This is a genomic window from Neobacillus cucumis (assembly GCF_016908975.1).
Classification (GTDB): Bacteria; Bacillota; Bacilli; order Bacillales; family Cytobacillaceae; genus Neobacillus; species Neobacillus cucumis.
Genome location: NZ_JAFBEX010000032.1, coordinates 1 through 47401, shown reverse-complemented (window position 1 = coordinate 47401; position 47401 = coordinate 1). Strand labels below are relative to the sequence as shown.

The following is a 47401-nucleotide window of genomic DNA, read 5'->3' as shown; positions in this document are numbered from 1 at the left end:
TCACACCCGTTCCCATACCGAACACGGAAGTTAAGCTTCTCAGCGCCGATGGTAGTTGGGACCTTGTCCCTGTGAGAGTAGGACGTTGCCAGGCAAATAAAAAAGACAACCAAAAATGGTTGTCTTTTTTTGTCTATATTTAAATGATAAGAAAGTATAAATTTCGACTTCGAGAATTGTCCAGCTCCAGCGCCTAGCCCCTCGAGGTCATAAGCCACTCCCAAAGGAAGGCAAAAAGCGCCTTCCTTTTGGGAGAGTCTTATGCTTGTCGGGGCTGACCAAGGCGCTTGCGCTTTTCTTATCATACTATTTTTTTGATAGTCCAATATTACGAAAAAAGTCGAATCTATTAACAACTCTATTTTCTAAGGTTTTGAGGTTTTACAACCGTGAAATTTGGAGAAAATCAGTAATAGCGAATCGTTGCATCTTCCTTAAATTTTCAGTATAATTAAAGTCAAATATAGTCAAAGTCAGAAGATGGGAGGTGGGAAGATGGGAAACATCTCCGATATTATTGAAAAATATCTGAAGCAGGTTTTGGAAATGAGTGATGAAGACCTTGTAGAAATTAAGCGAAGCGAAATTGCTGATAAGTTTCAATGTGTCCCTTCACAAATAAACTATGTTATTAATACCCGTTTTACGATCGAAAGAGGATATATTGTTGAAAGTAAGCGGGGCGGCGGTGGATATATTCGAATAATGAAGGTCCAATCCCACGACTTAGCCCATTTAATTGACCATTTGCTTTCCCTTGTCGAAAATCGAATAAGTCAAGCAAGTGCTGAAGACGTAATTGTAAGACTTATTCAAGAAGAGATCATTACTAAACGAGAAGCAAAAATCATGTTAAGTGTGATTGACCGGTCTGTATTATACATTGATCTTCCATACCGAGATGAATTACGGGCTAGAATGTTAAAAGCAATGTTAACTTCTTTAAAATATAAATAATTGCCTAGCTTAAAGAGGTGAGAATATGATTTGTCAAGAATGCAATCAAAGACCTGCGGCACTTCATTTTACCAAAATCATGAATGGTGAAAAAACGGAAGTTCATCTTTGTGAAAAGTGCGCTCAGGAAAAAGGCGAAATGTTTATGCTAAGCGGAGAATCGGGTTTTGCCTTTAATAATCTTTTAGCAGGTCTATTAAATATTGACCCTACCTTTCAAAAGCCGAGCCAAAATCCTTTCCAGCAAGAGGAGATTCTTCAATGTCAGCATTGCTCTATGACATTTTCGCAGTTTTTAAAGGTTGGCAAGTTTGGCTGTGCTCATTGTTATGAGACTTTTAAAGAACAGCTAAATCCAGTCTTAAAGCGTCTCCATAGCGGAAACTGGACCCATAATGGTAAAATACCAAAAAGAATTGGCGGAGAGTTCCAACTTCGCAAACAGATTGAAGAGTATAAAATTGATTTAAGAGAAGCTATCTCCCAGGAGGAATTTGAAAAAGCAGCTGAAATCCGTGATCAAATTCGCTTACTTGAGAAACAGTTAGCTGGAAATGAAGAGGGAGGTGAATAGCATGTCGCTTGAGCGATTTTTTAATCAAGCTGTCAGCTCCTGGATGAGCGAGGAGGGACCTGATTCCGATATTGTTCTTAGTTCCCGAATCCGCTTGGCTCGAAATTTTGAAGCTTATAAATTTCCAACTGTTTTTTCACACGAAGAAGCAAAAGTAATAATCCATACAATGGAAGATATTTTAACTACTTCCCCTGTGAAGAAATTCGGGCAAATGGATTTATTGAAAATGGATGAAATACAGCCCCTTCAAAAGCGGGTTTTAGTGGAAAAGCATTTAATCAGTCCACTGCTTGCTGAGGATTCTCCATATGGCGCTGTTCTGTTAACAGAAAATGAAGAAGTAAGTATTATGATTAATGAAGAGGATCATATTCGAATTCAGTGTTTGTTCCCTGGTCTGCAAATAGCAGAAGCTTTACATGCTGCGAATGAAATAGATGATTGGCTTGAAAGTAATATTCATTATGCTTTTGATGAAAAATATGGCTATTTAACCAGCTGCCCAACGAATGTCGGAACAGGTCTTCGCGCTTCTGTGATGATGCATTTACCAGGATTAATTTTAACACAGCAAATTAATCGCATCATTCCAGCCATTCACCAGTTAGGTCTTGTTGTAAGAGGTATTTACGGTGAAGGCAGTGAAGCATTAGGAAATATTTTTCAAATTTCTAATCAGATTACCCTTGGGAAATCAGAAGAGGACATTAGCCGTGATTTAAAAGGGGTAGCTAGTCAGCTTATTTCACAAGAAAGGTCCGCTCGTGAAGCATTACGCAAGACTTCTAACATACAATTAGAAGACAGGGTGTTCCGTTCCTTAGGAGTGCTTTCCAATAGCCGGATTATTGAAACGAAGGAAGCAGCCCGCTGCCTTTCGGATGTTCGGCTTGGAATAGATATGGGGTATATAAATAATATGCCCAAAACCATCTTAAATGAATTAATGATTTTAACCCAGCCGGGTTTTCTTCAGCAATATGCAGGAGGTCCATTAAGGCCCCATGAAAGGGATATTAGAAGGGCAGCATTAATTAGGGACCGAATTAACATGGAGAATGAAAAATAGGTGAGGAGGAAGAGGATATGATGTTTGGACGTTTTACTGAAAGGGCACAAAAGGTTCTAGCACTGGCACAAGAGGAAGCAATTCGTCTAGGTCACAATAACATTGGAACTGAGCATGTTTTATTAGGACTTGTACGCGAAGGTGAAGGGATTGCGGCAAAAGCCCTTTATGGCCTTGGTTTAGGATCTGAAAAAATTCAAAAAGAAGTCGAAAATTTAATCGGCAAAGGACAGGAAACATCTCAAACCATTCACTATACTCCGAGAGCTAAAAAGGTTATTGAATTGTCAATGGATGAGGCTCGAAAATTAGGACATTCCTATGTGGGTACAGAACATATCCTCCTTGGTCTAATCCGTGAAGGAGAAGGTGTTGCAGCAAGGGTATTAAACAACCTTGGAGTTAGTTTAAATAAGGCCCGTCAGCAAGTCCTTCAGCTATTAGGCAGTAATGAGTCCAGCTCACACCAAGGCGGAGCATCTGTTAGCGCGAATACACCTACACTAGATAGTCTTGCAAGGGATTTAACCGCCATTGCACGTGAAGGCAGTCTGGACCCCGTGATTGGGCGTAGTAAAGAAATTCAGCGTGTCATTGAGGTATTAAGCCGCAGAACGAAAAATAATCCGGTATTGATTGGCGAGCCTGGTGTTGGTAAAACGGCGATTGCCGAAGGGCTTGCTCAGCAAATTGTCAACAATGAAGTGCCCGAGATTCTTCGTGATAAGCGTGTAATGACACTTGATATGGGAACAGTCGTGGCAGGAACGAAATATCGTGGTGAGTTTGAAGACCGCTTGAAGAAGGTAATGGATGAAATTCGTCAAGCCGGAAATATTATTCTATTTATTGACGAATTGCACACCTTAATTGGTGCAGGGGGTGCAGAAGGGGCCATTGACGCCTCTAACATCTTAAAGCCATCTCTTGCCCGCGGTGAGCTTCAATGTATTGGTGCAACGACACTTGATGAATATCGTAAATATATTGAAAAAGATGCTGCCCTTGAACGCCGCTTCCAGCCAATTCGTGTGGATGAGCCAACTCTTGAAGAATCTATTCAAATTCTAGCAGGCTTGCGCGACCGTTACGAGGCCCATCACCGTGTTTCAATTACGGATGAAGCCATCGATGCAGCGGTTAAGCTGTCCGACCGTTATATCTCAGACCGATTCTTACCTGACAAAGCAATTGACTTAATTGATGAAGCGGGTTCAAAGGTAAGACTTCGTTCTTATACAACGCCTCCAAATTTAAAAGAGTTAGAGGTTAAACTTGAGGACGTTAGAAAAGAGAAGGATTCAGCGGTTCAAAGTCAAGAATTCGAGAAAGCAGCTTCTTTAAGAGATACAGAGCAGCGTCTCCGTGAACAGTTGGAGGAAACGAAGAAAACGTGGAAAGAAAAACAAGGTAAAGAAAATAATGAAGTAACCGTAGAGGATATTGCCAGTGTCGTATCAAGCTGGACGGGTGTACCAGTCTCTAAACTTGCAGAAACTGAAACGGCGAAATTGTTGAATTTAGAAGAATCTCTGCACTCCCGTGTTATTGGGCAAGAAGAAGCAGTTATTGCCGTTTCTAAGGCTGTGCGTCGTGCGAGAGCGGGATTAAAGGATCCAAAACGTCCAATTGGTTCTTTTGTCTTCCTTGGTCCTACTGGTGTAGGTAAAACAGAACTAGCCCGTGCTCTAGCGGAAGCCATGTTCGGTGATGAGGATTCGATGATTCGAATCGATATGTCTGAGTACATGGAGAAACATTCTACTTCCCGCCTTGTAGGTTCACCTCCAGGATATGTCGGTTATGAAGAGGGCGGACAATTAACTGAAAAGGTTCGTAGAAAACCATACTCAGTTATCTTACTGGATGAGATTGAAAAGGCACATCCAGATGTCTTTAATATCCTGCTGCAAGTTCTTGAAGATGGCCGCTTAACCGATTCAAAGGGTAGAACGGTCGATTTCCGAAATACTGTTCTTATTATGACTTCCAATGTAGGGGCAGAAGCATTAAAGAGAAATAAATATGTAGGCTTCAATATTCAAGATGGAGCACAGGATTACAAAGATATGAAGGGCAAGGTCATGGACGAACTGAAAAAGGCCTTCCGTCCAGAATTCCTGAATCGTATCGATGAAATTATTGTTTTCCATGCTTTAGAGAAAAAGCATCTTGAAGAAATCGTTACTCTATTATCAGATCAACTGGTAAAACGATTGAAAGAACAAAATATCTCGTTAGAATTAACATCAGCAGCTAAAGAGAAAATCTCTCAAGAAGGCTACGATCCGGAGTACGGAGCAAGACCTCTCCGCCGTGCGATTCAAAAGCATATTGAAGATCGTCTTTCTGAAGAATTATTAAAGGGAACGTTATTAACGGGTCAACATGCTATAATAGATGTAGTGAATGGTGAGTTCGTTGTTAGAATGGCGGAACAAACAAGTTTAGCAAAATAATTATACGATTAATGAATAATTTTAGTGTCTAACCACACATGCAAGAGGTACACGTGAATAAAGCCAACCCGTGTACCTCTTTTTTCATTTGTAAAATTGCTAATAGGCTATTGCACAATAGTTTTAGGAAAGGTTTGAAGGGAATGGTCAAACGGAAAACCAAGTTTATCTGTCAAGACTGTGGCTATGAATCTCCAAAATGGATGGGGAAATGCCCTGGTTGTGGACAATGGAATAAGATGGTCGAGGAAGTGGAGGTTACAGGTACTGCCAGAAGAGGGGCATTTGCTCATACTCAGCCCGGTGCTAATCTATTAACCAAACCAATGCGGATTAACGCGATTGAAATGGAGAACGAACCCAGAATTTTAACGGATTTACAAGAGCTTAACCGCGTTCTTGGTGGTGGTGTCGTTAAGGGTTCATTAGTATTGATTGGCGGTGACCCTGGAATAGGGAAATCTACCCTTCTTCTACAGGTCTCCTCACAGCTGGCGAACAAAGGGAATTCTGTTCTTTACATATCAGGTGAAGAATCGTTAAGACAGACGAAGCTTCGTGCGGAACGGCTAGGGATTTCATCAGAAAACCTGCTAGTGTATGCAGAAACCAATCTTGAAGAAATTAACCGGACGATTGACAGTGAGAATCCAAGCTTTGTGATTATAGACTCCATTCAAACCGTTTTCCATCCAGAAGTCACTTCTGCACCTGGCAGTGTTTCTCAAGTACGGGAATGTACGGCTGAATTAATGCGGATTGGAAAAACCAAAGGAATTGCCATATTTATTGTCGGGCATGTAACGAAGGAAGGTTCCATTGCAGGTCCAAGGCTATTAGAACATATGGTCGATACTGTCCTTTACTTTGAAGGGGAAAGACATCATACCTACAGAATCCTAAGAGCCGTTAAAAACCGTTTTGGCTCTACAAATGAAATGGGCATCTTTGAGATGAAGGAATTTGGGCTTGAAGAAGTGGGAAATCCTTCAGAGATTTTCTTGGAGGAGCGTTCTCGCGGTGCGGCAGGATCGACGGTTGTTGCCTCAATGGAAGGAACACGTCCCGTTCTCGTGGAGATACAGGCGCTTATCTCTCCTACGAGCTTTGGAAATCCACGAAGAATGGCAACGGGTATTGACCATAATCGGGTACCGCTATTAATGGCGGTTTTAGAGAAGCGTGTGGGGATGCTTCTGGCTAATCAAGATGCTTATTTAAAGGTAGCAGGCGGAGTAAAATTGGATGAACCAGCCATCGATTTAGCGATTGCTGTAAGTATTGCCTCTAGCTTTAGAGATCAGCCAACAAGGCCAACGGATTGTATTATTGGTGAAGTGGGTTTGACTGGTGAGGTAAGAAGGGTCTCAAGGATTGAACAACGCGTTCAAGAAGCGGCAAAATTAGGCTTTGAGCGTGTGATTTTACCGGCTAATAATTTAAGCGGCTGGACAGGACCAAAAGGTGTAAAGCTTATTGGAGTTTCCTCTGTAAGCGAGGCACTAAAAGCAGCGTTAGGAGGGTAGCAGATGGAAATAAAGAAACTTGGAGAGCAGACTGTAAGTGATGTATTGCAGTTCATTGCCCCTGGTGCGCCTCTTCGGGAGGGAATTGATAATGTATTGCGAGCCAAGACGGGCGGGCTCATTGTGATCGGTTATAATGAAAAGGTAAAAGGTATTGTGGATGGCGGATTTTCGATCAATTGTCCTTTTTCACCAAGCTATTTATATGAGCTTGCTAAAATGGATGGAGCCATCATATTGAATGAATTAGGTAACAAGATTTTATTTGCCAATGCCCAGTTGGCACCTAATTCGGAGATTCCGTCAACGGAAACAGGTATGCGGCACCGGACAGCAGAGCGAGTGGCTAAACAAACAAAAGCATTGGTGATAGCTATTTCACAAAGGAGAAATGTTATTACCTTATATCAAGGGAACTTTCGATATGCGTTAAAAGATATTGCCGTTATATTAACAAAGGCAAATCAGGCCATTCAGACACTTGAAAAATATAAAGTGGTACTTGAACATAGCATCACCAATTTAAGTATTTTAGAGTTTGAGGAGTCGGTGACATATAATGACTTCTTACTCGTTCTCCATCGTTTTGAAATGGTCTTAAAGATAAAAAATGAACTATTAACCTTCTTGCATGAGCTTGGGACTGAGGGCAGGCTAATTCGTCTACAAATGAATGAAATCTTAACCGATCTTGAAGAAGAAATCATGCTGATAATCAAAGATTATGCTTTTGAACGCGATATCCAGGCTCGGGATGTGCTTTTGCGAATGCAGTCACTGGCAAATAGCGGAACGATTGAGGACATGGTGTTGTTGAAATTAATGGGTTATCTTGGCTATGTCCATCTCGATGAAAATAAATTTCCGCGCGGTTATCGAATTCTCAATAAAATTCCTAGATTGCCTTCCATTATCATAGAGAACCTAATCAGTTCTTTTGGGGAACTGGCTAAAATCATAACAGCAACCGTTGAAGAGCTTGATGATGTGGAGGGAATTGGGGAAGTTCGGGCAAAGAAAATTAAAGAGGGGTTTAAATTAATTAAAGACCGGCTTTATACGGACCGTCATCTATAAAAAGATTGAAAAAGAAACTCGTCTATGCTAAAATGCACTGCCTCAATATGTTTGACACGAAAAATTTCCAATGATAACCTATGAAGAGTAAGATTTTAACAATACAAATTTGTTTCAAAAAGATTACTGTTATAAAAAATAATCACAAATTCAAGGTTTCAATTTTAGGAATATGTTTATAATGAATTAGAGGAGGTGAAGGAATGTTAAAAAGAATTGTGCAGGCATGCTTCCTCATTATTGGGGGTACGCTAGGAATACTATTACTGCCGGAATTGTTTAAATTACTTCATACCAATGACATTCCACTGATTAATAACTCATATGTTACTGCTATTATAGGTGCTATTATTTTTTATCTTATTACCTTTTGGGCAGTAGATTATGTCTTTAATTTTATTAAATGGACGGAAGATTCTTTAGTTAAAATCCCTGTAACAGATGTTCTATTTGGCAGTGTCGGATTGATTTTTGGTTTATTTGTTGCTTTTTTGATTGGTTTTGCACTAAATGCAGTCCAGGTACCGATCTTAAATGCGGTTGCACCCATCCTCTTGACGCTATTGTTTGGTTACATGGGATTTCAGGTTGGATTTAAAAAGCGGGATGAACTTTTAGGGCTTTTTGGAAACCGCAGCAACAAGAAAAAGTCCGGGGAAGAAGAAGTAGAGCCAGCAACGGGTAAAGCATTGAAAATACTTGATACCAGCGTTATTATTGATGGGCGGGTAGCTGATATTTGCCAGACTGGTTTTCTGGAAGGTACTATCGTTATTCCACAGTTTGTTCTGGAAGAATTACAGCATATTGCCGATTCCTCCGATGTATTAAAGCGAAATCGGGGACGCAGAGGCTTGGACATTTTAAATCGGATTCAAAAGGAACTTTCGATTAAGGTGGAAATCTATGAAGGAGATTTTGAAGAGATTAGTGAGGTTGATTCGAAACTCGTTAAGCTCGCAAAATTAACAAATGGAATTCTGGTAACCAATGATTTTAATTTAAATAAAGTATGTGAATTACAAAATGTCTCTGTGCTAAATATTAATGACTTAGCTAACGCTGTAAAACCAGTTGTTCTGCCAGGTGAAGAACTAACGGTTCAGGTTATTAAAGATGGAAAAGAATATCACCAAGGTGTAGCTTATTTGGATGATGGAACGATGATCGTTGTGGAAGAAGGAAGAGAATATATCGGGAAGAGAATTGAAGTACTTGTGACAAGCGTTCTTCAAACATCTGCCGGACGGATGATCTTTGCAAAACCAAAGTTACTAGAAAAAGCATTATAAAAAATGGGAGGCACTCTCCTATTGAGCGTCTAGAATGGAGTGCTTCAAACGAATGAATGAGAAAGACAGATAGGGGTTTTTTTATGGCTTACCAAGTCATTCTCCCGGCTGCCGGCTTGGGGAAAAGAATGCGAGCGGGGAAAAATAAACTTTTATTAGAGCTTAATGGTATGCCGGTTCTGGTTCATACATTAAGGGTCTTTGAAGAGGATGAAGCCTGCACGGGAATTATTTTAGCGACCCATCCACAGGATGATAGGGAAATCACTGGACTTTTGAAGAAGTACCGCATCTTAAAAGTATTGAATTTGGTACCGGGTGGGGATGAACGTCAGCACAGTATCTATAATGCGCTTCGAACAGTTAAAACCGATGGAATCATTCTTGTTCATGATGCAGCTCGTCCTTTTATTCGAAAGGGCCATATCCACCGCTTAGCACAAAAGGCAGATGAAACCGGTGCAGCCATTATTGGTGTTCCGGCTAAAGATACGATGAAAAAAGTAAAAGATGGTGTGGTAGTGGAAACTGTCGAACGTGCAAGCTTGTGGGCTGTTCAAACCCCACAAGCTTTTCGCATTTCCATCCTTAAGAAGGCTTATGAAAGAGCAGACCAGGAACATTTTCTTGGAACAGATGATGCCAGCTTAGTAGAACGTTTGGGTTATCCAGTGTCTATTGTTGAGGGAGACTACGATAATATTAAGCTGACAACACCAGAGGATTTATACTTTGCAGAAGCAATACTCGAAAAGCGGAAGCGCCTTGAACAGGGGCGACAAGCATAAGACGAGCCGGCGAGAAGGTTGTTCTTTAACCTTCTCGACGGATTGGCTTAGACCAAAGAGCCCCTAGGTGCAGTAGCTAGACAGTTATCAAAGTTCAAAGGAATGAAATTAAATATAAGAGAAGGAGTTTTACTGATGTTTCGAATTGGACAGGGCTTTGATGTACACCAATTAACAGAAGGACGTCCACTGATTATTGGAGGGGTCACTATTCCCTATGAAAAGGGCCTATTGGGTCATTCTGATGCGGATGTTTTATTACATACTATCTGTGATGCCTGTCTTGGTGCGATTGGCGAAGGTGATATTGGCAAACATTTTCCAGATACGGACCCTAACTTTAAGGATGCTGACTCTGCTAAGCTGACAGAACATGTCTGGCAACTCGTCAAGAACAAAGGATATAAGTTAGTTAACGCAGATTGTACCATTATAGCCCAAAGACCGAAAATGGCGCCATATATCGAGCAAATGCAGGCAAAAATTGCCGAATTGTTAGGGGCATCTCCTGAGCAGATTAATGTAAAGGCAACAACAACAGAAAAACTCGGCTTCCCGGGTAGAGGCGAGGGAATTGCTTCCCAAGCGGTTGTTTTATTAAAAAGGCTAGGTTAAAGTTTAATGCTGATTTTGGAACTATGTTGATTGGAGTGGAAGGCGCTCGACTCTTGCGGGAGTACGGGGCAGGGGAGACCCCGCAGACGCTTTAGCGTCGAGGAGGCTCCCCGGCACGCCCGCGGGTTTGCTGAGCGCCTGGAGCGGAAATCAACATCTTTATTTAACATAGCAATTAAAAAAGGTGAATGATTAATCTTTATTGATAGAATACACAGTGGTAAAATAAGTGGTTGAGACAATATATATCGATGGAGGCATTATGATGTCAAAAGAGGTTCGTGTAAGGTATGCTCCAAGTCCAACAGGACATTTACATATTGGAAACGCCCGTACTGCATTATTCAATTATTTATTTGCTCGAAACAAGCAAGGAAAATTCATTATCCGCATAGAAGATACGGATAAAAAACGAAATATTGCCGGCGGAGAAGAGAGCCAATTAAAATATTTAAAATGGCTCGGAATGGATTGGGATGAAAGCGTGGATGTTGGCGGTGAATACGGTCCTTACCGTCAATCAGAAAGAAATCACATTTATGAAACTTATTATAATCAGTTATTAGAAAACGGCCATGCCTATAAATGTTATTGTACGGAAGAAGAACTAGAAGCAGAACGTGAAGCCCAGACAGAAAGAGGGGAAAATCCTCAGTATTCTGGTAAATGCCGTCATTTAACAGAGGAACAACGCCGTCAATATGAAGCAGAGGGTCGACAACCAAGTATTCGTATTGCCGTGCCTGAGGGCAAAACATATACATTTGATGATATGGTCAAAGGGGTTGTATCCTTCGAATCCGAGGGAATGGGCGACTGGGTCATGGTGAAAAAGGATGGTACACCAACCTATAACTTTGCTGTTGCAGTTGATGATTATTTAATGGAAATTAGCCACGTCCTTCGTGGGGATGATCATATTTCGAACACGCCAAAACAATTAGTGGTTTATGATGCATTAGGCTGGGAGCCGCCTATTTTTGGACATATGACCTTAATTGTCAACGAAAGCCGGAAAAAGCTAAGTAAGCGTGACGAATCAATTATTCAATTTATTGAGCAATATGAGGAATTAGGCTATTTGCCAGAGGCATTATTTAACTTTATCACACTATTAGGCTGGTCACCGGCTGGTGAAGAGGAAATATATTCAAAAGAGGAATTTATTGAGATTTTTGATGCCAATCGCCTTTCTAAATCTCCGGCATTGTTTGATACGCAAAAGCTAACATGGATGAACAACCAATATATGAAAAAAATTGAGGTTGACCGCGCCCTTGAACTCGCGTTGCCACACTTAATCAAAGCAGGCCGCCTAAGTGAAAGCTTAACTGATGAGGAGCATGAGTGGGCTCGCAGCCTAGTAGCTCTTTTGCAGGAAAAAATGAGTTTTGGTGCTGAAATCGTTGAATTATCAGATATGTTCTTCCAAGATGATGCCGTTTATGAAGTAGACGCGGAGGAAATCTTAAGAGGTGAAACCGTTCCGGAAGTACTAAGGGCATTTTCTCATGAGCTTGACCAACTTGACAGCTTCCGGGCAGACGGAATTAAAGCAGCGATGAAGGCTGTACAAAAGTCAACCGGACAGAAAGGAAAGAATCTATTTATGCCGATTCGTGCTGCCGTAACGGGACAAACACATGGACCAGACCTGCCGCAAGCAATCGAATTATTAGGAAAAACAAAGGTACAAAACAGAATTAATAAAATAATTAGTTAACAATAGAGAGAAAATGTAATATAGTAAAAGAAAGCGGAAGCGCCTTGACCAGGCGCTGGAGCTGGACAGTTATCGAGGTCCAATGTTAGAATCCTAATAATATAAGATAAAGCTAAGAAGAGGAAAAGTAGAAAAATGATGCTTTTAAAGAGAGAACCATCAGCGGCTGAAAGTGGTTTAAGCCTCCCATTTTTTGAAATGCACCTCTGAGCCCCATCTCGAAAGGAGTCAACTCACGAGTAGATTTGGGCGGAGCCATCCGTTAACAAGTAGAGTGAGGTATTCGTAAGCTAGACTCCATGTTTCGGGGGATCGTTTACTAGACCTAATCAGAGTGGAACCACGTACTATGCGTCTCTGTCAATTATGACAGGGGCGTTTTTTATATATAGAAAAAGGGGGAAGAGCGGGTGTTCAATAGGATGAAGGAAGACATCGAGGTTGTTTTTGAACAAGATCCTGCGGCAAGGAGCACGTTAGAAGTCGTGATGACCTATTCTGGTTTGCATGCTATTTGGGCACATCGGATCGCACATGCCTTCTTCAAGCGGAAATTATACTTCCTTGCCCGTGTCATTTCACAAGCAAGCCGTTTCTTTACTGGAATTGAAATTCATCCAGGAGCAAAAATAGGCAGGAAATTTTTTATCGACCATGGTATGGGTGTTGTGATAGGGGAAACTTGTGAAATTGGGGATAATGTAACTATATACCAAGGTGTTACTCTCGGTGGAACAGGGAAAGAAAAAGGAAAACGTCACCCAACGATTAAAGATAATGTCCTCATTGCTACTGGTGCAAAGATACTTGGCTCCATTACTGTCGGTGAAAACTCTAAAATTGGCGGCGGTTCTGTTGTATTAAAAGAGGTTCCACCCAATTCAACAGTAGTGGGAATCCCGGGAAGAGTCGTTATTCAAGATGGTGTCCGAGTACCGCAAGCCAAAGATTTAAATCATTGTGATCTACCCGATCCAGTCGCTGACCGTCTCCGCGAGATGGAAAGTGAAGTCAATCAGTTGAGGCAGGAGCTTCAGGAATTAAAAAATGAAGGGATAAAAGTCAATGACCATTCAAATATATAATACATTATCCAGAAAGAAAGAAACCTTCGTTCCACTTGAGGAAGGAAAGGTTAAAATGTATGTCTGCGGTCCTACCGTCTATAATTATATTCATATAGGAAATGCCCGTCCGGCGATCGTGTTTGATTCGGTACGAAGATATATGGAATACCGCGGTTTTAAGGTGAAATATGTTTCAAATTTCACTGATGTGGATGATAAATTAATTCGAGCAGCTAATCAGCTTGGAGAAGATGTTCCAACCATTGCGAACCGCTTTATTGATGCTTATTTTGAGGACGTTTCGGCGCTTGGCTGCAAAAAGGCGGATGTGCATCCACGTGTCATGGAAAATATGGACATCATTATTGATTTTATCAGCCGGCTAGTAGATAAGGGCTTTGCTTATGAATCAGAAGGGGATGTCTATTTCCGTACTAGAAGCTTTGATGAGTATGGGAAACTTTCTCACCAGTCAATTGATGACCTTCAAGTAGGAGCCCGAATCGAAGTGGGTGATAAGAAAGAGGATGACTTAGACTTTGCTCTTTGGAAAGCGGCCAAAGAAGGAGAAATCTATTGGGAAAGTCCTTGGGGATTAGGACGTCCCGGCTGGCATATTGAATGCTCCGCAATGGCGAAGAAGTACCTGGGTGAGACGATTGATATCCATGCAGGCGGACAAGATTTAACCTTCCCACATCATGAAAATGAGATTGCCCAATCAGAAGCGCTTAATGGGAAATTATTCTCAAAGTATTGGATGCATAATGGTTATATTAATATTGATAATGAAAAAATGTCAAAGTCACTTGGCAACTTTGTTCTAGTCCATGATATTATCAAAAAACATAATCCACAGGTATTGCGTTTCTTTATGCTATCAGTTCACTATCGTAATCCGATTAATTACAGTGAGGAATTATTAGAAAGTACCAAGGCAGCGTTTGAACGGATCAAGACCTCTTATCAAAATTTAATACATCGCAAAGAGGCGAGTACGAATTTAACTGACCATGATCAAGAGTGGCTAGATAAGCTGACCAATCTTCATGAGCAATTTATTGAAGCAATGGATGATGACTTCAATACGGCCTTGGCCATTTCAGTTCTATTTGATATTTCAAAACTGGCCAATTATTATCTTTTAGAAAAAAATACATCTGTAGAAGTGATTAACGCCTTTACAAACAAATTTGACGAATTGTTTGGAGTGCTGGGCTTAACACTTGGCAGTGAAGAAGTAGTAGATGAAGACATTGATGCGCTGATCGAACAGCGGAATCAAGCCCGGAAAGACCGAAACTTCCAATTGTCAGACCAGATTCGAGATCAATTAAAAGAAATGAATATTATTTTAGAGGATACACCGCAAGGTACAAGGTGGAAAAGAGGCTAATTCATGCTTGATTATGAAAACAACATTGATGTCAAACAATTGAATAGTCTCGCTTTAGCCTATATGGGAGACGCCGTTTTTGAATCGTATGTAAGAAGGCATCTCCTCTATAGCGGCAAGGTGAGACCTAACCAATTACACCGGCTTGCGACACGATACGTATCCGCAAAGGCACAGAGTCAGATTCTCTTTCAAATGATGGATGAAGCGATTTTAACGGAAGAGGAAACGGCTGTCGTTTTGCGCGGTAGAAATGCTAAATCAGGAACAGTTCCTAAAAATACAGATGTCCAAACCTATCGCTACAGCACAGCATTTGAAGCATTAATAGGCTATTTATTTTTAGAAGGTAGAATAGAGCGCTTAGAAGAGCTTGTTAAAAAGGCGCTTGAATATGTTGATCAGAAAGGAGGCGTATCCAAATGAGTCAGGAATATATCGTCGGGAAAAACCCAGTGATTGAAGCACTCAAATCGGAGAGAGATATTAACAAAATACTTATTGCTGAAGGTTCACAACGGGGACAAATGCAGCAGATTACCCATTTAGCCAAAGAGGCTAATGTCCTTGTTCAATTTGTACCAAAGAAGAAACTGGATCAAATTTCGGAAGAAAATCATCAAGGCGTGCTTGCCTATGTGGCGGCATATCAATATGCAGAAATTGATGATTTGTTCGCTGCAGCGGAGAAGCGGAATGAGGTACCGTTTTTCTTATTGCTGGATGAAATTGAGGATCCGCATAACCTTGGGTCAATTATGAGGACAGCTGATGCGGTTGGAGCGCATGGAATTATTATTCCGAAACGCAGGGCAGTTGGATTAACTGCCACTGTTGCGAAAGCCTCAACAGGTGCCATTGAATATATACCAGTTGTTCGGGTAACTAATATGGCACGGACGATAGATGAATTGAAAGAACGGGGAGTTTGGATTGCCGGAACGGATGCAAAGGGGAAGGAAGATTACCGTCAAATGGATGGAACACTTCCACTTGGATTAGTGATTGGCAGTGAAGGGAAAGGAATGGGCCGGTTAATCCGTGATAAATGTGATTTTTTGATTCATTTACCGATGGTTGGAAAAGTAACATCGTTAAATGCTTCTGTGGCTGCATCCTTGCTTATGTATGAGGTATATCGCAAACGTCATCCGCTTGGCAGGTAGTATATATGGACATCCTGCTCGTAGACGGATATAACATTATTGGGGCTTGGCCAGAATTAAAAGTGCTAAAGGATCGGGACCTGCCAGCTGCGAGGGACCGTTTAATTGAAAAAATGGCCGAATATCAAGCCTTTTCCGGATATCGTGTCATTATTGTTTTTGACGCCTATTATGTACAAGGGATAGAGAAAAAGTATAATAACCATAAAGTTGAGGTTATCTTTACGAAGGAAAATGAAACAGCGGATGAGCGGATTGAAAAAATGGCCATAAGTCTAAGCAATCGAAGAACACAAATCCATGTAGCTACTTCAGATTTTACGGAGCAATGGGCCATATTCGGGCAAGGAGCATTACGAAAGTCCGCTCGTGAGCTATTGATTGAAATGTCTTCGGTTGAAAAAGGAATAGAAAAGAAGGTAAAAAAAATTCAAGACGGTAAACCTGTCTCCAAAATTCCCATGAGTGACGAAATGGCAGAAATTTTTGAAAAATGGCGTAGAGGGAAGAAATGAGCGCTCGACTTCAAAATATTTCTAATGTATACTATTAGTATCTATGCATGTTCGGTGGAGGCGATCTACTTTGAGTACGGACTTCGGAGCTAAGAATAACGAGCGTTTTTTCGTAATGGAAGACGAGGAAATTGTCGACTTGGTACACCAAGGAGATAGTGAAGCATTGGATTATTTGATTCACAAGTATCGAAATTTTGTACGTGCAAAAGCAAGATCCTATTTTTTGATTGGTGCCGATAAAGAAGATATTGTCCAAGAAGGAATGATTGGCTTATATAAAGCCATTCGAGATTTTCGCGAGGACAAGCTTACTTCGTTTAAAGCGTTTGCTGAACTTTGTATTACCCGCCAAATTATCACGGCCATTAAGACTGCAACAAGGCAAAAACATATTCCGCTAAATTCTTATGTTTCATTGGACAAGCCTATTTATGATGAAGAGTCTGACCGCACATTAATGGATGTTTTATCAGGTGCTAAGGTACTTGACCCTGAAGAGTTGATTATTAATCAAGAGGAATTTGACCATATTGAAGTGAAAATGACTGAGTTATTAAGTGATCTAGAGCGAAAGGTGCTGGCGCTCTATTTAGACGGTCAGTCGTATCAGGAAATATCGGAAGAGCTAAATCGTCATGTGAAATCAATTGATAATGCCTTACAGCGGGTTAAAAGAAAACTAGAGCGGTATTTGGAAATACGAGAATTTTCTTTGTAGAATTATCTATATGATGAACCCGTCTTACGAGTTATTGACATTAAATAGGGGTCATGATACATTTTTAGTGATACACGAGAATAGTTAGGTGATCGAATATGAGCAAAAAAGTTATCTTAGCTTGTGTGGATTGCGGTTCTCGAAATTATTCGACAGCTAGCCAAGAAACACAAACCGAACGTTTAGAGCTAAAAAAGTTTTGTAAAAATTGTGCGACCCATACGATACATCGGGAAACCAAATAAAGATAGATACTAGCACTGCCTATTTATGATTGTTGGGGGTTACGAAATAATGCAACGCATAAAGAAGTTCTTCAGTGAAATTCTCCGTGAAATGAGAAAAGTCAGCTGGCCAAAACGAGGAGAATTAGTTCGTTCCACTGTGACAGTTCTAACAACTGTAGTCTTTTTCGCAGCGTTTTTTGCCGTGTTGGATTTAGGAATTTCAAAATTGATTCGTTTAATTCTTGAATAATAAGCCATCATTCATGGTATAATGGAAACTAATAAAGGAAATTTTACCTAAAAGCCCGTATAAACGGGTTTTTTAATTTGTCTAAAAAGCAGAAGCGTGATTATGAGCATTGGGCTTGTAGATAGGGATGAATTTCCACAAAAATGAGGGAGGGACGGACGATCTAGTCCTCTTAAATGGAAAAGAATTGGTATGTTGTTCATACTTACTCTGGTTATGAAAATAAAGTAAAAACAAACTTAGAAAAAAGGGTCGAGTCAATGGGCATGGCAGATAAAATATTCCGTGTCGTTGTACCTGAAGAAGAAGAAACAGAAATCAAAAACGGCAAAAAGAAGGTTGTCAAACGCAAGGTATTCCCTGGATATGTACTAGTTGAAATTGTCATGACGGATGATTCCTGGTATGTCGTACGTAATACACCGGGTGTAACTGGGTTTGTTGGCTCTGCTGGTTCCGGTTCTAAACCAACACCATTACTACCAGAAGAAGTAACAGTATTACTTAAGCGTATGGGCGTGGAAGAAGCTCGGATTGATGTTGATTATGAAATTGGGGAAACAGTCCGCGTTAAAGAAGGTCCTTTTGCTAACTTTACTGGGTCTATTGAAGAAATGGACAAAGACCGTGCAAAACTAAAAGTATTAGTAAATATGTTTGGTCGTGACACGCCAGTTGAACTTGATTTTACACAGATTGATAAGCTATAAAATACGAGAAAAAAAGAAAAATAATCTGTTATTGTAAAAAAACTTGAAATCATGATTAAAAAATGTTAATATTTCATAGGTCAGTATGTCTCCATTGTGAGACTGGACCCAAGTTTTAAGTTCTTTATGATTTTTATATAAAGACATATGATGAGTGGGAGGGTCTGAATAGTCCCTATTACCACATCACGGACTTTAAGGAGGTGTGTCTCGTGGCTAAAAAAGTAATTAAAGTTGTTAAATTGCAAATTCCTGCTGGTAAAGCAAATCCAGCGCCACCGGTTGGTCCTGCACTAGGTCAAGCAGGTGTTAATATCATGGGATTCTGTAAAGAATTTAACGCTCGTACAGCAGATCAAGCTGGATTAATCATTCCTGTTGAAATTACGGTATTTGAAGACCGTTCATTTACATTTATTACGAAAACTCCTCCTGCTGCCGTTCTTTTAAAAGTAGCAGCTGGAATTCAGTCAGGTTCAGGTGAACCTAACCGTAATAAAGTAGCAACAGTAAAGCGTGATAAAGTACGCGAGATTGCGGAACAAAAAATGCCTGACCTTAACGCAGCTAGCGTTGAAGCAGCAATGCGCATGGTTGAAGGTACTGCACGCAGCATGGGTATCGTCATCGAAGACTAATCCATGGAACTTTTGCTTTAATGTAATGAAGGGGTTGCGATGTTTAAATGTACTCGCAACCTTTGTTCTGTCTAGCTGCGGCACCTTAATTGTTTTAAGAGTGCCTCCGCTTTTCGGAGTGGGAGAATAATTCGCTAAAACCACAATCTAGGAGGAAATAAAAATGGCTAAAAAAGGTAAAAAGTATTTAGAAGCTGCAAAGCTTGTAGATCGCTTAAAAGCATACCCAATTGCTGAAGCAATTGATCTTGCTAAAAAAACAAACTTCACTAAATTTGATGCAACTCTTGAAGTGGCTTTCCGTTTAGGTGTAGATCCTAAGAAAGCTGACCAACAAATCCGTGGTGCAGTTGTGCTTCCAAACGGAACTGGTAAAACTCAACGCGTTTTAGTATTCGCTAAGGGTGAGAAAGTGAAAGAAGCAGAAGCAGCTGGCGCTGATTATGTAGGAGATTCTGAATACATCAACAAAATCCAACAAGGATGGTTTGATTTTGATGTAATCGTAGCAACTCCTGACATGATGGGTGAAGTTGGTAAACTTGGTCGTGTATTAGGACCTAAAGGCTTAATGCCAAACCCTAAAACTGGTACAGTTACATTTGATGTAACAAGAGCGATCAACGAAATCAAAGCAGGTAAAGTTGAATACCGTGTAGACAAGTCTGGTAACATTCATGTTCCTATCGGTAAATCATCTTTCGAAAACGAAAAGCTTGTTGAAAACTTCAACACTATTTTTGATACAATGCAAAAAGTTAAACCTGCAGCTGCAAAAGGTACTTACATGAAGAATGTTACTGTTTCTTCAACAATGGGACCTGGCGTAAAAGTAGATCCATCTACTGTATCAGCGAAGTAATTTATTACCAATTGACAATCTAGAGTATATTTTATATAATATATTTTGTTGTTTAAAATAAAACATTTGTACTGTAGACAGCAGGTGCGTAATTGCTTAATTTCCTGCCGAGGTAGAGCGAATAGATTAAGCTGATCTTTCAGCTTTTGTATGCTGCCTCCATGTCTTTGCTTGATGTGGAGGTTTTTAAATGCCTGGTATAAATGTAGATAATCTACAGGAGGTGTAAAGATGAGCAGTGTAATCGAACAAAAGAAACAAATAGTTGATGAAATTACTGAGAAATTCAAATCTAGCGTATCAACAGTTGTTGTTGACTATCGTGGTCTTACAGTTGCGGAAGTAACTGAACTTCGTAAACAACTTCGTGAAGCTGGCATTGATTTTAAAGTTTACAAAAACACAATGACTCGCCGTGCTGCTGAAGCTGCTGAGCTTTCTGGTTTAAACGAAGCATTAACAGGTCCGAATGCTATTGCATTCAGTTCTGAAGATGTAGTAGCACCAGCTAAAATCTTGAATGATTTTGCTAAAAAACACGAGGCGCTTGAACTTAAAGCAGGTGTTATCGAAGGTAACGTAGCAACAGCTGAAGAGATTAAAGCTCTTGCTGACCTACCATCACGCGAAGGCTTGCTTTCTATGCTACTCAGCGTACTTCAAGCTCCAATTCGCAATCTTGCTCTTGCTGCAAAAGCAGTTGCAGATCAAAAAGAAGAACAAGGCGCGTAAGTTAAAACTAACAGCCTAACAAAATAAAACGTAACGAAAACTAAGGAGGAAACTTAATCATGACTAAAGAACAAATCATTGAAGCAGTTAAATCTATGACTGTTTTAGAACTTAACGATCTTGTAAAAGCAATCGAAGAAGAATTCGGCGTAACTGCTGCAGCTCCTGTAGCTGTTGTTGGTGGAGCTGGTGCAGCTGCTGCTGAAGAAAAAACAGAATTCGACGTAATCCTAGCTGGCGCTGGAGACCAAAAAATCAAGGTTATCAAAGTTGTTCGTGAAATCACTGGTCTTGGTCTTAAAGAAGCAAAAGATCTTGTTGACAACACTCCAAAACCACTTAAAGAAGGCGTTTCTAAAGAAGAAGCTGAAGCAATCAAAGCTAAGCTTGATGAAGTTGGAGCTAACGTTGAAGTTAAGTAATTTTACTATAAAAAAGCTCGCTGCATAAGCGGGCTTTTTTTGACTTCCTCAATTTTCTTCAAATATATCTCCTCGGGAGGTGAGTCTATTGTCCGAACACTACTATTCTCGAACACAAAATGTTGAAAGTGATCCGAAATTCTGGGGTTTTCAATTGCGAAACCATTCTTTCCGCTTTAAAACGGATAATGGTGTATTTTCAAAACGAGAAGTAGATTTTGGCTCGCGATTACTCATAGAGTCTTTTAATATGCCAGACGTTAAAGGTCAGGTGCTTGACGTAGGCTGTGGCTATGGACCGATTGGTTTATCCATTGCCAAAGAATTTAATGATCGCATTGTCCATATGGTAGATGTGAATGAGCGTGCCTTAGAACTGGCAAAAGAAAATGCCTCTATAAATCATATTACCAATATTAATATTTATGAAAGCGACCGCTTGGTAAATGTTAAGGGTGATCAGTTTGCTGCCATCCTGACAAATCCGCCAATCAGAGCAGGGAAACAAACGGTACATGATATTTTTGAACAAAGCCACGAGCATCTTGTTCCGAATGGCGAACTTTGGGTCGTCATTCAAAAGAAACAAGGAGCCCCGTCAACACTTGAAAAATTAAAAACTCTATTTTCAGATGTCGAGACCGTTGACAAATCCAAAGGTTATTTTATTATTAAGGCTAAAAAATAGTTGACTCTAATTTAACGTTGTGTTAGCATTATAAAATGCCATCATAATAATTTCCGAATTATTCCTTAAAATACTTATTTTTAAGTATAAAAACGGCATAAGAAGGAAATGATGACAAAATAATAATCAAAATGTGAAAATGTGGTTTTGAGTAAAAACCCTTTTTCTTTTTGTCTAATTGGTTGAGTCTTTGGTTCTACTATTTAGACGTAATAGATTTATTAAAAAACGCTTGATTTGAGGGGTGAATCAGTTGACAGGTCAACTAGTTCAGTATGGACGACACCGCCAACGTAGAAGTTACGCACGAATCAGTGAAGTTTTAGAATTACCAAATCTCATCGAAATCCAAACCTCTTCATATCAGTGGTTCTTGGATGAAGGTTTGCGTGAAATGTTTCAGGATATTTCACCGATTGAGGATTTTACTGGTAACCTATCACTGGAATTTATTGATTACAGCCTTGGCGAACCAAAGTATTCTGTAGAAGAATCTAAAGAACGGGACGTTACATATTCTGCTCCATTACGTGTAAAAGTACGTCTTGTAAACAAAGAAACTGGTGAAGTAAAAGACCAAGATGTATTTATGGGTGATTTCCCGCTAATGACAGAAACAGGTACATTTGTCATTAATGGCGCAGAACGCGTTATTGTATCACAGTTAGTGCGTTCACCTAGCGTTTACTTTAGTGGAAAACTTGATAAAAATGGCAAGAAAGGTTTTACTGCAACAGTAATTCCGAACCGCGGCGCTTGGCTGGAATATGAAACAGATGCCAAAGATGTCGTATATGTGAGAATAGATCGTACTCGGAAACTGCCCGTTACGGTTCTTTTGCGTGCACTAGGTTTCGGCTCTGATCAGGAAATCATTGAACTGGTTGGAGATAACGAGTACATCCGTAATACCCTTGAGAAAGATAATACAGAGGGTGTCGACAAAGCGCTGTTAGAAATCTATGAGCGCCTTCGTCCCGGCGAACCGCCAACAGTTGATAACGCAAAGAGTTTATTAGTGTCACGTTTCTTTGATCCAAAACGCTATGATCTTGCGAATGTTGGACGTTACAAAATTAATAAAAAGCTTCATATTAAAAATCGCCTTTTCAACCAACGTTTAGCGGAATCTCTTGCAGATCCGGAAACGGGTGAAATTATCGCTGAAAAAGGAACACTTCTTGATCGAAGAAACCTTGACAGAATTATTCCTGCTCTTGAAAAGAATATTAATTTCAGAGGCTATAATCCTGTTGGCGGTGTTGTAGAAGAAGAAATTATTCTTCAGGGCATTAAGATTTATGCACCAGGCGATGAGAATGAAAAGGTTATTAATGTACTAGGTAATGCCTATGTACAAGAGCCAATTAAAAATATTACACCTGCTGATATCATTGCATCCATCAGCTACTTCTTCAATTTGTTGCACGGAGTAGGCGATACAGATGATATTGACCATTTAGGTAACAGACGTCTTCGTTCTGTTGGTGAACTATTGCAGAACCAATTCCGGATTGGATTATCTCGTATGGAACGTGTTGTTCGTGAAAGAATGTCCATCCAGGACACTGCGACGATTACACCACAGCAATTGATTAATATCCGTCCTGTTATTGCATCCATTAAAGAGTTTTTCGGAAGCTCACAATTATCACAGTTCATGGATCAAACCAACCCGCTTGCTGAATTAACACACAAGCGTCGTCTTTCTGCATTAGGACCTGGTGGTTTAACACGTGAACGTGCAGGGATGGAAGTACGTGACGTACACTATTCCCACTATGGACGTATGTGTCCTATTGAAACGCCTGAAGGTCCAAACATCGGTTTGATTAACTCGCTGTCATCTTATGCGAAAGTTAACCGATTTGGATTTATTGAAACACCATACCGTCGTGTTGACCCAGATACCGGTAAAATTACAAGCCGGATTGACTATCTAACAGCGGATGAAGAAGACAACTATGTAGTGGCTCAAGCGAACTCACGCCTTGATGATGATGGCTCCTTCCTTGATGAAGAGGTTGTGGCTCGTTTCCGTGGTGAAAACACGGTTGTCAAACGTGAACGCATCGACTACATGGATGTATCACCAAAACAGGTAGTATCTGCAGCAACGGCATGTATTCCGTTCCTTGAAAATGACGACTCCAACCGTGCCTTGATGGGTGCGAACATGCAGCGTCAAGCCGTGCCTTTAATGCAGCCTGAAGCGCCAAGAGTTGGTACTGGTATGGAATATGTATCAGGAAAAGACTCAGGTGCAGCGGTCATCTGTAAGGAAGATGGTATTGTCGAGCATGTTGAGGCTCGTGAGGTTTGGGTACGCGCAATTAAAGAAGTAGATGGCCAAGAAGTAAAAGGCGATCTTAGAAAATATCGTTTATTAAAATTCATTCGTTCTAACCAGGGTACTTGCTATAACCAGCGTCCAATCGTAGCCGTTGGCAACCGGGTGAAAAAGGGTGAAATTTTAGCAGACGGTCCGTCCATGGAATTAGGAGAGCTTGCACTAGGACGTAATGTTCTCGTAGCCTTCATGACATGGGATGGATATAACTATGAAGATGCCATTATTATGAGCGAACGTCTTGTAAAAGATGATGTCTATACTTCTATTCATATCGAAGAATATGAATCAGAATCTCGTGATACAAAATTAGGACCTGAGGAAATTACCCGTGATATTCCAAACGTAGGGGAAGATGCCCTTCGTAACTTGGATGAGCGTGGAATTATCCGTACGGGTGCTGAAGTAAAAGATGGTGACCTTCTCGTTGGTAAAGTAACACCAAAAGGGGTAACCGAATTAACAGCTGAAGAACGTTTACTTCATGCTATTTTTGGTGAAAAAGCTCGTGAAGTCCGCGATACTTCACTAAGAGTTCCGCATGGCGGCGGCGGTATTGTTCATGATGTTAAAGTCTTCAATCGTGAAGATGGTGATGAATTACCACCAGGTGTAAACCAGCTTGTCCGTGTCTATATCGTTCAGAAACGTAAGATTCACCAAGGTGATAAAATGGCGGGTCGTCACGGTAACAAAGGGGTTATCTCACGGATTTTACCAGAAGAAGATATGCCTTACTTACCAGACGGTACACCGGTAGATATCATGTTAAACCCATTAGGGGTACCATCTCGTATGAATATCGGTCAGGTGCTTGAGCTTCATTTAGGTATGGCAGCGAGATACCTCGGCATTCATGTTGCAACGCCGGTATTTGACGGTGCGCGTGAAGAAGATGTTTGGGGTACGATTGAAGAAGCAGGTATGGCTCGTGATGCCAAAACTGTTCTATATGATGGCCGTTCAGGGGAACCATTTGATAACCGAGTATCTGTCGGTGTCATGTATATGATTAAACTGGCCCACATGGTTGATGACAAACTCCATGCCCGTTCTACAGGACCATACTCACTTGTTACACAGCAGCCATTGGGCGGTAAAGCTCAATTCGGTGGTCAGCGTTTCGGTGAGATGGAGGTTTGGGCACTTGAAGCATACGGTGCAGCCTATACACTGCAAGAAATCCTCACAGTTAAATCGGACGACGTTGTTGGTCGTGTGAAAACATATGAGGCGATTGTAAAAGGTGAAAATGTTCCGGAGCCAGGTGTTCCAGAATCATTCAAAGTATTAATTAAAGAACTTCAAAGCTTAGGTATGGATGTAAAAATTCTTTCCGGTGATGAAGAAGAAATTGAAATGCGCGATATGGAAGATGAGGAAGACTTACAACAAGTTGACACATTGAATATCGTACCTGATGCACCAAACTTTGAATCTGAAAAAGTTGGTTCAAAAGAGTAATCATTAAACCAAGGCTGCAGCGTACAACCTTTGTGCGCTGTAAGCTTTTCTTCTGGATATCGAAAGGGAGGTAGGCCCCTTGCTAGACGTTAATAATTTTGAATATATGAAAATTGGTCTTGCTTCACCGGATAAAATCCGTTCATGGTCATTCGGAGAAGTCAAAAAACCAGAAACCATTAACTATCGTACATTAAAGCCTGAAAAAGACGGCTTATTCTGTGAGCGAATCTTTGGTCCAACGAAGGACTGGGAATGTCATTGCGGAAAATATAAGCGCGTTCGTTACAAAGGCGTTGTCTGTGACCGCTGTGGTGTTGAAGTAACGAGGGCAAAGGTACGTCGTGAACGAATGGGTCACATTGAATTAGCTGCACCTGTCTCACATATTTGGTACTTCAAGGGTATCCCGAGCCGAATGGGGCTTGTATTAGACATGTCTCCTCGTGCATTAGAGGAAGTAATCTACTTTGCTTCATATGTAGTGACGGATTCAGGTGAAACTCCACTTGATAAAAAACATCTTTTATCTGAAAAGGAATATCGTGCTTATCGTGAAAAGTACGGTAATAAATTCCAAGCTGCAATGGGAGCAGAAGCGATTAAAAAGCTTCTATCTGATATTGATTTAAATAAAGAAGTAGACGGCCTAAAGGAAGAACTTAAAACAGCACAAGGTCAGCGCCGTACACGTGCGATTAAGCGTCTTGAAGTGTTGGAAGCCTTCCGTAATTCAGGCAATGAGCCATCATGGATGATACTTGATGTACTTCCCGTTATTCCACCTGAACTTCGTCCGATGGTTCAATTGGATGGCGGACGTTTTGCAACATCTGACCTAAACGATCTTTATCGCCGGGTTATTAACCGTAATAACCGCTTAAAGCGTTTATTGGATCTTGGTGCTCCAAGCATTATCGTTCAAAATGAAAAGCGTATGCTTCAAGAAGCGGTCGATGCATTAATCGATAATGGACGCCGAGGCCGACCAGTTACTGGTCCTGGTAACCGTCCGTTAAAATCACTTTCACATATGCTGAAAGGTAAACAAGGTCGTTTCCGTCAAAACTTACTCGGAAAACGTGTTGACTATTCCGGTCGTTCCGTTATCGTTGTAGGTCCGAATCTAAAAATGTACCAATGCGGTCTTCCGAGAGAAATGGCGCTTGAACTCTTTAAGCCATTTGTGATGAAGGAACTTGTAGAAAAAGGGTTAGCCCATAACATTAAATCGGCTAAACGTAAAATCGAACGTGTATCTCCAGATGTCTGGGATGTACTCGAAGACGTTATTAAGGAGCACCCAGTTTTATTAAACCGTGCCCCAACATTGCATAGATTAGGTATTCAGGCATTTGAACCAACACTTGTTGAAGGGCGTGCAATTCGACTTCATCCGCTTGTATGTACTGCGTATAATGCGGACTTTGACGGTGACCAAATGGCTGTTCACGTACCACTATCATCTGAAGCACAAGCAGAAGCTCGTCTATTGATGCTAGCTGCTCAAAATATCTTGAACCCTAAAGATGGTAAGCCAGTTGTTACACCATCACAGGACATGGTTTTAGGTAACTATTACTTAACCTTAGAGCGTGAAGGCACAGTTGGTGAAGGTATGGTCTTTAAGGACACAAGTGAAGCGATCCTTGCTTATCAGAACGGTTATGTTCACTATCATACACGTGTTGCTGTTCATGCTGGATCATTGGGAAATGAGACGTTTACAGAAGAACAAAATAATAAGTTATTAATCTCTACGGTTGGTAAGCTTATTTTTAATGAAATTCTGCCGAAGTCATTCCCATATATCAACGAACCAACTCGTCACAATTTAGAGGTCGAAACACCTGCCAAGTACTTTGTGGAAAAAGGTGAAGACGTTAAAGCGAGAATTAAAGAAATGCCATTGATTGATCCGTTTAAGAAGAAAATTCTTGGAAATATCATTGCAGAAGTCTTCAAACGTTTCAAAATTACGGAAACGTCTAAAATGCTTGACCGGATGAAAGACTTAGGGTTTAAACACTCGACAAAAGCTGGTTTAACAGTAGGTGTGGCGGATATTGTCGTACTTCCTGAGAAATCGCAAATTCTTCATGATGCTCAAGATAAAGTAGATAACGTAATGAAGCAATTCCGTCGTGGTCTTATCACCGAGGATGAGCGTTATGACCGTGTCATTGCGATTTGGAGTGCTGCGAAAGACACCATTCAAGGGAAACTGATGAAATCCTTGAATAAATCGAATCCAATCTTTATGATGAGTGATTCCGGTGCCCGTGGTAACGCCTCTAACTTTACACAGCTTGCTGGTATGCGTGGGCTGATGGCCAACCCGGCTGGGCGTATCATCGAATTACCAATTAAATCAAGTTTCCGTGAAGGACTAACTGTATTAGAGTACTTTATCTCGACACACGGTGCGCGTAAAGGTCTTGCCGATACAGCCCTTAAAACAGCTGACTCTGGTTACTTAACACGTCGTCTCGTTGACGTTGCTCAAGATGTAATTGTTCGTGAAGACGATTGTGGAACTGACCGCGGCTTCTTAATCAGTGCCTTGAAAGACGGTACAGAAACCATCGAAGGCTTGGACGAACGTTTAATTGGCCGTTATGCTCGTACACCAATTAGACACCCTGAAACAAATGAAGTTATTGTTCCTGAAAATGGCTTAATTACTGAGGACTTAGCAGAAGTTATCGTTGGTGCAGGAATTGAAGAAGTGAAAATTAGATCTGCCTTTACATGTAATACTCGCCATGGGGTATGTAAGAAATGTTATGGCCGCAACTTGGCAACTGGTCAAGAGGTTGAAGTGGGTGAAGCAGTTGGAATTATCGCTGCCCAATCAATCGGTGAGCCAGGAACACAGTTAACGATGCGTACATTCCATACCGGTGGGGTTGCCGGAGACGATATTACCCAAGGTTTACCGCGTATTCAGGAGATTTTCGAAGCGCGTAATCCTAAAGGGCAAGCTGTCATTTCTGAAATTGATGGTGTTGTAGTAGGTATTAATGAAGGCCGTGATCGCCAACATGAAATCGTGGTTCAAGGTGAAGTGGAATCGCGTACCTATAATGCTCCATATACAGCCCGTTTGAAAGTAGCGATTAATGATCAAGTTGCACGTGGTCAAGAACTAACAGAAGGTTCTATTGATCCGAAAGAATTAATCAAAGTTAAAGACGTTACATCTGTTCAAGAATACCTACTGCGTGAGGTTCAAAAAGTTTACCGAATGCAAGGGGTAGAAATTGGCGATAAGCACGTTGAAGTAATGGTTCGTCAAATGCTACGTAAGATTCGCGTCAGCGATGCAGGGGAAACAGAAGTTCTTCCAGGTACACTTCTTGATATTCATCAGTTTACTGATGCCAACGAGAAAGCACTGCTTGAAGGCAGATTGCCTGCAACAGGACGTCCAGTCTTACTTGGAATTACCAAAGCATCACTTGAAACAGATTCATTCTTGTCTGCTGCGTCATTCCAAGAAACAACAAGAGTTCTTACGGATGCAGCTATTAAAGGAAAACGTGACGAGTTACTCGGCTTGAAAGAAAATGTTATCATCGGTAAACTTGTTCCTGCAGGTACAGGAATGCAACGCTACCGTAAAGCAGAGCCAGTACTACGTGATACCACTTCCGAAGAAACTGTTGCAATCGATTAGTTAAATACTGTGGTACCTGCTTTTTGGTAGGTACCACATTTATGAAAAAATTTACCAATAGCTATTAGGAATAAAAAAATCAAAACATTAGTTGACATCTATTTGGTAAGATGATACTATATCAAAGGTGCTCCTATTAAAGGATACTTTGGAGGATATGAAGATTGTCTTATGAAAAAGTATTAAAAGCACACAAGTTTGTTATAGGTACAAAACAAACAGTGAAAGCACTGAGAGAAGGAAATGTTCAAGAACTTTTGGTTGCAACTGATGCTGAGTCTAGGCTAACAGCGAAAGTTGTCGAAGAAGCAAACCTGAGACAGATCCCAATTCAATATGTTGATTCGATGAAAAAACTCGGCAAAACATGTGGAATTGATGTTGGTGCAGCAGCTGTTGCAATTATCCGTTAAAAACTGTTTTTGTAGATAGAGTAATCTGCAAAAACTTTGTTTTTGCAAAAAAATGAACCACCTGGATGTGTGGGTTTACAAATAACGAAGGGAGGAAAAGAATCATGCCTACAATTAACCAATTAGTGCGTAAGCCTCGTCAATCTAAAGAGGAAAAGTCAAAATCTCCAGCGCTTAATAAAGGTTACAACAGCTTCAAGAAATCTCAAACAGATGTATCTTCACCACAAAAACGCGGTGTATGTACTCGTGTTGGTACAATGACTCCGAAAAAACCAAACTCAGCGTTACGTAAATATGCACGTGTACGTTTGACAAATGGTATCGAGGTGACAGCATACATTCCTGGTATCGGACACAACCTTCAAGAACATAGTGTTGTTCTTATTCGTGGAGGACGTGTAAAGGATTTACCAGGGGTACGTTATCATATCGTACGTGGAGCGCTTGATACTGCTGGTGTAAACAACCGTATGCAAGGTCGTTCTAAATATGGTACTAAGAGACCAAAAGCAGCTAAGAAATAAAACACATTAAATAGAAGCTTCTTTGAAAGGAGGAAACAAAATGCCACGTAAAGGTCCTGTAGCAAAAAGAGACGTGTTACCTGATCCACTTTACAATTCAAAATTAGTTACTCGTCTAATCAATAAAATGATGATCGATGGTAAAAGAGGTAAATCTCAAGAAATTCTTTATTCTGCGTTTGATACAATTCGCGAACGCACTGGCAAAGAGCCAATGGAAACTTTTGATGCAGCTATGAAAAATATCATGCCTGTTCTAGAAGTTAGAGCTCGTCGTGTAGGTGGTGCGAACTACCAAGTACCAGTTGAGGTGCGCCCTGATCGCCGTACAACTTTAGGTCTTCGTTGGTTAGTGAACTATGCGCGTCTTCGCGGTGAAAAGACGATGGAAGAGCGTTTAGCAAACGAAATTATGGATGCAGCTAACAACACTGGTGCATCTGTTAAGAAACGCGAAGATACACACAAAATGGCTGAAGCAAACAAAGCGTTTGCTCACTATCGTTGGTAATCTAACCTTCAATTATAAAAACTTTCTACTAGGAAGGAGAAAGACCCAATGGCAAGAGAGTTCTCCTTAGAAAATACTCGTAATATCGGCATCATGGCTCACATCGATGCCGGTAAGACGACTACCACTGAGCGTGTTCTTTATTACACTGGTCGTATTCATAAGATTGGTGAAACACATGAAGGTGCATCTCAGATGGACTGGATGGAGCAAGAACAAGAACGCGGAATTACAATCACTTCCGCAGCAACAACAGCATCATGGAAAGGCCACCGTGTTAACATCATTGACACACCAGGACACGTAGACTTCACTGTTGAAGTAGAACGTTCACTTCGTGTACTTGATGGTGCGGTTGCTGTTCTAGATGCACAATCAGGTGTTGAGCCACAAACTGAAACAGTTTGGCGTCAAGCAACAACTTACGGTGTACCACGGGTAGTATTCGTAAACAAAATGGACAAAATCGGTGCAGACTTCCTATATTCTGTAGGTACTATTCACGATCGTCTTCAAGCGAATGCACACGCTATTCAGTTACCAATCGGTGCTGAAGATCAGTTTGAAGCAATCATTGACCTTGTGGAAATGAACGCTGTATTCTACGGTAATGACTTAGGTACTGACATTGAAGTACGTGACATTCCTGCTGAATATATGGATCAAGCTGAAGAATACCGTGAAAAGCTTGTTGAAGCAGTAGCAGAATTAGATGAAGAGTTAATGGAAAAATACCTTGGTGGTGAAGAAATCACTAAAGAAGAGCTAAAATCAGCTATTCGTAAAGGTACTGTTAATGTTGAATTCTACCCTGTAATCTGTGGATCAGCATTCAAAAACAAAGGTGTTCAATTAATGTTGGATGCAGTAATCGATTATCTACCATCTCCACTAGATGTACCTGCAATTAAAGGTCATGCAGTTGATGATGAGGATGAAGTACTTGAGCGTCACTCAAGCGATGAAGAGCCATTCTCAGCTCTAGCATTCAAAGTTATGACTGACCCTTATGTTGGTAAATTAACGTTCTTCCGCGTTTACTCTGGTACTTTAGAGTCTGGATCATACGTTCAGAACTCTACAAAAGGAAAGCGTGAGCGTATCGGACGTATCCTACAAATGCATGCTAATAGCCGTCAAGAAATCTCTAAGGTTTTTGCTGGTGATATTGCTGCTGCTGTAGGTTTGAAAGATACAACTACTGGCGATACTCTATGTGACGAGAAGAACCTTGTTATCCTAGAGTCTATGCAATTCCCTGAGCCAGTAATCCAACTTTCTGTTGAACCTAAATCTAAAGCAGACCAAGATAAAATGACAACTGCTTTACAAAAACTTCAAGAAGAAGACCCTACATTCCGTGCACATACAGACCAGGAAACTGGACAGGTTATTATCGCTGGTATGGGTGAATTACACCTTGATATCATCGTTGACCGTATGCGTCGTGAGTTTAAAGTTGAAGCTAACGTAGGTGCTCCACAAGTAGCATACCGTGAGACTTTCCGTGCATCTGCACAAGTTGAAGGTAAGTTTGCTCGCCAATCCGGTGGTCGTGGACAATACGGACATGTTTGGATCGAATTCGCACCTAACGAAGAAGGTAAAGGATTTGAATTCGAGAATGGTATCGTTGGTGGTGTAGTTCCTCGTGAATACATCCCTGCTGTACAAGCTGGTCTTGAAGATGCCTTAGACCGTGGTGTACTTGCTGGTTATCCATTAGTTGATATTAAAGCAAGATTATTTGATGGTTCATACCATGATGTTGACTCATCTGAAATGGCGTTCAAAATTGCTGCTTCAATGGCACTTAAGAATGCTGCTTCAAAATGTCAGCCAGTTATCCTTGAGCCAGTCATGAGAGTAGAAGTTGTAATCCCTGAAGATTACCTAGGTGATATCATGGGTCAAATCACTGCTCGTCGTGGCCGCGTTGAAGGTATGGAAGCACGTGGTAACGCACAAGTAGTTCGTGCAATGGTTCCACTTTCTGAAATGTTTGGTTATGCAACTGCACTTCGTTCAAGCACTCAAGGTCGTGGAGTATTCTCTATGCACTTTGACCACTATGAAGAAGTACCAAAATCAATTTCTGAAGAAATCATCAAAAAAAATAAAGGTGAATAATTGATTTTCACCTTTTTTTAAAGTATAACTACTTATGTAAGATTAGAGACTGTGAAATATGGATATCTATATTCGCAGTTTCTACCTAATATACTTAAAACTTTTATAATCCAAAGGAGGATTTTCCTAATGGCAAAAGCTAAATTCGACCGTTCAAAGCCACACGTTAACATTGGTACAATCGGACACGTTGACCATGGTAAAACTACTTTAACAGCTGCAATCACTTCTGTTCTTGCTAAATCAGGTAAAGCAGAAGCTCGTGCATATGATCAAATCGATGGTGCTCCAGAAGAAAGAGAACGTGGTATCACAATCTCAACTGCACACGTTGAGTATGAAACTGACAACCGTCACTATGCACACGTTGACTGCCCAGGACACGCTGACTATGTTAAAAACATGATCACTGGTGCTGCTCAAATGGACGGCGGTATCCTAGTTGTATCTGCAACTGATGGTCCAATGCCACAAACTCGTGAGCACATTCTTCTTTCTCGTCAGGTAGGCGTACCTTACCTTGTTGTATTCATGAACAAGTGTGATATGGTTGATGACGAAGAATTACTTGAGTTAGTAGAAATGGAAATCCGTGACCTATTAACTGAATATGATTTCCCTGGCGATGACACTCCAGTTATCAAAGGTTCTGCTCTTAAAGCATTAGAAGGTGATGCTGCTTGGGAAGAAAAAGTTCTTGAATTAATGGCTGCTGTTGATGAGTTTATCCCAACTCCAACTCGTGACACTGATAAGCCTTTCATGATGCCAGTTGAGGATGTATTCTCAATCACTGGACGTGGAACAGTTGCTACAGGACGTGTTGAGCGTGGTGTAGTTAAAGTTGGTGACGTTGTTGAAATCGTAGGTTTCACTGAAGAGCCAAAATCTACTACTGTAACAGGTGTTGAAATGTTCCGTAAGCTTCTTGATTTCGCTGAAGCTGGTGACAACATTGGTGCCCTACTTCGTGGTGTAGCACGTGAAGATATCGAGCGTGGCCAAGTTTTGGCTAAGCCAAAATCAATCACTCCACACACAAAGTTCAAAGCACAAGTTTACGTTTTATCAAAAGAAGAAGGTGGACGTCATACTCCTTTCTTCACAAACTATCGTCCACAATTCTATTTCCGTACTTCTGATATTACAGGTATCTGTAATCTTCCAGAAGGTACTGAAATGGTTATGCCTGGCGACCATATCGAAATGACTGTTGAACTAATCGCTCCAGTTGCGATCGAAGAAGGAACTAAGTTCTCTATTCGTGAAGGCGGACGTACAGTAGGTTCAGGTTCAATCACAACAATTCAAGAGTAATTACTCTAAAAAAAGTAGATGGATGACGATCCATCTGCTTTTTTATTTGGTTATTTTTGTTCAGATTAAAGGATCAAAACCTTCGAAATGATTGTGAAGAGGGGCCAGTAGATATGTTGTGTTTATAATTCCCGAAGCCAAGGAAAAGTAAAGCACATGGTAGATATGAAATTAAGAAAACACCCGAAAAACAAAGATACCATTGCTCCAGGTAGTTTAAGATTGTTCATAACTCCAAATACAATTATATAGCAGTACACTAGCAGCCCCAAAAAAGCACTATTCTACCCCGAATCCCATACTCTCAAATCCCATAAAATACGTGTTTCTTCTATTATATAAGTTAGACAATTTCGAATATAAATATCAACGCCACGAATAAATTAGGAGATTTTTGGAGATTAAGATTAAGTGTTGAAAAAGATTTTATCAGCCGCTATAATAAGAAAAGTGTTCAAGATAGAAACATAAAGAAAAAGTTTAATAAAGTGTTGCGTTTGCTTTATGTTTTATGTATAATAGACAATGTTGGTCTTTGACTGCGATGATGTGAAAGGTTGCTGACACACCCGGCCGCTTTGCCATGGCGAGTGTGTGGGAAATTTTCACTGAGAAATGTCTATTTTGAAAATAGGCGAATAAAGGAGGGAAAATAATGGCAAAACAAAAAATTCGTATCCGTCTTAAAGCATATGATCACAGAATCCTTGATCAATCTGCAGAAAAAATCGTTGAAACAGCAAAACGTTCAGGTGCGGCAGTTTCTGGTCCGATTCCGTTACCAACTGAGAAGTCTGTTTACACAATTCTTCGTGCGGTTCATAAGTACAAAGATTCTCGTGAGCAATTTGAAATGCGGACACATAAGCGTCTAATCGACATCGTTAACCCAACTCCACAAACAGTTGATGCGTTAATGCGTTTAGATTTACCATCTGGTGTAGATATCGAAATTAAACTTTAATCTAATAAACAATTACTAATTTAGGAGGTGTGACTTACATGACCAAAGGAATCTTAGGAAGAAAAGTTGGTATGACTCAAGTATTTGCAGAAAACGGAAACTTAATTCCGGTAACTGTAGTTGAAGTAGCTCCAAACGTTGTACTTCAAAAGAAATCAGTTGATAGCGATGGTTATACTGCTGTTCAAGTTGGTTTTGAAGACAAACGTGAAAAGTTAGCTAACAAGCCTGAAAAAGGACATGTTGCAAAAGCAAATACTGCTCCTAAGCGCTTCATTCGCGAATTCCGCGGGGACGACTTAGCAGCATATGAGGTTGGTCAAGAAGTCAAAGTTGATATTTTCGCTGCAGGCGATATCGTAGATGTAACAGGAATCTCAAAGGGTAAAGGATTCCAAGGTGTTATCAAACGCCACGGACAATCACGCGGCCCAATGGCTCACGGTTCACGTTATCATCGTCGCCCTGGTTCAATGGGACCTGTTGCTCCAAACCGTGTATTCAAAGGTAAAAAGTTAGCAGGACGCATGGGCGGAGAACAAGTTACTGTTCAAAACCTTGAAATCGTTAGGGTTGACACAGAGCGCAACCTACTATTGATCAAAGGTAACGTACCAGGTGCTAAAAAAGCATTATTAAAAATCAAAGGTGCGGTTAAAGCATAAGTCACTTTGTAAGAAAGGAGGAACAAAGGAATGCCTAAAGTAGCATTATTAAACCAAAACGGTTCACAAGTTGGAGACATCGAACTAAATGACTCAGTTTTTGGTATTGAGCCTAACCAACACGTATTATTCGAAGCGATTGTTATGCAAAGAGCTTCTTTACGTCAAGGAACTCATAAAACTAAAGTTCGTTCAGAAGTAGCAGGCGGTGGCCGTAAGCCATGGCGTCAAAAAGGAACAGGCCGTGCTCGTCAAGGGTCTATCCGTTCACCACAATGGCGCGGAGGTGGTACTGTATTTGGTCCAACACCACGCAGCTATAGCTATAAATTACCTAAAAAAGTTCGTCGCTTAGCGATTAAATCTGCACTTTCATCTAAAGTGGTAGAAGAAAATATCTTGGTACTTGAAAGCTTAACTTTCGATGCACCAAAAACTAAAGAATTCAAATCAGTATTAGGTGGACTTTCTGTTGAGAAGAAAGCACTAATCGTTACTGCTGACCTAGATGAGAACGTAGCATTATCTGCTCGTAACATCCCTGGTGTAACTGTTGTAACAGCTGATGGAATCAACGTACTAGACGTTGTAAATCATGATAAGTTGATCATGACTAAAGCAGCGGTTGAAAAAGTAGAGGAGGTGCTTGCATAATGGATGCACGCGATATCATTAAGCGCCCCGTTATCACTGAGCGGTCTACTGACCTAATGTCTGAAAAGAAGTATACGTTTGAAGTTGATGTTAGAGCTAACAAAACACAAGTTAAAGATGCTATTGAAGAAATCTTTGGCGTAGATGTTGAGAAAGTTAACGTCATGAACTACAAAGGTAAATTCAAACGTATGGGTAAATTCGGCGGTTACACAAACAAACGTCGTAAAGCAATTGTAAAATTAACTGCTGATAGCAAAGAAATCGAAATCTTTGAAGCATAAGTTGCTATCAAGAAGAGGAGGGAAATAAAATGGCGATTAAAAAGTACAAACCTACCTCCAATGGTCGTCGCGGAATGACAGTTTCTGATTTCGCTGAAATCACAACTAGCACTCCAGAAAAATCTCTTTTAGCTCCATTAAAGAGCAAAGGCGGCCGTAATAACCAAGGTAAGTTAACTGTTCGTCATCAAGGTGGCGGCCATAAGCGTCAATATCGTTTAATTGATTTTAAACGGAACAAAGATGGCATTCCAGGACGCGTTGCTACAATTGAGTACGATCCAAACCGTTCTGCAAATATTGCATTAATTAATTATGTTGATGGAGAAAAGCGTTATATCTTAGCTCCTAAAAACTTAGAAGTTGGTATGGAAATTATGTCTGGCCCTGAGGCTGACATTAAAGTGGGTAACGCACTTCCATTAGCTAACATTCCTGTTGGTACTGTTGTACACAACATCGAATTAAAACCAGGTAAAGGTGGTCAGCTTGTACGTTCTGCTGGTACATCTGCTCAAGTACTTGGTAAAGAAGGTAAATACGTACTTGTACGTTTAACTTCTGGTGAAACTCGTATGATCCTTGCTGAGTGCCGTGCTTCTATCGGTCAAGTAGGTAACGAGCAACACGAACTTATTAACATTGGTAAAGCAGGTCGTTCACGCTGGTTAGGCAAGCGTCCAACTGTTCGTGGATCTGTAATGAACCCTAACGATCACCCACACGGTGGTGGTGAAGGACGTTCACCAATCGGACGTAAATCACCAATGTCTCCATGGGGTAAACCAACTCTTGGATACAAAACTCGTAAAAAGAAAAACAAATCAGATAAGTTTATTGTACGTCGTCGTAAAAAATAACGGGGCTAGAGCTACGGTTCCTAGAAGAACCGTAGAACAGTCACGAAGGGAGGTTCCTTCATGGGTCGCAGCTTAAAAAAAGGACCATTTGTTGATGATCATTTAATGGTTAAGGTCGAAAAGTTAAATGAAACTGAGAGTAAACAAGTTATTAAAACTTGGTCTCGACGTTCTACGATCTTCCCACAATTTATCGGCCACACAATCGCAGTTTATGATGGTCGTAAACATGTGCCTGTATATGTTACTGAAGACATGGTAGGACATAAGCTTGGAGAATTCGCTCCAACTCGTGCTTACAAAGGTCATGGTAACGATGATAAGAAAACAAGACGTTAAGAGAGGAGGGCATCCAAATGCAAGCTAAAGCTGTTGCAAGAACAGTTCGTATTGCTCCTCGTAAAGCACGTTTAGTCGTTGATTTAATCCGAGGTAAGCAAGTTGGTGAAGCGGTGGCGATTTTAAATCTCACTCCTAAGGCTGCTTCTCCAATCGTAGAAAAAGTATTAAAATCTGCTATGGCAAACGCTGAGCACAACTATGAAATGGACGTAAACAATCTAGTTGTTGCACAAGCATTCGTTGACGAAGGACCAACCTTAAAACGTTTCCGTCCTCGTGCTATGGGTCGTGCTAGCCAAATTAACAAACGCACAAGTCACATTACTATCGTTTTAACAGAAAAGAAGGAGGGATAAGCTGTGGGTCAAAAAGTAAATCCAGTCGGTTTGCGTATCGGAATCATCCGAGATTGGGAATCTAAATGGTACGCAGGTAAAGACTTCGCTGATCTTTTACACGAAGACCTTAAAGTTCGTGAGTATATCACGAAGCGTTTAAAAGATGCTTCTGTTTCTAAAGTAGAAATCGAACGTGCTGCTAACCGTGTGAATGTAACTGTTCATACTGCGAAACCTGGTATGGTTATCGGTAAAGGCGGTACTGAAGTTGAAGCACTTCGTAAAGCATTAAATCAATTAACTGGCAAACGCGTTCACATCAACATTCTTGAAATCAAGAGAGCTGACGTTGATGCTAAACTAGTTGCAGAGAATATTGCTCGTCAATTAGAAAACCGTGTATCCTTCCGTCGTGCACAAAAGCAAGCTATTCAACGTGCAATGCGCGCAGGTGCAAAAGGTATCAAAACAATGGTATCTGGTCGTTTAGGCGGAGCTGATATTGCTCGTTCTGAACATTACAGCGAAGGAACTGTTCCACTTCATACACTTCGTGCTGATATCGACTATGCTACAGCTGAAGCTGATACTACTTATGGTAAGCTAGGCGTTAAAGTATGGATCTATAAGGGAGAAGTCCTTCCTACTAAGAAGAAAAATGCGGAAGGAGGCAAATAATTATGTTATTGCCAAAACGCGTAAAATATCGCCGTCAACACCGTGGAAAGATGCGCGGTCAAGCTAAAGGCGGTACTGAGGTAACTTTCGGTGAATTCGGTCTTCAAGCTCTAGAAGCTTCTTGGATTACAAACCGTCAAATCGAAGCAGCTCGTATTGCGATGACTCGTTACATGAAACGTGGCGGTAAAGTTTGGATTAAAATTTTCCCTCACAAGCCTTACACTGCTAAACCTCTAGAAGTGCGGATGGGTTCCGGTAAAGGGGCACCTGAAGGCTGGGTAGCTGTTGTTAAGCCTGGGAAAATTATGTTCGAAATCGCTGGTGTTTCAGAAGAAATCGCTCGTGAAGCACTTCGTCTTGCAATGCACAAGCTTCCAGTAAAATGTAAGTTTGTAAAACGTGAAGAAATTGGTGGTGAATCAAGTGAAAGCTAATGAACTACGTGAACTTACCACTGCTGAAATTGAACAAAAAGTTAAATCTTTAAAAGAAGAGCTTTTTAACCTTCGCTTTCAATTGGCGACAGGACAACTTGAAAACACAGCTCGTATTCGTGAAGTACGCAAATCGATTGCTCGCATGAAAACAGTTGTTCGTGAAAGAGAAATCAGCGTTAACAAGTAATTATCCGAGAGGAGGTTCACATAATGAGTGAACGTAACCAGCGCAAAGTTTACACTGGACGCGTTGTTTCTGACAAAATGGATAAAACCGTTACTGTTCTAGTAGAAACACACAAAAAGCATCCTTTATATGGTAAACGCGTTAAGTACTCTAAAAAGTATAAAGCTCATGATGAGCAAAACCAGGCAAAAATCGGTGATGTAGTACGCATCATGGAAACTCGCCCACTTTCAGCTACTAAACGCTTCCGTTTAGTTGAAGTAGTAGAAAAAGCAGTTATTATTTAATTGTTCGGATTACGCAACATTTCCGAAGGGAGGTTACACACATGATTCAACAAGAATCACGTTTAAAAGTTGCTGACAACTCTGGTGCTCGTGAGGTACTTACGATTAAAGTCCTTGGTGGTTCTGGTCGCAAAACTGCTGGTATTGGTGATGTGATCGTTTGTACAGTAAAACAAGCAACACCTGGTGGCGTTGTTAAAAAAGGTGACGTTGTTAAGGCCGTTATTGTTCGTACAAAGAGCGGTGCGCGTCGTCCTGATGGTTCATACATCCGTTTCGACGAAAACGCATGTGTCATTATTAAAGATGATAAGAGCCCACGTGGAACTCGTATCTTCGGACCAGTTGCACGTGAACTTCGCGATAACAACTTTATGAAGATCGTTTCTCTAGCTCCAGAAGTACTATAATTTTAAAATCAATTGCCTTTAAGGAGGTGCGCACAGATGCATGTAAAAAAAGGTGATAAAGTAAGAGTCATCTCTGGTAAGGATAAAGGCAAAACAGGTATTATCCTAGCTGCTTATCCAAAAGATAGCCGTGTAGTGGTTGAAGGTGTAAACATTGTGAAAAAACACTCTAAGCCTTCTCAAGTAAACCCACAAGGCGGAATCATTAACTTTGAGGCTCCTATCCATGTATCAAACGTAATGCCTATCGATCCTAAAACAGGTAACCCAACTCGTGTAGGTTACACAACGGTTGATGGCAAGAAAGTACGCGTAGCAAAATCCGGTGAAGTATTAGATAAATAGTTTAAAAAAGAAGGGAGGTACAATACATGAACCGCCTAAAAGAAAAATTTGTTAAAGAAGTGACACCTGCTCTAATGAGCAAGTTCAACTATAGTTCAATTATGGAAGTACCAAAAATTGAAAAGATCGTAATCAACATGGGTGTTGGTGATGCAGTTGCAAATGCAAAAGCACTTGATAATGCTGTTGAAGAACTAGCAACTATTACTGGTCAAAAACCAGTTGTTACTCGTGCGAAAAAGTCTATCGCTGGCTTCCGTCTTCGTGAAGGTATGCCAATCGGTGCAAAAGTTACACTTCGCGGTGAGCGCATGTACGAATTCTTGGATAAATTAGTTTCCGTTTCTTTACCTCGTGTACGTGACTTCCGTGGTGTTTCTAAAAAAGCATTCGATGGTCGCGGTAACTACACATTGGGTATTAAAGAACAATTAATCTTCCCTGAAATTGATTACGATAAAGTAAGCAAAGTTCGTGGTATGGATATCGTTATCGTAACGACTGCAAACACTGATGAAGAATCACGTGAACTTTTAACTCAATTTGGAATGCCATTCCAAAAGTAATCGTTAAATAAGGGAGGCGAAAACGTGGCTAAAAAGTCAATGATTGCGAAACAACAACGCACGCCTAAATTCAAAGTACAAGAGTACACACGTTGCGAACGTTGCGGACGTCCACACTCTGTATACCGTAAATTTAAGCTTTGCCGTATTTGTTTCCGTGAATTAGCATACAAAGGACAAATTCCTGGTGTTAAAAAAGCTAGCTGGTAAAACTAGAAGTTGGGAAGGAGGTAAAAATAATGGTCATGACAGATCCAATTGCTGATATGCTTACTCGCATTCGTAATGCGAACATGGTACGTCACGAAAAGTTAGAAGTGCCTGCTTCTAATTTAAAGAAAGAAATCGCAGAAATTCTTAAGCGTGAAGGCTTCGTACGTGACGTTGAGTTTATCGAAGATAATAAACAAGGTATTATCCGTATCTTCTTAAAATACGGTGCAAATAACGAACGTGTTATTACTGGTCTTAAGCGCATAAGCAAGCCTGGACTTCGTGTTTACGCTAAATCAAATGAGGTACCACGTGTACTTAACGGTCTTGGTATCGCGTTAGTTTCAACATCAACTGGTGTTATCACTGATAAAGAAGCTCGTGCAAAACAAATCGGCGGCGAAGTTTTAGCTTACGTTTGGTAATCAGTTTTTGAATGAATGGAGGTGCACTAAATGTCTCGCGTAGGAAAAAAACCAATCGAAATTCCAGCAGGAGTTACGATTACCCTAAACAACAATACTGTGACTGTTAAAGGACCTAAAGGCGAACTAACTCGTACTTTTAATCCTGATATCACAATTAACGTAGAAGAAAACACTGTAACAATCACTCGTCCATCTGACGTTAAAGAACACCGCGCATTGCACGGTACAACTCGTGCGGTAATCGCAAACATGGTTGAAGGTGTTTCTACTGGCTTCACAAGAGGTCTAGAGTTAATCGGGGTTGGATACCGTGCGCAAAAGCAAGGTAACAAACTTGTATTAAACGTTGGATACTCACATCCAGTTGAAATTGAACCTGAAGCTGGCCTTGAAATTGAAGTACCATCTAACACAAAAGTTATTGTTAAAGGTACTGATAAAGAACGTGTTGGTGCATTAGCAGCCAACATCCGTCAAGTCCGTCCTCCAGAGCCATATAAAGGCAAAGGAATCCGTTACGAAGGCGAATTTGTTCGTCGTAAAGAAGGTAAAACTGGTAAGTAATGCCGCATAAGTAAACGAAAGGAGTGACGTAAATGATTACGAAGCAAGATAAGAACGCTACTCGCAAGAAAAGACACGCTCGTGTTCGTGCGAAACTTAGCGGTACTTCTGCTCGTCCACGTCTAAATGTGTTCCGTTCAAACAAACACATTTATGCTCAAATTATCGATGACATCAATGGTGTCACTTTAGCAAGTGCTTCTACTAAAGAAAAAGATTTCGGTCTTGAATCTACTAGTAATGTTGAAGCTGCAAAAGCGGTCGGTGAATTAGTTGCTAAACGTGCTGTTGAGAAAGGTATTTCTGCTGTGGTTTTTGACCGTGGGGGATACCTATATCATGGACGTGTGCAAGCATTAGCAGATGCTGCACGTGAGAACGGCTTACAATTTTAATAGTCAAAGGAGGGACACAAAAAGATGCGTCGTATTGATCCAAACAAACTTGAACTTGAAGAACGCGTAGTTACGGTTAACCGTGTTGCGAAAGTTGTTAAAGGTGGACGTCGTTTCCGTTTCTCTGCTCTTGTAGTAGTTGGGGATAAAAACGGTCATGTAGGTTTCGGTACTGGTAAAGCACAAGAAGTACCAGATGCGATCCGTAAAGCCATCGAAGATGCAAAGAAAAATTTAGTCGAAGTACCAATGGTTGGAACAACAATTCCTCACCAAGTTATCGGACGTTTTGGTGCTGGCGAAATCCTCTTAAAACCTGCTTCTGAAGGTACTGGAGTTATCGCTGGTGGTCCAGTTCGTGCTGTACTTGAATTAGGCGGGGTAGCTGATATCCTTTCTAAATCATTAGGAACTAACACACCGATTAATATGGTTCGTGCAACAATCGATGGTTTAAAACAATTAAAACGTGCTGAAGACGTAGCAAAACTACGCGGTAAATCAGTAGAAGAACTGTTAGGATAAGGGGGGAATTCAAATGGCGAACAAACTATTAGTTACCCTTAGCCGCAGCGTAATTGGTCGCCCTGAAGACCAACGTGCTACAGTAACAGCATTAGGATTACGTAAAGTAAATCAAACAGTTGAGCATCAAGATAACGCTGCTATTCGCGGTATGATCAACAAAGTTGCTCACCTTGTAACAGTTAAAGAACAATAATTAATTGTTTTTCTTTCATAAGGAGGTGCCAAGTATGAAACTTCATGAATTAAAGCCTGCCGAAGGTTCTCGTCAAGAACGCAAACGTTTAGGTCGTGGAATCGGTTCTGGTCAAGGTAAAACTGCAGGTAAAGGTCATAAAGGTCAAAACGCTCGTTCAGGCGGCGGTGTCCGTCTAGGTTTTGAAGGTGGTCAAACACCTTTATACCGTCGTTTACCAAAACGTGGTTTTACCAATATTAGCCGTAAAGAATATGCAGTTGTTAACCTTGATGCTTTAAATCGCTTTGAAGAAGGTACAGAAGTTACTCCAGAACTTCTTATCGAATCAGGCGTGGTAAGTAATGAAAAAGCAGGGATCAAAATTCTTGCTAAAGGGAACGTAGAGAAAAAGTTGACTGTTAAAGCTCACAAATTCTCCTCTGCTGCTAAGGAAGCGATCGAAGCTGCTGGTGGAACTACTGAGGTGATCTAATGTTCCAGACTATCTCCAATTTTATGCGCGTGAGTGAGATAAGACGTAAAATCATCTTTACCCTTTTAATGTTAGTCGTTTTTCGACTAGGTACATTTATTCCTGTACCAAATGTAAATGCTGAGGTACTTGCTAATCAAGATAAGCTAAGTGTTTTCGGAATTCTTAATACCTTTGGAGGTGGAGCATTAAAACAATTCTCCATCTTTGCAATGGGTATTATGCCGTATATCACCGCTTCGATTATCATTCAGCTTTTACAAATGGACGTTGTTCCAAAATTTACGGAATGGTCCAAGCAAGGTGAAGCAGGCCGTCGTAAGATTGCTCAACTCACCCGATATTTTACTGTTGTGCTTGGATTTATCCAAGCATTAGGTATGTCCTATGGTTTTAATAACCTAGCTAGCGGACAATTAATTGAGAATTCTGGTATTGGTACGTATCTACTAATTGCTGTAACGCTAACTGCTGGAACATCATTTTTGATGTGGCTTGGTGAGCAGATCACTGAAAAGGGTGTTGGAAATGGTATTTCCATTATCATCTTTGCAGGGATTGCTGCTGGTATACCAAATACGATTAATCAGATTTATGTTCAACAGTTTGAAAATGCGGGTGAGGCATTATTCATACGTATTGTAACGGTTCTAGTCATTGCACTTGCAATTGTTGCAATTGTTGTTGGAGTTATCTTTATTCAACAGGCCAATCGTAAAATTCCAATTCAATACGCTAAACGTGTGGTGGCAGGAAAAAATCCTGTCGGTGGACAATCTACACATATGCCGCTAAAAGTTAATGCGGCTGGGGTAATTCCAGTTATTTTTGCCGTATCGTTTATTGTAACACCAAGAACGATTGCATCATTTTTTCCATCAAATGAAGTAACGATGTGGATTACAACAAACTTTGATTATACCCATCCTGTTGGGATGACCTTATATGCAATATTAATTATCGCGTTCACTTATTTCTATGCTTTTATCCAAGTAAACCCAGAACAAGCTGCGGAAAACTTGCAAAAGCAAAGCGGCTATATCCCTGGTATTCGTCCAGGTAAAAGCACACAGGAATACTTAACTCGCGTCCTATACCGTTTAACTTTTGTAGGTGCCATATTCTTAACCATTATTGCGATACTTCCGACAATTTTTATAAAATTTGCGAATTTACCGCAATCTGCTCAAATTGGTGGAACAAGTCTGTTGATCGTTGTCGGCGTTGCGCTCGATACGTATAAACAGCTTGAAGCACAGCTTGTTAAACGTCATTATAAAGGCTTTATAAAATAAATGGTTTTAGGGACTTAAGAGCCCTAAAACCCACAAAGAGCACGAGGGGGAACACGTGTGAATTTAGTATTAATGGGGCTTCCAGGTGCCGGTAAGGGCACACAAGCTGAAAGAATCGTCGAGGAATACGGCATCCCTCATATCTCTACTGGAGATATGTTCCGTGCAGCGATGAAAGAAGGAACAGAACTAGGTTTACAAGCGAAATCATTCATGGATAAAGGTGAACTTGTCCCTGATGAGGTTACCATCGGTATTGTACGTGAACGATTAAGCAAAGAAGACTGTCAAAAGGGATTCCTTTTAGATGGATTTCCTAGAACTGTACCTCAAGCTGATGCTTTGGAAAATCTACTTACTGATCTAGAAAAGCAAATAGATTATGTAATTAATATTAATGTTGATAAAAGTATCTTAATGGATCGTTTGACTGGACGTCGAATCTGTAAAGAATGTGGTTCCACTTATCATTTAATCTTTAATCCTCCTGCAAAAGAGGGTGTCTGCGACAAATGTGGCGGAGAACTGTACCAAAGAGCTGATGATAATGCGGAAACCGTTCAAAACCGGTTAGATGTAAATATCAAACAACAAGAGCCATTACTAACTTTTTATGAAACAAAAGGCTATCTTCGTACCATTGATGGCCAACAAGATATACGAAAAGTATTCGCTGATATCCAGCAATTACTTGGGGATCTACGTTAATGGTCAATGGTATAATCGTGCGAGCGACTCTCGATAACTCTTCCAATAGCTTCAAAGGTATGTGCTAGAAAATAGCTTTTCTATATTATTGAGTATGTAGAACCGAGAGTTGGGCAAGACTTACATGAGGAATTACTTATTCTTGCATATGTAGAAAAAACTTGCGGACAGAAGACGAACAATATGGTAATATTATAAGGTTGCTATTGTTGTGCGATTGATAGGTTTGCAATAAATTTTCGAACACTATTTTTGATGAAGAAGGGAGACGAAACTTTTGGCCAAAGACGATGTTATTGAAATTGAAGGTAAAGTGCTTGAAACTTTGCCGAATGCGATGTTTAAGGTAGAATTAGAAAATGGTCATACAGTGCTGGCTCATGTTTCCGGTAAAATTCGTATGCATTTTATTCGAATTCTTCCTGGTGACAAAGTAACAGTTGAGCTTTCTCCATATGACTTAACACGCGGAAGAATTACCTACCGCTTCAAATAAAAAATGCTTGCTTGCACTCCGTACTATTAAGGAGGTTAGGATAATGAAAGTAAGACCATCTGTCAAACCGATCTGCGAAAAGTGCAAAGTTATCCGTAGACGCGGAAAAGTTATGGTTATCTGTGAAAACCCTAAACATAAACAAAAACAAGGTTAATTTTAAGGAGGTGCGCTCATTATGGCACGTATTGCTGGTGTAGATATTCCACGTGAAAAACGTGTAGTTATCTCTTTGACTTACATTTATGGTATTGGTAAAGCTACTGCACAAAAAGTATTAGCTGAAGCTGGTGTTTCAGAAAATACTCGTGTACGTGATTTAACAGAAGACGAATTAAACAAAATCCGTGACATCATCGACAAGTTAAAAGTCGAAGGTGATCTTCGCCGTGAAGTTTCTCTTAACATTAAGCGTTTAATGGAAATCGGCTGCTACCGCGGATTACGTCATCGTCGTGGTTTACCGGTTCGTGGACAAAATACGAAAAACAACGCTCGTACACGCAAAGGTCCTCGTAAGACTGTTGCGAACAAGAAGAAGTAATCGGCAAAGGAGGTTAATTTAAATGGCACGTAAAACAAATACACGTAAACGTCGTGTTAAAAAGAATATTGAATCTGGTATTGCTCATATCCGTTCAACATTTAACAATACAATTGTAACTATCACTGATGTTCATGGTAATGCAATTTCTTGGTCAAGTGCAGGTGCGCTTGGATTTAAAGGTTCTCGTAAATCTACTCCATTCGCAGCTCAAATGGCAGCTGAAACTGCAGCTAAAACTTCTATTGAACATGGTATGAAAACTCTTGAAGTTACTGTAAAAGGACCTGGTGCAGGCCGTGAAGCAGCTATCCGTGCTCTTCAAGCTGCTGGTCTTGAAGTAACTGCTATCAAAGACGTTACACCTGTTCCTCATAATGGATGCCGTCCACCAAAACGTCGTCGTGTTTAATTTTTCTGTATAGAATTCGTATCATGTGTCTATAATGGGATATGATATTGAATATTTGCACTAATACAGAATAGTTATTCCAGTTGTTGTGCACAAAACGGGAACGTATACATGGGGGAATTTCAGTTAGGAATACCTAATGAAGTTTCGACGTTTTGAAGGAGGGTTATTTGATGATCGAAATAGAAAAACCAAAAATCGAAACGATTGAGATCAACGATGATGCCAAGTATGGTAAGTTCGTCGTAGAGCCACTTGAGCG

Annotated in this window: 59 protein-coding genes, 1 rRNA gene and 2 other annotated features; all 60 genes read left to right on the top strand. The window is 40.6% G+C overall.

Translation table 11 applies throughout. The features are described 5' to 3' along the window. Positions 1–94: ribosomal RNA gene (gene rrf, locus JOC76_RS26605) — 5S ribosomal RNA — on the top strand; the annotation flags it as partial. 401 nt (positions 95–495) lie between these two features. Continuing rightward, a complete protein-coding gene (locus JOC76_RS26600; protein WP_205181823.1) occupies positions 496–957 on the top strand; it encodes a CtsR family transcriptional regulator in 462 nt (153 codons plus the stop codon). A gap of 25 nt (positions 958–982) precedes the next feature. Beyond that, positions 983–1531 (top strand): protein-arginine kinase activator protein McsA, encoded by a 549-nt coding sequence (gene mcsA, locus JOC76_RS26595; protein WP_205181822.1) that lies wholly within the window; start codon positions 983–985, stop codon positions 1529–1531. 1 nt (position 1532) lies between these two features. Then, positions 1533–2603 carry a protein-arginine kinase McsB gene (mcsB, locus tag JOC76_RS26590; protein ID WP_205181821.1) on the top strand — a complete coding sequence of 357 codons (1071 nt, stop codon included), beginning with the start codon at positions 1533–1535 and terminating at the stop codon, positions 2601–2603. Between the two features lie 17 nt (positions 2604–2620). Then, positions 2621–5062 carry an ATP-dependent protease ATP-binding subunit ClpC gene (clpC, locus tag JOC76_RS26585; protein WP_205181820.1) on the top strand — a complete coding sequence of 814 codons (2442 nt, stop codon included), beginning with the start codon at positions 2621–2623 and terminating at the stop codon, positions 5060–5062. A 143-nt stretch (positions 5063–5205) separates the two neighbouring features. Continuing rightward, positions 5206–6588, top strand: a complete 1383-nt coding sequence (gene radA, locus JOC76_RS26580) for a DNA repair protein RadA (RefSeq protein WP_205181819.1) — start codon at positions 5206–5208, stop codon at positions 6586–6588. Between the two features lie 3 nt (positions 6589–6591). Beyond that, positions 6592–7665, top strand: coding sequence for a DNA integrity scanning diadenylate cyclase DisA (gene disA, locus JOC76_RS26575; protein WP_205181818.1), 1074 nt, complete (start codon positions 6592–6594; stop codon positions 7663–7665). 203 nt (positions 7666–7868) lie between these two features. After that, complete coding sequence (locus JOC76_RS26570) at positions 7869–8957, top strand: PIN/TRAM domain-containing protein (protein WP_205181817.1); 1089 nt, start codon at positions 7869–7871, stop codon at positions 8955–8957. Between the two features lie 83 nt (positions 8958–9040). After that, complete coding sequence (ispD, locus tag JOC76_RS26565) at positions 9041–9745, top strand: 2-C-methyl-D-erythritol 4-phosphate cytidylyltransferase (RefSeq protein ID WP_205181816.1); 705 nt, start codon at positions 9041–9043, stop codon at positions 9743–9745. A 135-nt stretch (positions 9746–9880) separates the two neighbouring features. Further along, positions 9881–10360 carry a 2-C-methyl-D-erythritol 2,4-cyclodiphosphate synthase gene (ispF, locus tag JOC76_RS26560; RefSeq protein ID WP_205181815.1) on the top strand — a complete coding sequence of 160 codons (480 nt, stop codon included), beginning with the start codon at positions 9881–9883 and terminating at the stop codon, positions 10358–10360. A 265-nt stretch (positions 10361–10625) separates the two neighbouring features. Continuing rightward, positions 10626–12083 carry a glutamate--tRNA ligase gene (gene gltX, locus JOC76_RS26555; protein WP_205181814.1) on the top strand — a complete coding sequence of 486 codons (1458 nt, stop codon included), beginning with the start codon at positions 10626–10628 and terminating at the stop codon, positions 12081–12083. Positions 12084–12188: 105 nt separating this feature from the next. Then, positions 12189–12445, top strand: a binding site (T-box leader). A 48-nt stretch (positions 12446–12493) separates the two neighbouring features. Beyond that, a complete protein-coding gene (gene cysE, locus JOC76_RS26550; protein WP_205181813.1) occupies positions 12494–13168 on the top strand; it encodes a serine O-acetyltransferase in 675 nt (224 codons plus the stop codon). Then, a complete protein-coding gene (cysS, locus tag JOC76_RS26545) occupies positions 13149–14546 on the top strand; it encodes a cysteine--tRNA ligase (RefSeq protein WP_205181812.1) in 1398 nt (465 codons plus the stop codon). The genes cysE and cysS overlap by 20 nt, the downstream gene beginning before the upstream one ends. A gap of 3 nt (positions 14547–14549) precedes the next feature. Continuing rightward, the gene (locus tag JOC76_RS26540; RefSeq protein WP_205181811.1) at positions 14550–14972 is read left to right on the top strand and encodes a Mini-ribonuclease 3; all 423 of its coding nucleotides are present in this window, start codon (positions 14550–14552) and stop codon (positions 14970–14972) included. Continuing rightward, positions 14969–15712 carry a 23S rRNA (guanosine(2251)-2'-O)-methyltransferase RlmB gene (gene rlmB / locus JOC76_RS26535; RefSeq protein ID WP_205181810.1) on the top strand — a complete coding sequence of 248 codons (744 nt, stop codon included), beginning with the start codon at positions 14969–14971 and terminating at the stop codon, positions 15710–15712. The genes JOC76_RS26540 and rlmB overlap by 4 nt, the downstream gene beginning before the upstream one ends. 5 nt (positions 15713–15717) lie before the next feature. Then, positions 15718–16227, top strand: a complete 510-nt coding sequence (locus JOC76_RS26530; RefSeq protein ID WP_205181809.1) for an NYN domain-containing protein — start codon at positions 15718–15720, stop codon at positions 16225–16227. Positions 16228–16297: 70 nt separating this feature from the next. Continuing rightward, complete coding sequence (gene sigH / locus JOC76_RS26525) at positions 16298–16948, top strand: RNA polymerase sporulation sigma factor SigH (protein ID WP_239557984.1); 651 nt, start codon at positions 16298–16300, stop codon at positions 16946–16948. Positions 16949–17046: 98 nt separating this feature from the next. Next, positions 17047–17193, top strand: a complete 147-nt coding sequence (rpmG, locus tag JOC76_RS26520) for a 50S ribosomal protein L33 (RefSeq protein WP_205181807.1) — start codon at positions 17047–17049, stop codon at positions 17191–17193. Positions 17194–17242: 49 nt separating this feature from the next. Then, positions 17243–17425 carry a preprotein translocase subunit SecE gene (gene secE, locus JOC76_RS26515; protein WP_205181806.1) on the top strand — a complete coding sequence of 61 codons (183 nt, stop codon included), beginning with the start codon at positions 17243–17245 and terminating at the stop codon, positions 17423–17425. A gap of 176 nt (positions 17426–17601) precedes the next feature. Continuing rightward, positions 17602–18135 carry a transcription termination/antitermination protein NusG gene (nusG, locus tag JOC76_RS26510; RefSeq protein WP_205181805.1) on the top strand — a complete coding sequence of 178 codons (534 nt, stop codon included), beginning with the start codon at positions 17602–17604 and terminating at the stop codon, positions 18133–18135. Between the two features lie 212 nt (positions 18136–18347). Continuing rightward, entirely contained in the window at positions 18348–18773 is a 426-nt protein-coding gene (rplK, locus tag JOC76_RS26505) for a 50S ribosomal protein L11 (RefSeq protein WP_141561102.1), read from the top strand. A gap of 163 nt (positions 18774–18936) precedes the next feature. Then, the gene (rplA, locus tag JOC76_RS26500) at positions 18937–19635 is read left to right on the top strand and encodes a 50S ribosomal protein L1 (protein ID WP_205181804.1); all 699 of its coding nucleotides are present in this window, start codon (positions 18937–18939) and stop codon (positions 19633–19635) included. A gap of 53 nt (positions 19636–19688) precedes the next feature. After that, positions 19689–19833 (top strand) — a sequence feature (ribosomal protein L10 leader region). 33 nt (positions 19834–19866) lie between these two features. Further along, complete coding sequence (rplJ, locus tag JOC76_RS26495; protein ID WP_205181803.1) at positions 19867–20367, top strand: 50S ribosomal protein L10; 501 nt, start codon at positions 19867–19869, stop codon at positions 20365–20367. Positions 20368–20426: 59 nt separating this feature from the next. Beyond that, a complete protein-coding gene (gene rplL / locus JOC76_RS26490) occupies positions 20427–20789 on the top strand; it encodes a 50S ribosomal protein L7/L12 (protein ID WP_205181802.1) in 363 nt (120 codons plus the stop codon). Positions 20790–20877: 88 nt separating this feature from the next. Continuing rightward, complete coding sequence (locus tag JOC76_RS26485) at positions 20878–21477, top strand: class I SAM-dependent methyltransferase (protein ID WP_205181801.1); 600 nt, start codon at positions 20878–20880, stop codon at positions 21475–21477. 253 nt (positions 21478–21730) lie between these two features. Continuing rightward, positions 21731–25291, top strand: coding sequence for a DNA-directed RNA polymerase subunit beta (gene rpoB, locus JOC76_RS26480; RefSeq protein WP_205181800.1), 3561 nt, complete (start codon positions 21731–21733; stop codon positions 25289–25291). A 79-nt stretch (positions 25292–25370) separates the two neighbouring features. Then, a complete protein-coding gene (rpoC, locus tag JOC76_RS26475; protein WP_205181799.1) occupies positions 25371–28970 on the top strand; it encodes a DNA-directed RNA polymerase subunit beta' in 3600 nt (1199 codons plus the stop codon). Positions 28971–29134: 164 nt separating this feature from the next. Beyond that, positions 29135–29383 carry a 50S ribosomal protein L7ae-like protein gene (locus JOC76_RS26470; RefSeq protein ID WP_205181798.1) on the top strand — a complete coding sequence of 83 codons (249 nt, stop codon included), beginning with the start codon at positions 29135–29137 and terminating at the stop codon, positions 29381–29383. 104 nt (positions 29384–29487) lie between these two features. Beyond that, entirely contained in the window at positions 29488–29910 is a 423-nt protein-coding gene (rpsL, locus tag JOC76_RS26465) for a 30S ribosomal protein S12 (RefSeq protein ID WP_101645931.1), read from the top strand. Positions 29911–29950: 40 nt separating this feature from the next. After that, on the top strand, positions 29951–30421 hold the full coding sequence (rpsG, locus tag JOC76_RS26460; RefSeq protein ID WP_101645932.1) for a 30S ribosomal protein S7: 471 nt from the start codon (positions 29951–29953) through the stop codon (positions 30419–30421). A gap of 48 nt (positions 30422–30469) precedes the next feature. Next, positions 30470–32551, top strand: coding sequence for an elongation factor G (gene fusA / locus JOC76_RS26455; protein WP_205181797.1), 2082 nt, complete (start codon positions 30470–30472; stop codon positions 32549–32551). 129 nt (positions 32552–32680) lie between these two features. Beyond that, complete coding sequence (tuf, locus tag JOC76_RS26450; RefSeq protein WP_205181796.1) at positions 32681–33868, top strand: elongation factor Tu; 1188 nt, start codon at positions 32681–32683, stop codon at positions 33866–33868. 655 nt (positions 33869–34523) lie between these two features. Then, entirely contained in the window at positions 34524–34832 is a 309-nt protein-coding gene (gene rpsJ / locus JOC76_RS26445) for a 30S ribosomal protein S10 (RefSeq protein WP_007085291.1), read from the top strand. Between the two features lie 38 nt (positions 34833–34870). Further along, entirely contained in the window at positions 34871–35497 is a 627-nt protein-coding gene (gene rplC / locus JOC76_RS26440; protein WP_205181795.1) for a 50S ribosomal protein L3, read from the top strand. Positions 35498–35527: 30 nt separating this feature from the next. After that, on the top strand, positions 35528–36151 hold the full coding sequence (gene rplD / locus JOC76_RS26435) for a 50S ribosomal protein L4 (RefSeq protein WP_205181794.1): 624 nt from the start codon (positions 35528–35530) through the stop codon (positions 36149–36151). After that, positions 36151–36435 carry a 50S ribosomal protein L23 gene (gene rplW, locus JOC76_RS26430; protein WP_205181793.1) on the top strand — a complete coding sequence of 95 codons (285 nt, stop codon included), beginning with the start codon at positions 36151–36153 and terminating at the stop codon, positions 36433–36435. The genes rplD and rplW overlap by 1 nt, the downstream gene beginning before the upstream one ends. A 29-nt stretch (positions 36436–36464) precedes the next feature. After that, entirely contained in the window at positions 36465–37295 is an 831-nt protein-coding gene (gene rplB / locus JOC76_RS26425) for a 50S ribosomal protein L2 (protein ID WP_205181792.1), read from the top strand. Between the two features lie 60 nt (positions 37296–37355). Continuing rightward, positions 37356–37634: a 30S ribosomal protein S19 gene (gene rpsS / locus JOC76_RS26420; protein WP_026565526.1), complete on the top strand. Its 279-nt coding sequence runs from the start codon at positions 37356–37358 to the stop codon at positions 37632–37634. 17 nt (positions 37635–37651) lie between these two features. Next, the gene (gene rplV / locus JOC76_RS26415; RefSeq protein ID WP_098533214.1) at positions 37652–37993 is read left to right on the top strand and encodes a 50S ribosomal protein L22; all 342 of its coding nucleotides are present in this window, start codon (positions 37652–37654) and stop codon (positions 37991–37993) included. 3 nt (positions 37994–37996) lie between these two features. Beyond that, complete coding sequence (gene rpsC, locus JOC76_RS26410) at positions 37997–38653, top strand: 30S ribosomal protein S3 (protein WP_098533212.1); 657 nt, start codon at positions 37997–37999, stop codon at positions 38651–38653. Positions 38654–38655: 2 nt separating this feature from the next. Next, on the top strand, positions 38656–39090 hold the full coding sequence (gene rplP, locus JOC76_RS26405; protein WP_205181791.1) for a 50S ribosomal protein L16: 435 nt from the start codon (positions 38656–38658) through the stop codon (positions 39088–39090). Further along, the gene (rpmC, locus tag JOC76_RS26400) at positions 39080–39280 is read left to right on the top strand and encodes a 50S ribosomal protein L29 (protein WP_098533209.1); all 201 of its coding nucleotides are present in this window, start codon (positions 39080–39082) and stop codon (positions 39278–39280) included. Before rplP ends, rpmC begins: the two co-directional genes overlap by 11 nt. Before the next feature lie 23 nt (positions 39281–39303). Further along, positions 39304–39567 carry a 30S ribosomal protein S17 gene (gene rpsQ / locus JOC76_RS26395; protein WP_205181790.1) on the top strand — a complete coding sequence of 88 codons (264 nt, stop codon included), beginning with the start codon at positions 39304–39306 and terminating at the stop codon, positions 39565–39567. Positions 39568–39608: 41 nt separating this feature from the next. Next, positions 39609–39977, top strand: coding sequence for a 50S ribosomal protein L14 (gene rplN, locus JOC76_RS26390; RefSeq protein WP_034676100.1), 369 nt, complete (start codon positions 39609–39611; stop codon positions 39975–39977). A 36-nt stretch (positions 39978–40013) separates the two neighbouring features. Next, positions 40014–40322, top strand: coding sequence for a 50S ribosomal protein L24 (rplX, locus tag JOC76_RS26385; protein WP_205181789.1), 309 nt, complete (start codon positions 40014–40016; stop codon positions 40320–40322). A 26-nt stretch (positions 40323–40348) separates the two neighbouring features. Next, entirely contained in the window at positions 40349–40888 is a 540-nt protein-coding gene (gene rplE / locus JOC76_RS26380; RefSeq protein ID WP_205181788.1) for a 50S ribosomal protein L5, read from the top strand. Positions 40889–40912: 24 nt separating this feature from the next. Next, positions 40913–41098 carry a 30S ribosomal protein S14 gene (gene rpsN, locus JOC76_RS26375; protein ID WP_007085277.1) on the top strand — a complete coding sequence of 62 codons (186 nt, stop codon included), beginning with the start codon at positions 40913–40915 and terminating at the stop codon, positions 41096–41098. Positions 41099–41127: 29 nt separating this feature from the next. After that, positions 41128–41526 carry a 30S ribosomal protein S8 gene (gene rpsH, locus JOC76_RS26370; protein WP_205181787.1) on the top strand — a complete coding sequence of 133 codons (399 nt, stop codon included), beginning with the start codon at positions 41128–41130 and terminating at the stop codon, positions 41524–41526. A 30-nt stretch (positions 41527–41556) separates the two neighbouring features. Further along, positions 41557–42093 (top strand): 50S ribosomal protein L6, encoded by a 537-nt coding sequence (rplF, locus tag JOC76_RS26365; RefSeq protein ID WP_205181786.1) that lies wholly within the window; start codon positions 41557–41559, stop codon positions 42091–42093. Positions 42094–42125: 32 nt separating this feature from the next. Then, on the top strand, positions 42126–42488 hold the full coding sequence (gene rplR, locus JOC76_RS26360) for a 50S ribosomal protein L18 (RefSeq protein WP_205181785.1): 363 nt from the start codon (positions 42126–42128) through the stop codon (positions 42486–42488). Between the two features lie 24 nt (positions 42489–42512). Next, complete coding sequence (rpsE, locus tag JOC76_RS26355) at positions 42513–43013, top strand: 30S ribosomal protein S5 (RefSeq protein WP_098533200.1); 501 nt, start codon at positions 42513–42515, stop codon at positions 43011–43013. 13 nt (positions 43014–43026) lie between these two features. Further along, positions 43027–43209 (top strand): 50S ribosomal protein L30, encoded by a 183-nt coding sequence (rpmD, locus tag JOC76_RS26350; protein WP_101645946.1) that lies wholly within the window; start codon positions 43027–43029, stop codon positions 43207–43209. Positions 43210–43243: 34 nt separating this feature from the next. Continuing rightward, positions 43244–43684: a 50S ribosomal protein L15 gene (gene rplO / locus JOC76_RS26345; protein WP_205181784.1), complete on the top strand. Its 441-nt coding sequence runs from the start codon at positions 43244–43246 to the stop codon at positions 43682–43684. Continuing rightward, positions 43684–44979 (top strand): preprotein translocase subunit SecY, encoded by a 1296-nt coding sequence (gene secY / locus JOC76_RS26340; RefSeq protein ID WP_205181783.1) that lies wholly within the window; start codon positions 43684–43686, stop codon positions 44977–44979. The genes rplO and secY overlap by 1 nt, the downstream gene beginning before the upstream one ends. Before the next feature lie 57 nt (positions 44980–45036). Further along, on the top strand, positions 45037–45687 hold the full coding sequence (locus JOC76_RS26335; protein ID WP_205181782.1) for an adenylate kinase: 651 nt from the start codon (positions 45037–45039) through the stop codon (positions 45685–45687). A gap of 277 nt (positions 45688–45964) precedes the next feature. Next, entirely contained in the window at positions 45965–46183 is a 219-nt protein-coding gene (gene infA, locus JOC76_RS26330) for a translation initiation factor IF-1 (RefSeq protein ID WP_034676129.1), read from the top strand. A 43-nt stretch (positions 46184–46226) separates the two neighbouring features. Further along, complete coding sequence (gene rpmJ / locus JOC76_RS26325; RefSeq protein WP_000868344.1) at positions 46227–46340, top strand: 50S ribosomal protein L36; 114 nt, start codon at positions 46227–46229, stop codon at positions 46338–46340. Positions 46341–46361: 21 nt separating this feature from the next. Next, the gene (gene rpsM, locus JOC76_RS26320) at positions 46362–46727 is read left to right on the top strand and encodes a 30S ribosomal protein S13 (protein WP_205181781.1); all 366 of its coding nucleotides are present in this window, start codon (positions 46362–46364) and stop codon (positions 46725–46727) included. Positions 46728–46749: 22 nt separating this feature from the next. Then, a complete protein-coding gene (gene rpsK / locus JOC76_RS26315) occupies positions 46750–47139 on the top strand; it encodes a 30S ribosomal protein S11 (RefSeq protein ID WP_026574109.1) in 390 nt (129 codons plus the stop codon). Between the two features lie 173 nt (positions 47140–47312). Continuing rightward, on the top strand, positions 47313–47401 hold an 89-nt coding region (locus JOC76_RS30275), incomplete at its 3' end, for a hypothetical protein (protein WP_239557985.1).

What these genes read in the sequence shown, in the direction of transcription:
- secE (WP_205181806.1), top strand. Translation starts at nt 17,243, where the DNA reads ATGCAACGCATAAAGAAGTTCTTCAGTGAAATTCTCCGTGAAATGAGA.
- clpC (WP_205181820.1), top strand. Translation starts at nt 2,621, where the DNA reads ATGATGTTTGGACGTTTTACTGAAAGGGCACAAAAGGTTCTAGCACTG.
- rplD (WP_205181794.1), top strand. Translation starts at nt 35,528, where the DNA reads ATGCCTAAAGTAGCATTATTAAACCAAAACGGTTCACAAGTTGGAGAC.
- rplB (WP_205181792.1), top strand. Translation starts at nt 36,465, where the DNA reads ATGGCGATTAAAAAGTACAAACCTACCTCCAATGGTCGTCGCGGAATG.
- rpmG (WP_205181807.1), top strand. Translation starts at nt 17,047, where the DNA reads ATGAGCAAAAAAGTTATCTTAGCTTGTGTGGATTGCGGTTCTCGAAAT.
- disA (WP_205181818.1), top strand. Translation starts at nt 6,592, where the DNA reads ATGGAAATAAAGAAACTTGGAGAGCAGACTGTAAGTGATGTATTGCAG.
- rpsM (WP_205181781.1), top strand. Translation starts at nt 46,362, where the DNA reads ATGGCACGTATTGCTGGTGTAGATATTCCACGTGAAAAACGTGTAGTT.
- rplW (WP_205181793.1), top strand. Translation starts at nt 36,151, where the DNA reads ATGGATGCACGCGATATCATTAAGCGCCCCGTTATCACTGAGCGGTCT.
- rplA (WP_205181804.1), top strand. Translation starts at nt 18,937, where the DNA reads ATGGCTAAAAAAGGTAAAAAGTATTTAGAAGCTGCAAAGCTTGTAGAT.
- JOC76_RS26540 (WP_205181811.1), top strand. Translation starts at nt 14,550, where the DNA reads ATGCTTGATTATGAAAACAACATTGATGTCAAACAATTGAATAGTCTC.
- rplL (WP_205181802.1), top strand. Translation starts at nt 20,427, where the DNA reads ATGACTAAAGAACAAATCATTGAAGCAGTTAAATCTATGACTGTTTTA.
- rplC (WP_205181795.1), top strand. Translation starts at nt 34,871, where the DNA reads ATGACCAAAGGAATCTTAGGAAGAAAAGTTGGTATGACTCAAGTATTT.
- rlmB (WP_205181810.1), top strand. Translation starts at nt 14,969, where the DNA reads ATGAGTCAGGAATATATCGTCGGGAAAAACCCAGTGATTGAAGCACTC.
- rplX (WP_205181789.1), top strand. Translation starts at nt 40,014, where the DNA reads ATGCATGTAAAAAAAGGTGATAAAGTAAGAGTCATCTCTGGTAAGGAT.
- rplV (WP_098533214.1), top strand. Translation starts at nt 37,652, where the DNA reads ATGCAAGCTAAAGCTGTTGCAAGAACAGTTCGTATTGCTCCTCGTAAA.
- rplJ (WP_205181803.1), top strand. Translation starts at nt 19,867, where the DNA reads ATGAGCAGTGTAATCGAACAAAAGAAACAAATAGTTGATGAAATTACT.
- cysS (WP_205181812.1), top strand. Translation starts at nt 13,149, where the DNA reads ATGACCATTCAAATATATAATACATTATCCAGAAAGAAAGAAACCTTC.
- rplR (WP_205181785.1), top strand. Translation starts at nt 42,126, where the DNA reads ATGATTACGAAGCAAGATAAGAACGCTACTCGCAAGAAAAGACACGCT.
- tuf (WP_205181796.1), top strand. Translation starts at nt 32,681, where the DNA reads ATGGCAAAAGCTAAATTCGACCGTTCAAAGCCACACGTTAACATTGGT.
- rpsK (WP_026574109.1), top strand. Translation starts at nt 46,750, where the DNA reads ATGGCACGTAAAACAAATACACGTAAACGTCGTGTTAAAAAGAATATT.
- rpsH (WP_205181787.1), top strand. Translation starts at nt 41,128, where the DNA reads ATGGTCATGACAGATCCAATTGCTGATATGCTTACTCGCATTCGTAAT.
- ispD (WP_205181816.1), top strand. Translation starts at nt 9,041, where the DNA reads ATGGCTTACCAAGTCATTCTCCCGGCTGCCGGCTTGGGGAAAAGAATG.
- nusG (WP_205181805.1), top strand. Translation starts at nt 17,602, where the DNA reads ATGGAAAAGAATTGGTATGTTGTTCATACTTACTCTGGTTATGAAAAT.
- mcsB (WP_205181821.1), top strand. Translation starts at nt 1,533, where the DNA reads ATGTCGCTTGAGCGATTTTTTAATCAAGCTGTCAGCTCCTGGATGAGC.
- rpmD (WP_101645946.1), top strand. Translation starts at nt 43,027, where the DNA reads ATGGCGAACAAACTATTAGTTACCCTTAGCCGCAGCGTAATTGGTCGC.
- rplE (WP_205181788.1), top strand. Translation starts at nt 40,349, where the DNA reads ATGAACCGCCTAAAAGAAAAATTTGTTAAAGAAGTGACACCTGCTCTA.
- JOC76_RS26530 (WP_205181809.1), top strand. Translation starts at nt 15,718, where the DNA reads ATGGACATCCTGCTCGTAGACGGATATAACATTATTGGGGCTTGGCCA.
- rpsL (WP_101645931.1), top strand. Translation starts at nt 29,488, where the DNA reads ATGCCTACAATTAACCAATTAGTGCGTAAGCCTCGTCAATCTAAAGAG.
- rplF (WP_205181786.1), top strand. Translation starts at nt 41,557, where the DNA reads ATGTCTCGCGTAGGAAAAAAACCAATCGAAATTCCAGCAGGAGTTACG.
- secY (WP_205181783.1), top strand. Translation starts at nt 43,684, where the DNA reads ATGTTCCAGACTATCTCCAATTTTATGCGCGTGAGTGAGATAAGACGT.
- rpmJ (WP_000868344.1), top strand. Translation starts at nt 46,227, where the DNA reads ATGAAAGTAAGACCATCTGTCAAACCGATCTGCGAAAAGTGCAAAGTT.
- rplP (WP_205181791.1), top strand. Translation starts at nt 38,656, where the DNA reads ATGTTATTGCCAAAACGCGTAAAATATCGCCGTCAACACCGTGGAAAG.
- rplN (WP_034676100.1), top strand. Translation starts at nt 39,609, where the DNA reads ATGATTCAACAAGAATCACGTTTAAAAGTTGCTGACAACTCTGGTGCT.
- rpsQ (WP_205181790.1), top strand. Translation starts at nt 39,304, where the DNA reads ATGAGTGAACGTAACCAGCGCAAAGTTTACACTGGACGCGTTGTTTCT.
- ispF (WP_205181815.1), top strand. Translation starts at nt 9,881, where the DNA reads ATGTTTCGAATTGGACAGGGCTTTGATGTACACCAATTAACAGAAGGA.
- rpsS (WP_026565526.1), top strand. Translation starts at nt 37,356, where the DNA reads ATGGGTCGCAGCTTAAAAAAAGGACCATTTGTTGATGATCATTTAATG.
- rpsE (WP_098533200.1), top strand. Translation starts at nt 42,513, where the DNA reads ATGCGTCGTATTGATCCAAACAAACTTGAACTTGAAGAACGCGTAGTT.
- rpsJ (WP_007085291.1), top strand. Translation starts at nt 34,524, where the DNA reads ATGGCAAAACAAAAAATTCGTATCCGTCTTAAAGCATATGATCACAGA.
- gltX (WP_205181814.1), top strand. Translation starts at nt 10,626, where the DNA reads ATGTCAAAAGAGGTTCGTGTAAGGTATGCTCCAAGTCCAACAGGACAT.
- rpsG (WP_101645932.1), top strand. Translation starts at nt 29,951, where the DNA reads ATGCCACGTAAAGGTCCTGTAGCAAAAAGAGACGTGTTACCTGATCCA.
- JOC76_RS26600 (WP_205181823.1), top strand. Translation starts at nt 496, where the DNA reads ATGGGAAACATCTCCGATATTATTGAAAAATATCTGAAGCAGGTTTTG.
- JOC76_RS26570 (WP_205181817.1), top strand. Translation starts at nt 7,869, where the DNA reads ATGTTAAAAAGAATTGTGCAGGCATGCTTCCTCATTATTGGGGGTACG.
- rplO (WP_205181784.1), top strand. Translation starts at nt 43,244, where the DNA reads ATGAAACTTCATGAATTAAAGCCTGCCGAAGGTTCTCGTCAAGAACGC.
- fusA (WP_205181797.1), top strand. Translation starts at nt 30,470, where the DNA reads ATGGCAAGAGAGTTCTCCTTAGAAAATACTCGTAATATCGGCATCATG.
- mcsA (WP_205181822.1), top strand. Translation starts at nt 983, where the DNA reads ATGATTTGTCAAGAATGCAATCAAAGACCTGCGGCACTTCATTTTACC.
- radA (WP_205181819.1), top strand. Translation starts at nt 5,206, where the DNA reads ATGGTCAAACGGAAAACCAAGTTTATCTGTCAAGACTGTGGCTATGAA.